The 47,280-nt window shown below is 67.3% G+C and carries 50 protein-coding genes, 1 tRNA gene and 1 other RNA gene (1 of these 52 cut by a window edge); 34 read left to right on the top strand and 18 right to left on the bottom strand.

Annotated elements, in window-relative coordinates; all coding sequences use genetic code 11:
* Positions 1-258: 258 nt before the first annotated feature.
* The 3 genes from GL279_RS06635 to GL279_RS19565 all read left to right on the top strand — a co-directional run bounded on the left by GL279_RS06635 (position 259) and on the right by GL279_RS19565 (position 1,626).
* Positions 259-426, top strand: a complete 168-nt coding sequence (locus tag GL279_RS06635) for a hypothetical protein (RefSeq protein ID WP_155063837.1) — start codon at positions 259-261, stop codon at positions 424-426.
* Between the two features lie 360 nt (positions 427-786).
* Complete coding sequence (locus GL279_RS06630) at positions 787-1,344, top strand: DNA-binding protein (RefSeq protein WP_170293930.1); 558 nt, start codon at positions 787-789, stop codon at positions 1,342-1,344.
* Positions 1,345-1,503: 159 nt separating this feature from the next.
* Entirely contained in the window at positions 1,504-1,626 is a 123-nt protein-coding gene (locus GL279_RS19565; protein ID WP_281348959.1) for a hypothetical protein, read from the top strand.
* A gap of 304 nt (positions 1,627-1,930) precedes the next feature.
* Here GL279_RS19565 and GL279_RS06625 read toward each other — a convergent pair.
* The 4 genes from GL279_RS06625 to GL279_RS06610 all read right to left on the bottom strand — a co-directional run bounded on the left by GL279_RS06625 (position 1,931) and on the right by GL279_RS06610 (position 6,073).
* A tRNA-Thr gene (locus GL279_RS06625) sits at positions 1,931-2,006 on the bottom strand.
* Positions 2,007-2,057: 51 nt separating this feature from the next.
* The gene (locus GL279_RS06620; RefSeq protein WP_155063835.1) at positions 2,058-3,860 is read right to left on the bottom strand and encodes a heme biosynthesis HemY N-terminal domain-containing protein; all 1,803 of its coding nucleotides are present in this window, start codon (positions 3,858-3,860) and stop codon (positions 2,058-2,060) included.
* Between the two features lie 9 nt (positions 3,861-3,869).
* Positions 3,870-5,279 (bottom strand): COG4223 family protein, encoded by a 1,410-nt coding sequence (locus GL279_RS06615; RefSeq protein ID WP_246175202.1) that lies wholly within the window; start codon positions 5,277-5,279, stop codon positions 3,870-3,872.
* Between the two features lie 131 nt (positions 5,280-5,410).
* The gene (locus tag GL279_RS06610) at positions 5,411-6,073 is read right to left on the bottom strand and encodes a uroporphyrinogen-III synthase (protein ID WP_155063834.1); all 663 of its coding nucleotides are present in this window, start codon (positions 6,071-6,073) and stop codon (positions 5,411-5,413) included.
* Between the two features lie 69 nt (positions 6,074-6,142).
* On the opposite strand from GL279_RS06610, the gene tsaD reads away from it, so the two are divergent.
* Genes tsaD through GL279_RS06585 form a run of 5 tightly spaced genes read left to right on the top strand, consistent with a single transcriptional unit; the run spans position 6,143 to position 10,682 of the window.
* On the top strand, positions 6,143-7,207 hold the full coding sequence (gene tsaD, locus GL279_RS06605; protein ID WP_155063833.1) for a tRNA (adenosine(37)-N6)-threonylcarbamoyltransferase complex transferase subunit TsaD: 1,065 nt from the start codon (positions 6,143-6,145) through the stop codon (positions 7,205-7,207).
* Entirely contained in the window at positions 7,204-8,139 is a 936-nt protein-coding gene (locus GL279_RS06600) for an NAD(P)H-dependent glycerol-3-phosphate dehydrogenase (RefSeq protein ID WP_155063832.1), read from the top strand. The genes tsaD and GL279_RS06600 overlap by 4 nt, the downstream gene beginning before the upstream one ends.
* Positions 8,140-8,412 carry a YciI family protein gene (locus GL279_RS06595; RefSeq protein ID WP_155063831.1) on the top strand — a complete coding sequence of 91 codons (273 nt, stop codon included), beginning with the start codon at positions 8,140-8,142 and terminating at the stop codon, positions 8,410-8,412. It begins immediately after the preceding gene.
* Positions 8,412-8,837 (top strand): EVE domain-containing protein, encoded by a 426-nt coding sequence (locus GL279_RS06590; protein WP_155063845.1) that lies wholly within the window; start codon positions 8,412-8,414, stop codon positions 8,835-8,837. The genes GL279_RS06595 and GL279_RS06590 overlap by 1 nt, the downstream gene beginning before the upstream one ends.
* A gap of 60 nt (positions 8,838-8,897) precedes the next feature.
* Positions 8,898-10,682, top strand: coding sequence for an ABC transporter transmembrane domain-containing protein (locus GL279_RS06585; RefSeq protein WP_155063830.1), 1,785 nt, complete (start codon positions 8,898-8,900; stop codon positions 10,680-10,682).
* Here GL279_RS06585 and GL279_RS06580 read toward each other — a convergent pair.
* Entirely contained in the window at positions 10,660-11,244 is a 585-nt protein-coding gene (locus tag GL279_RS06580; RefSeq protein WP_155063829.1) for a CAP domain-containing protein, read from the bottom strand. The two genes, GL279_RS06585 and GL279_RS06580, sit on opposite strands and share 23 nt — an antisense overlap.
* Positions 11,245-11,390: 146 nt before the next feature.
* On the opposite strand from GL279_RS06580, the gene lysM reads away from it, so the two are divergent.
* The 5 genes from lysM to lpxK all read left to right on the top strand — a co-directional run bounded on the left by lysM (position 11,391) and on the right by lpxK (position 16,684).
* Positions 11,391-11,900, top strand: a complete 510-nt coding sequence (lysM, locus tag GL279_RS06575) for a peptidoglycan-binding protein LysM (protein WP_155063828.1) — start codon at positions 11,391-11,393, stop codon at positions 11,898-11,900.
* A gap of 124 nt (positions 11,901-12,024) precedes the next feature.
* On the top strand, positions 12,025-13,911 hold the full coding sequence (locus tag GL279_RS06570) for an acyl-CoA synthetase (RefSeq protein WP_155063827.1): 1,887 nt from the start codon (positions 12,025-12,027) through the stop codon (positions 13,909-13,911).
* 299 nt (positions 13,912-14,210) lie between these two features.
* Entirely contained in the window at positions 14,211-14,456 is a 246-nt protein-coding gene (locus GL279_RS06565; protein WP_155063826.1) for a DUF4170 domain-containing protein, read from the top strand.
* Between the two features lie 6 nt (positions 14,457-14,462).
* Positions 14,463-15,698 (top strand): 3-deoxy-D-manno-octulosonic acid transferase, encoded by a 1,236-nt coding sequence (locus GL279_RS06560; RefSeq protein ID WP_155063825.1) that lies wholly within the window; start codon positions 14,463-14,465, stop codon positions 15,696-15,698.
* On the top strand, positions 15,695-16,684 hold the full coding sequence (gene lpxK, locus GL279_RS06555; RefSeq protein WP_155063824.1) for a tetraacyldisaccharide 4'-kinase: 990 nt from the start codon (positions 15,695-15,697) through the stop codon (positions 16,682-16,684). Before GL279_RS06560 ends, lpxK begins: the two co-directional genes overlap by 4 nt.
* 74 nt (positions 16,685-16,758) lie before the next feature.
* On the opposite strand, the gene GL279_RS06550 is transcribed toward lpxK, so the two are convergent.
* Genes GL279_RS06550 through GL279_RS06540 form a run of 3 tightly spaced genes read right to left on the bottom strand, consistent with a single transcriptional unit; the run spans position 16,759 to position 19,147 of the window.
* Positions 16,759-17,886 (bottom strand): CaiB/BaiF CoA transferase family protein, encoded by a 1,128-nt coding sequence (locus GL279_RS06550; protein WP_343039728.1) that lies wholly within the window; start codon positions 17,884-17,886, stop codon positions 16,759-16,761.
* Positions 17,883-18,575 carry a DsbA family protein gene (locus tag GL279_RS06545; RefSeq protein WP_155063822.1) on the bottom strand — a complete coding sequence of 231 codons (693 nt, stop codon included), beginning with the start codon at positions 18,573-18,575 and terminating at the stop codon, positions 17,883-17,885. The genes GL279_RS06550 and GL279_RS06545 overlap by 4 nt, the downstream gene beginning before the upstream one ends.
* Entirely contained in the window at positions 18,572-19,147 is a 576-nt protein-coding gene (locus GL279_RS06540; protein ID WP_246175200.1) for a DUF721 domain-containing protein, read from the bottom strand. The genes GL279_RS06545 and GL279_RS06540 overlap by 4 nt, the downstream gene beginning before the upstream one ends.
* 77 nt (positions 19,148-19,224) lie before the next feature.
* Here GL279_RS06540 and GL279_RS06535 point away from each other — a divergent pair, with 77 nt between their 5' ends.
* On the top strand, positions 19,225-20,295 hold the full coding sequence (locus GL279_RS06535; protein ID WP_155063821.1) for an A/G-specific adenine glycosylase: 1,071 nt from the start codon (positions 19,225-19,227) through the stop codon (positions 20,293-20,295).
* Between the two features lie 8 nt (positions 20,296-20,303).
* Positions 20,304-21,440, top strand: a complete 1,137-nt coding sequence (locus GL279_RS06530) for an alkane 1-monooxygenase (protein WP_155063820.1) — start codon at positions 20,304-20,306, stop codon at positions 21,438-21,440.
* A 113-nt stretch (positions 21,441-21,553) separates the two neighbouring features.
* Here GL279_RS06530 and GL279_RS06525 read toward each other — a convergent pair whose 3' ends face one another.
* From GL279_RS06525 to GL279_RS06510, 4 genes are all read right to left on the bottom strand, one after another.
* Entirely contained in the window at positions 21,554-22,678 is a 1,125-nt protein-coding gene (locus GL279_RS06525) for a site-specific DNA-methyltransferase (RefSeq protein ID WP_155063819.1), read from the bottom strand.
* Positions 22,679-22,779: 101 nt separating this feature from the next.
* Positions 22,780-23,397, bottom strand: coding sequence for a ribonuclease HII (locus GL279_RS06520; protein ID WP_155063818.1), 618 nt, complete (start codon positions 23,395-23,397; stop codon positions 22,780-22,782).
* Positions 23,394-23,873 carry an ureidoglycolate lyase gene (locus GL279_RS06515; RefSeq protein WP_155063817.1) on the bottom strand — a complete coding sequence of 160 codons (480 nt, stop codon included), beginning with the start codon at positions 23,871-23,873 and terminating at the stop codon, positions 23,394-23,396. Before GL279_RS06515 ends, GL279_RS06520 begins: the two co-directional genes overlap by 4 nt.
* 61 nt (positions 23,874-23,934) lie before the next feature.
* Positions 23,935-25,125 carry an MFS transporter gene (locus GL279_RS06510; protein WP_155063816.1) on the bottom strand — a complete coding sequence of 397 codons (1,191 nt, stop codon included), beginning with the start codon at positions 25,123-25,125 and terminating at the stop codon, positions 23,935-23,937.
* Between the two features lie 356 nt (positions 25,126-25,481).
* On the opposite strand from GL279_RS06510, the gene GL279_RS06505 reads away from it, so the two are divergent.
* The 3 genes from GL279_RS06505 (at position 25,482) to GL279_RS06495 (ending at position 28,734) form a co-directional block, all read left to right on the top strand.
* Positions 25,482-26,147: a GntR family transcriptional regulator gene (locus tag GL279_RS06505; RefSeq protein ID WP_343039727.1), complete on the top strand. Its 666-nt coding sequence runs from the start codon at positions 25,482-25,484 to the stop codon at positions 26,145-26,147.
* Between the two features lie 106 nt (positions 26,148-26,253).
* Positions 26,254-27,879: a L,D-transpeptidase family protein gene (locus tag GL279_RS06500; protein WP_155063813.1), complete on the top strand. Its 1,626-nt coding sequence runs from the start codon at positions 26,254-26,256 to the stop codon at positions 27,877-27,879.
* Positions 27,880-28,734 carry an extensin-like domain-containing protein gene (locus tag GL279_RS06495; RefSeq protein WP_155063812.1) on the top strand — a complete coding sequence of 285 codons (855 nt, stop codon included), beginning with the start codon at positions 27,880-27,882 and terminating at the stop codon, positions 28,732-28,734. It abuts the gene before it with no gap.
* 6 nt (positions 28,735-28,740) lie between these two features.
* Here the strand turns inward: GL279_RS06495 and GL279_RS06490 are convergent, their stop codons facing one another.
* Together GL279_RS06490 and GL279_RS06485 are read right to left on the bottom strand one after the other, a co-directional pair.
* Positions 28,741-29,472, bottom strand: a complete 732-nt coding sequence (locus tag GL279_RS06490) for a Crp/Fnr family transcriptional regulator (protein ID WP_155063810.1) — start codon at positions 29,470-29,472, stop codon at positions 28,741-28,743.
* 106 nt (positions 29,473-29,578) lie between these two features.
* Positions 29,579-30,889 (bottom strand): FliI/YscN family ATPase, encoded by a 1,311-nt coding sequence (locus GL279_RS06485; protein ID WP_155063808.1) that lies wholly within the window; start codon positions 30,887-30,889, stop codon positions 29,579-29,581.
* Between the two features lie 106 nt (positions 30,890-30,995).
* On the opposite strand from GL279_RS06485, the gene GL279_RS06480 reads away from it, so the two are divergent.
* The 10 genes from GL279_RS06480 to GL279_RS06435 are packed head-to-tail and all read left to right on the top strand — an operon-like array spanning position 30,996 to position 36,607.
* Positions 30,996-31,382, top strand: a complete 387-nt coding sequence (locus tag GL279_RS06480) for a FlgB family protein (RefSeq protein ID WP_155063807.1) — start codon at positions 30,996-30,998, stop codon at positions 31,380-31,382.
* Positions 31,383-31,390: 8 nt separating this feature from the next.
* Positions 31,391-31,780, top strand: coding sequence for a flagellar basal body rod protein FlgC (gene flgC, locus GL279_RS06475; protein ID WP_155063806.1), 390 nt, complete (start codon positions 31,391-31,393; stop codon positions 31,778-31,780).
* Between the two features lie 10 nt (positions 31,781-31,790).
* Positions 31,791-32,072 carry a flagellar hook-basal body complex protein FliE gene (gene fliE / locus GL279_RS06470; protein WP_155063805.1) on the top strand — a complete coding sequence of 94 codons (282 nt, stop codon included), beginning with the start codon at positions 31,791-31,793 and terminating at the stop codon, positions 32,070-32,072.
* A gap of 6 nt (positions 32,073-32,078) precedes the next feature.
* Positions 32,079-32,345, top strand: coding sequence for a flagellar biosynthetic protein FliQ (locus GL279_RS06465; RefSeq protein ID WP_155063804.1), 267 nt, complete (start codon positions 32,079-32,081; stop codon positions 32,343-32,345).
* A gap of 3 nt (positions 32,346-32,348) precedes the next feature.
* Positions 32,349-33,065 carry a flagellar hook-basal body complex protein gene (locus tag GL279_RS06460; RefSeq protein ID WP_155063803.1) on the top strand — a complete coding sequence of 239 codons (717 nt, stop codon included), beginning with the start codon at positions 32,349-32,351 and terminating at the stop codon, positions 33,063-33,065.
* Between the two features lie 13 nt (positions 33,066-33,078).
* Positions 33,079-33,864 (top strand): flagellar basal-body rod protein FlgG, encoded by a 786-nt coding sequence (gene flgG / locus GL279_RS06455; RefSeq protein ID WP_155063802.1) that lies wholly within the window; start codon positions 33,079-33,081, stop codon positions 33,862-33,864.
* A complete protein-coding gene (gene flgA, locus GL279_RS06450) occupies positions 33,864-34,277 on the top strand; it encodes a flagellar basal body P-ring formation chaperone FlgA (protein ID WP_155063801.1) in 414 nt (137 codons plus the stop codon). The genes flgG and flgA overlap by 1 nt, the downstream gene beginning before the upstream one ends.
* A gap of 11 nt (positions 34,278-34,288) precedes the next feature.
* Positions 34,289-35,041 carry a flagellar basal body L-ring protein FlgH gene (gene flgH, locus GL279_RS06445; protein WP_155063800.1) on the top strand — a complete coding sequence of 251 codons (753 nt, stop codon included), beginning with the start codon at positions 34,289-34,291 and terminating at the stop codon, positions 35,039-35,041.
* A gap of 10 nt (positions 35,042-35,051) precedes the next feature.
* Complete coding sequence (locus tag GL279_RS06440; protein ID WP_155063799.1) at positions 35,052-35,606, top strand: hypothetical protein; 555 nt, start codon at positions 35,052-35,054, stop codon at positions 35,604-35,606.
* A 59-nt stretch (positions 35,607-35,665) separates the two neighbouring features.
* The gene (locus tag GL279_RS06435) at positions 35,666-36,607 is read left to right on the top strand and encodes a glycosyltransferase (protein WP_155063797.1); all 942 of its coding nucleotides are present in this window, start codon (positions 35,666-35,668) and stop codon (positions 36,605-36,607) included.
* Between the two features lie 90 nt (positions 36,608-36,697).
* Here GL279_RS06435 and pyrH read toward each other — a convergent pair whose 3' ends face one another.
* Positions 36,698-37,429, bottom strand: coding sequence for a UMP kinase (gene pyrH, locus GL279_RS06430; RefSeq protein ID WP_155063796.1), 732 nt, complete (start codon positions 37,427-37,429; stop codon positions 36,698-36,700).
* Positions 37,430-37,515: 86 nt separating this feature from the next.
* Between pyrH and miaA the strand changes: the two genes are divergently transcribed.
* The 3 genes from miaA (at position 37,516) to GL279_RS06415 (ending at position 40,506) form a co-directional block, all read left to right on the top strand.
* Entirely contained in the window at positions 37,516-38,409 is an 894-nt protein-coding gene (miaA, locus tag GL279_RS06425) for a tRNA (adenosine(37)-N6)-dimethylallyltransferase MiaA (RefSeq protein ID WP_155063794.1), read from the top strand.
* 99 nt (positions 38,410-38,508) lie between these two features.
* Positions 38,509-39,525, top strand: coding sequence for a helix-turn-helix transcriptional regulator (locus GL279_RS06420; RefSeq protein WP_155063792.1), 1,017 nt, complete (start codon positions 38,509-38,511; stop codon positions 39,523-39,525).
* Positions 39,526-39,675: 150 nt separating this feature from the next.
* Entirely contained in the window at positions 39,676-40,506 is an 831-nt protein-coding gene (locus GL279_RS06415; RefSeq protein WP_155063790.1) for an IclR family transcriptional regulator, read from the top strand.
* Positions 40,507-40,585: 79 nt separating this feature from the next.
* On the opposite strand, the gene GL279_RS06410 is transcribed toward GL279_RS06415, so the two are convergent.
* Positions 40,586-41,128 (bottom strand): c-type cytochrome, encoded by a 543-nt coding sequence (locus tag GL279_RS06410; RefSeq protein ID WP_155063789.1) that lies wholly within the window; start codon positions 41,126-41,128, stop codon positions 40,586-40,588.
* Positions 41,129-41,276: 148 nt separating this feature from the next.
* Between GL279_RS06410 and GL279_RS06405 the strand changes: the two genes are divergently transcribed.
* Entirely contained in the window at positions 41,277-42,146 is an 870-nt protein-coding gene (locus GL279_RS06405; protein ID WP_155063787.1) for a prephenate dehydratase, read from the top strand.
* A gap of 24 nt (positions 42,147-42,170) precedes the next feature.
* Here the strand turns inward: GL279_RS06405 and GL279_RS06400 are convergent, their stop codons facing one another.
* Positions 42,171-42,629: an SRPBCC family protein gene (locus GL279_RS06400; RefSeq protein WP_155063786.1), complete on the bottom strand. Its 459-nt coding sequence runs from the start codon at positions 42,627-42,629 to the stop codon at positions 42,171-42,173.
* 148 nt (positions 42,630-42,777) lie between these two features.
* On the opposite strand from GL279_RS06400, the gene GL279_RS06395 reads away from it, so the two are divergent.
* Both GL279_RS06395 and ffs read left to right on the top strand, forming a co-directional pair.
* Complete coding sequence (locus GL279_RS06395; RefSeq protein WP_246175199.1) at positions 42,778-44,631, top strand: bifunctional 2',3'-cyclic-nucleotide 2'-phosphodiesterase/3'-nucleotidase; 1,854 nt, start codon at positions 42,778-42,780, stop codon at positions 44,629-44,631.
* 46 nt (positions 44,632-44,677) lie between these two features.
* Positions 44,678-44,774: signal recognition particle sRNA small type (gene ffs, locus GL279_RS06390), an RNA gene on the top strand.
* A 39-nt stretch (positions 44,775-44,813) separates the two neighbouring features.
* Here the strand turns inward: ffs and dnaE are convergent.
* Positions 44,814-47,280, bottom strand: partial view of a DNA polymerase III subunit alpha gene (dnaE, locus tag GL279_RS06385; protein WP_155063784.1) — the 3' portion only. It continues 1,004 nt past the right edge of the window; 2,467 of the gene's 3,471 nt are visible here — the last part of the coding sequence; its start codon lies beyond the right edge, outside the window; the stop codon is at positions 44,814-44,816.

Below are 47,280 nucleotides of genomic sequence, written 5' to 3'. Positions count from 1 at the left end.
GATCAGCATCCCGTGCTCGGCCTCCGATAATCATCGAAGGCACAATGGACCCAACCCCCGGTCGGTGGGGTCCCTTTTGGACGCCGATCACCCCAGAAGCGGGGTCCTTATTGCAAGCCGTTCAACATCGAGGACCTGCAAGAGGTTCGCGGGTATATCCGCGACCATATGAAGGGGCTGGAAGCGAGGCTTGACCAGCTATCGACCCGTTCCGGACCATCCGAGGGCTGGGTTACGCCGCCGATTTATCGCCCCGGCATGGAACATGATCTGCGCGCCAAGGTCGCGACGAGCGAAGCGGCAGACAAGCTGCGCGGCGCTGATCTGGAAGCCGTGGCGCGGGATACCAATCTGGCCGAGGCGACCGTGCGCCGGGTTGTGGATCGCCTGCTGGCAGAGCCTGACGGCGGGAGGGCTTCGGCATGACAGGGTTGCAAAAAGACTGGATGAGCATATCCGAACTGGCGCGGCTAGCAGAGGCAGAGAACATCTTGGGCATTCCACACACAAGGCGGGGGATGCAATATTTCCTTAACAAACATGGAATTGTTGATGATCCGAGCCTGTGCCAGCCTGCATCAAAGGGAAGGGCTCCAAGGGTGTTTCACCGCAGCATTCTGGACCGCGCAATCAGGTGGCGAGAGCCCAATTCTTCGCCAAAAACGACAACCTGTGTCGAAAAGTCCCGGCCGCCCGCTGCGGCTGCGCTAGACCTATCGACTGTCAGGAATTCGGCGCTGCTGGGTGAATTGCTGACACGGGTTTTTCGAGCTTTGGGGGATGAAGATGGCAGATCGTCTTGACCTCACGGTGTCGGTGCCCGCCGACGAATGGGCGTATATGCAACGGCGTCTCGCGTGGTTCGAGGCGCTCTTGCTGCGGATCGTCCGCGACCGGGCCGCTTTCCCGGAATGGCACGATGCGGGTCAGCTTGCCGACCTGCGCTTGCCCGGCCTGCCAGCATCCCGCAGTGCCATCGCCCAGAAGGCCAGCCGCGAGGGCTGGACCCGGCGCGCCGCCAAGGGCCGCCGGGTGCTGTTCCATGTGTCCAGCCTGCCCGCGCGGGCCTTTGACGCTCTGATCGCCCGCATCCTCGACCTGCCCGAGCTCGAGGCCGAAACCGATGCCCTGTTCACCCTGCCCACGCCGCCCGCGCCCGAGGTGCTGGCCGAGAACGCCACGCCCGCTTGGGTGCTGCCCCTGATGCGGCTGATCCGGCAGGAAGGCGATCTGGCGAAAGCATGGCGCGCGCTGCCCGACCATCTGCCGGAGCACGTTCCGTTGCCCGATGTAGAGGACGCCGCCAAAATGCTGGTCAAGCTCAAACTGATAAAGGGGCATTGATGGCGGCGGAAAATGGGGATGCCTGCAAATGGTTTACGGCTGGCGAAGCCGCCAAATTGACCGAAGTCCATCAAGTTTCGGGAGTACCGGCGACCCGCTGGGGCATGACGAAGCGGCTCAAGGGCGATAACGGCGCAGGCCCGTCGCCGGGGCGCTCGCTTGGTCTACCCCTACGGCTATGCCAACGGCTGGCGTGAGGCGCTGCACCCGACCGACAGCGAGGCCCACCTTGATTACGACGGCCAGCCGCTGCGGTCGTATCTGTCAGCACCGCCGGCGTAATCCTTGAAGGGGCCTTCAATGGCCCCTTTTATCGATTTCGCGGTGTCAGGATTGAACGCATTGGATGGGGATCCCAACACTGCCGACAAAATTTTTTTCCGCCAAAGCTAGTCCATCATTCCGCCAAAGCTGGCCCGCCGCCACAGATATTTTCCCGTCCGGAAGCTAGAGCGTCATTGTCCGGAAGCTGGCCCGCCGCAACATTCATAACGGGATGCGGTTCCACCACGGTTCCACGCATACCAGAAGCAAAAAGGCCGCCCCAAAGGGACGGCCTTTTTCGCAGGAAAACCAGTTGGATAACTGGTGCCGGTGAAGGGACTCGAACCCCCGACCCCATCATTACGAATGACGTGCTCTACCAGCTGAGCTACACCGGCACTTCTGATGCCGCGCCGGATAGCAGGTTCCGGCGCGGGCGAAAAGGGGTGTCAGCGATTTTTCGCGATCGAGGCACTTTCTTCGGGCGGCTCGACATCCGGGCGCACCGGCAGCACGTCGCCATCAAGCGCCGAGGTGCGGCTGGCCGCACGCTCGGGCGCAGGCTCAGCGGGCTTGGGCGCGGCGGTACGGACCGGCTCGGGCTCGGGGTCGGTCACGGTCATCGCCGGCTCGTTGACGCTGCGATAATCCGATTCGCGCGGCACCATGCCGGGGGCGACATGCGCCACCTCTTGTCGGGCCGGCTTTGCGGGCTCGGCCTTGGGCGCGGGCGGCACCTCCTCTTCGGCGTCATCGACCATGCCGGGGCTTGCCGCCGGCTTGCGCACCGGCTCGGGTGCGGGCTGAGGCGCGGCTTGCGGCACAGGCTGGGCCGGGACCGTCGCCGGCACCGGATGGGCCGCGCCATTGGCCTTGCCGCCGACGAGCAGGGGCAGCAACTCGATGCCATTGGGAACGACGCCGCCGCTGGCCCCTTCGGGTTCGCGCCATGTCAACGTGTCGAAACCGCCGCAGCTGTCGCAGGTCGGGCTCCAGTCGGCCATGATGTTGTGGCACTTGTCGCAGACCCATTGCGGGCCGCGGCTGGCCGTCATCGCCCGCGCCAGAGTGCCGCGCACCACGGCATCATCGGCGCCCTCGCCGCGTTCGACGGCGGCAAGGATCGACAGCGAGCGCACGGTCGGGTGCTTGATCGCCAGATCGCCCAAGGCGCGCCGGGCGCCGGGGAAATCCTCGGCTGCCAGCAGCAGTTCGGCCTGCAGCAGCTTGGTTTCCTCGTTGTCGGGGTTCTTGCGGATCAGATCCTCGAACCGGCGCAGCCGCGCGGCCGGGGTTTCGTCCGGCACGATGTCGGCAAAGGTCGCGGCGATGGCAGGATGGGGCCGCACGCTCCAGGTCTTTTGCAGCACGCGAGTGGCATTGCGCAGATCGTTCTGGGCGATGTAGCTGCGGGCGGCCAGCACGGCGGCCGGAATCAGGTCGGGGCTGGCGCGGCTGGCCGAGATCGCGGCCTCGCGGGCGCTGATCGAATTGCCCTCGGCCAGCACGTCCGAGGCCTCTTTCAGCGCCAGCACCGCATCGCGGCGGATATGCACGTCCTGCGGCAACAGCCCCTGCTTGCGCTTGTCCTTCAGAACCGCGCGCGCGCCCTTCCAGTCACCCTCGCGGGTCTGCAGTTGCAGCAGCGTGTCCTGAACGTCGGCATTGCGCGGCTTCAGCGCATAGGCCTTTTGCGCCAGTTTCAGCGCGGTGGCGGTATCGCCCTCATCCAGTTTCTGCCGCATCAGGCCGCGCACGCCGACAAAGCGGGTGCGGTCGTCGCCCAGCAGACGGCGATAGACCTCGGCCGCGCGCTGGCTGTCGCCGGCGACCTCGGCCGCCTGTGCGGCCAGCAGATCGGTAACATGCGGCTGGTTCAGAAACTTGGCCGCGCGCGCCGCCTTGTCCAGTGCCAACCGCCCCTCGCCCGAGGCGACGGCCAGCATACCTTCGGACAGTGCCTCATAGCCCTTGCGCTCGCGCGAGCGGGCGAAATAGCGGTTGATCGCGGTTTCATCGCCCAGCAGGAAACGCAGGAAGGCCACGCCAAAGCCCAGCAGCTTGAACAGCAGCCAGCCCAGAAACAGCAGCACGACCAGGCCGATCAGCGCCTGCACCGGGCCCAGCGAATATTCGACGCCGCCATAGACCAGCCGCAGGGCATGGCCCTGTTCGGACAAATGCACCGCGCCCAAGGTGACCGCCAGAACGACGGCAAAGAAAATCAGTATCTTCAATGCGGAAAGCAGCATGATGACCCCCTAGCGCCCGCCTGCGGCCAATGCGGCCAGCGCGGCATTGGCATCCGTCCAGGTCTTGGCCCGGCCAACCCATTGCGCCATGGCCTCTTGCGCCGGCTGCGGCAGAGCGCCGATTTCGGCCAGAGCCCCGGCAATATCGCCGCTTTCGACTGCCGCATTGGCGCGCGACAGCACCGCATCGGGGTCCGAGCCCTCGCGCGGCTCGACCGAGCGCGCCCCGGTCTGCACGCGCAGGAAATTGCCCAGAGCGCTCATCGTACCTTCGCCACTGGCGGAATCGCGGGCGGCCTTCAGTCCGGCACGGGCAGCGGCGGGAAACTCGGAGCGCAATTCGGCGATGCGGGGCACATCTGCGGTCAGCACCGCGGGCACTTCGACGCCCGAAGCCTGCAATTCGGCCAGCGCCTGATCGCGCGGCGCGCCGTTCTCGATGGCTGCGATCAGGGCCGAGGCGGCAGCGGCGGCCTGCGCGCGCCGATTGGCGGCTTCGGTCGATTGCTGCAATTGTTCGGCCTGCTGTGCAAGGGTCTGGACCTGCGCGGCGGTGGCCGGATCAACGGCGGGCCGTGCCGCCAGCTCGTCCAGCCGGCTCTGCTGCTGTTCGACCCGGCTTGCCAGCGCATCCAGCGCCGATTGCGGGATGCCCGCCGGGGCCTGCTGGCCCAAGCGGCTGCCCAGATCAGCGACATTGCGTTCCAGCGCCGCAAGCTTGTCGGCCAGATCGGCCGGCAGATCGCCCGTAGCCGAGGCGGCGCCCGGCGTGGCATCGGCCAGAACCTGACGCGCGGCATCGGTGCCGGCCTCGGCCGCGCGGGTGGCCAGCGCATCGGCCTGGGTCTGGAACTCGGCGCGGGCAGCATCGACGCCGGCCTGACGCGCGGCATCAAGCTGCGAGTCCGAGAGTGCGGCCTCGGGGACCACCGGCTGCCATGCGGCGGGCAGATGCGGGATCACCCAATAGCAGGCGGCGGCACCCAGCCCGGCTGCGACCACGCCGCCAAGGAAGGTCGGGAAAAAGCCGACGCGGCGCGGCGCGGGCTGCGCAGAGGCGCGCGTGCTGACCGGGATGCTGCTGACCGGGGCCGCCGAGGGCGTGGCAGCGTGGGTGACGGCGGGTTTCGCGGCCGGGCCTTCGGCCTTGGCGGCGGCGCTGTCGCCGGGTTTGACCGTGGCGGGCTTGGCCGCTGCGGCATCGCCGGCGGGCTTCTTGGCCGCAGCCGGGCGGGCCGGATCGGGGCTGCCGACCAACGTCGAGTCGATCACCGGTTTGGCCGAACCGTCCTGAGGCTTGGTCGCATCACCCGCCCCGGTCGCCCGGCTTTCGATCGCGGCGCCGGCAACAGGCTGGCGTTTCGCATCGGCTGCAGGGGTGGCAGGGTCTTGGCTGGATGTCTTGTCTTGCTCTGTCACTCTGAAATTCCCCGTAATTTTCAGCCTCTTGACCACATGCTCGGGGAGTGGGTGACGCCCCGGTTCGCCTTACGGCCGGATTTGCCTTCGGCATCACTCTAGTCGGCGCCTCGCGGCGTCTCAACCCACCCTCAGCGGGTTTGTTCCGCAGCCAGCAGGCTTTCGACCGCGCACGCAACCCCTGCGGCATCGGGGCTTTGCGCCACAACCTGCCGCGCAAGCGGCCCCGACCATGCCGCAGCGGCTGCCGGGCTGATCGGCGCCAGCCACAAGGGCGCGCGCCCCCCCGCCGCCGCTTCGGCCAACAGGCGGGCGGAACGCGGCGAAAACAGCGGCAGGATCACCGCCCCGGCACCGGTCAGCAGGTCCTGCGCGGCACGGCTTAGCGGCTGGGCCTGCTGGTCATAGACGGCGATGCCGGGCAACGGCAGTTCACGCGCGACATGGGCGCCATGGACATGCAGCCAGCCCGGCCCCAGATCCCGCAGCAGGGGCAGCATCCCCAGCGCATCACCCGGCCCCTCGGTCACCTCATAGCCGGCCTGACGGGCATCGCGCGCAGTCGCCGGACCGACGCAGATCGCCGGCCGCCCCTGCCCCGGACCGGCGGCGGCCACGCCATGCGCCGAGGTAAAGACCAGCCCCCGCGCCTGCGCCACCGCCGCCCGGTCATGCGGCAGCGGCAGGATGCACAGGATGGGCGAGATCACCACCGGCAGGCCCAGCGGCGCCAGCCTTGCGGCAAAACGTCGCGAGGCGGCCTCGGGGCGGGTCAGCAGGATGGTCGGCGGCATGGCATTCGGCCCACTTGGGTGCTAGTGGAACATGCCTAGGCCACAGGGCCATCGCGGACAAGGACGAGCATGGAACCGATCTTTCTGGGCATCGAGAGCAGCTGCGACGACACCGCCGCCGCCGTGGTGCGCGGCGACGGCACCATCCTTGCCTCGGTCGTCGCGGGCCAGACGGCGCTGCATGCCGATTTCGGCGGCGTCGTGCCGGAAATCGCCGCCCGCGCCCATGCCGAAAAGCTGGATCTGTGTGTCGAGCAGGCGTTGGAGCAGGCCGGGCTGGGGCTGGCCGATCTGAACGGCATCGCCGTGACCGCCGGGCCGGGGCTGATCGGCGGCGTGCTGGCCGGGGTCATGCTGGCCAAGGGGCTGGCGGCCGGATCGGGCCTGCCGCTGGTCGGCGTCAACCATCTGGCCGGCCATGCGCTGACCCCGCGCCTGACCGATGCCGTGGCCTATCCCTATCTGATGCTGCTGGTTTCGGGCGGGCATTGCCAGTTCCTGTGGGTCGAGGGGCCGCAATGCTTCACCCGGCTTGGCGGCACCATCGACGACGCACCGGGCGAGGCCTTTGACAAGGTGGCCAAGCTTTTGGGCCTGCCGCAACCCGGCGGCCCTTCGGTCGAGGTGGCGGCGCGTTCGGGCGATCCGCGCCGCTTTGGCTTTCCCCGGCCGCTTCTGGACCGGCCCGGCTGCGACATGAGCTTTTCGGGATTGAAAACCGCCGTGCTGCGCCAGCGCGACCAGTTGGTCGCCGAACAGGGCGGGCTGCATGAACAGGACCGCAGCGACATCTGCGCGGGCTTTCAGGCGGCGGTGGCCGATGTGCTGGCGGAAAAGACCCGCCGCGCGCTGGAACAGACCGGCGCGCCGCTTCTGGCGGTGGCGGGCGGGGTCGCCGCCAATCAGGAATTGCGCGCCGCACTTTTGCGCGTGGCCGAGACCGCCGGCGCGCGCTTCGTCGCCCCGCCGCTGCGGCTTTGTACCGACAATGGCGCCATGATCGCCTGGGCCGGGATCGAGGCGTTCCGCGCCGGCCAGCGCGACGGCATGGACCTTGCCGCCCGCCCGCGCTGGCCGCTGGACCAGCGCGCGGCGCCGATGCTGGGCGCGGGCAAGCGGGGGGCCAAGGCATGAGCGTCGCGGTGATCGGCGCCGGTGCCTTTGGCACGGCATTGGCGGTGGTGCTGGCCAGCAAGGGCCCGGTCACGCTGTGGGGCCGCGACATCGGCTGGAGCGAGAATCCGCGCCTGCCCGGCATCGACCTGCCCCCTGCCCTGCGCCTGACCGACCGGATCGAGGATTGCGCCGCCGAGACCGTGCTGCTGGCGCTGCCGGCGCAGGTGCTGGGCGGGTTTCTGGCCGAACAGGCGCAGTTTTTCGACGGCCGCAATCTGGTCAGTTGCGCCAAGGGGATCGACCTGTCGACGCTGCAGGGCCCCTCGGCGCTGATCGCTGCGGCTTGTCCGGCGGCGACGGTGGCGGTGCTGACCGGGCCCAGCTTTGCCGCCGATATCGCACGCGGCCTGCCGACCGCCCTGACGCTGGCCTGCGCCGATCCCGACAAGGCCGAGACCTTGCAGGCGCAGCTTTCGACCGCCTCGCTGCGGCTTTACCGCACCACCGACGTGACCGGGGCGGAACTGGGCGGCGCGCTGAAGAACGTCATCGCCATCGCTGCCGGGGCCGCCATCGGCGCGGGCTATGGCGACAGCGCTCGCGCCAGCGTGGTGACGCGCGGCTTTGCCGAGATGACGCGGCTGGCCGCAGCCCTTGGCGCCCGGCCCGAAACGCTGGCGGGGCTTTCGGGTCTGGGCGATCTGGTGCTGACCTGCACCTCGGAACAGTCGCGCAATTTCCGCTATGGCCTCGCCTTGGGTGCGGGGCGCGACTTTGCCGCCGGAACCACGGTGGAAGGCGCCGCGACCGCCCGCGCCGTCGCGGCGCTGGCCCCGAAACTGGGGATCGAACTGCCGATTTCCCAACTGGTGGCCGGGCTTGCCGAGGGTCGCGTCGCCATGAAACATGCGCTGGACATCTTGCTGAACCGTCCCCTGAAGGAGGAATGAATGCCCTATTTCGCCGTGATCTGCCGCGATGCCCCCGGCATGTTGGAAACCCGCCTTGCCGTGCGCGAGCGGCATCTGGACCATCTGGGCCGCCGCGCCGGCGTGCTGGTCGCCGGCCCCTTCATCGAGAACGACAAGCCCTGCGGCTCGTTGCTGATCGTCGAGGGCGAGAGCCTTGCCGAAGTGTCGGACTGGGCCGGTTACGACCCCTATGCCGAGGCAGGCGTCTTTGCCTCGGTCGAGATCGTCGAATGGCGCAAGGTCATCGGCTGATGGCGCATTGGCTGTTCAAGTCCGAGCCCGATGTCTTCAGCTTTGACGACCTGATCGCCAAGGGCGAGACCGGTGAGCAATGGGACGGCGTGCGCAACTATCAGGCCCGCAACAACATGCGGGCCATGAAGCTGGGCGAGCGCGGGTTCTTTTACCATTCGAACATCGGCAAGGAGGTCGTCGGCATCTGCGAGGTGGTGGCGCTGGCCCATCCCGACACCACGGCCGACGATCCGAAATGGGAATGTGTGGACCTGAAGGCCGTCGCCCGCGTGGTACGCCCGGTCACGCTGGACGAGGCCAAGGCCGAACCCCGGCTCAGGGACATGATTCTGGTCAACAATTCGCGCCTGTCGGTGCAGCCGGTTTCGGATGCCGAATGGGACGCGATCCTTGAAATGGCCGGCGGCACCCTGCCGCTATAGCAACATCCGCGCGCGCCCGGCGGGCGCCGCCCCTCAGGCAGACTCCCAAGGGAAGACGACATGGCACGCAGCCCCAAAATCATCGCCGATCGGCCCACGACGAAACGCATCGGCGCGTTGCGGGCGCTGTGGCCCTTTATCCGGCCCTATCGCGGGCTCTTGGCCTCGGCGCTGGTGGCGCTGGTGGTGACCGCCGGCATCAGTCTGGTGCTGCCCCTGGCGGTGCGCCGCGTGGTCGACGGGTTCGACGCCGGGGCACGGCTGCTGGACCAGTATTTCGGGGCGGCGGTCGCCATCGTGGCGCTGCTCGCCCTTGGCACCGGCATGCGGTATTATCTGGTGACGCGACTGGGAGAGCGTGTCGTCGCCGATATCCGCGAGGCGGTCTTTGACCGTGTGATCACACTGAGTCCGGCCTTCTACGAACGCGTGCTGACCGGCGAGATCATCAGCCGCATCACCACCGACACCACGCTGATCCAGTCGGTGATCGGCTCGTCGGTGTCGATTGCGCTGCGCAACTTCCTGATCCTGATCGGCGGCATGGGGATGCTGCTCTGGACCTCGGCCAAGCTTTCGGGTCTGGTGCTGCTTCTGGTGCCGCTGGTCGTGGTGCCGATCATCGTGCTGGGCCGGCGGCTGCGGGTGCTGTCGCGCGAAAATCAGGACTGGATCGCGCAAAGTTCGGGCGCGGCCTCGGAAAGCCTGCTGTCGGCGCAGACGGTGCAGGCCTTCACCCATGAGGGCCCGACCCGCGCCCGCTTTCGCGAAGTTACCGAGCGCTCTTTCGATTCGGCGCTCAGCCGGGTGCGGACGCGCACGGTGATGACGGTGATCGTGATCTTTCTGATCTTCTCGGGCGTGCTGGGCGTGCTCTGGGTCGGCGCGCGCGACGTGCGGGCCGATGTGATGAGCATGGGTCAGCTGGTCCAGTTCGTAATCTATGCCGTTCTGGTCGCCGGCGCGGTCGGCGCGCTCTCCGAGATCTGGGGCGAATTGCAGCGCGCCGCCGGCGCGACCGAGCGCCTGACCGAACTGCTGAGCGCCGAGGACACGCTGACCGATCCGGTCGATCCTCTGCCGCTGCCGCGCCCTGTCCAAGGCCGGATCGGGTTCCGCAACGTCAGCTTCCATTACCCCTCGCGCCCCGAGGTTTCCGCCCTTGAGGGCGTCACGCTGGACATCCAGCCCGGCGAGACCGTGGCACTGGTCGGCCCCTCGGGCGCGGGCAAGACCACGGTGGTGCAATTGCTGCTGCGATTCTGGGATCCGGCCTCGGGCACGGTCAGCATCGACGGCATGGATCTGCGCCGCATGGCCCGGGCCGATTTCCGGCAGGCCATCGCGCTGGTGCCGCAGGACCCGGTGATCTTTGCCACCACGGCGCGCGAAAACATCCGCTTTGGCCGCCCCGGTGCCAGCGATGCCGAGGTCGAGGCTGCCGCCCGCGCCGCGCATGCCGATGAATTCCTGTCCGCCCTGCCCGAAGGTTACGACAGCTATGTCGGCGAACGCGGCGTGATGCTGTCAGGCGGGCAGAAACAGCGCATCGCCATCGCCCGCGCCATCCTGCGCGATGCGCCGATCCTGCTTCTGGACGAGGCGACCAGCGCGCTGGACGCCGAATCCGAACGGCTGGTGCAGGCGGCGGTGGACGAGCTGACCCGCACCCGCACCACGATCATCGTCGCGCACCGGCTGGCGACGGTGAAAAAGGCCGACCGCATCGTAGTCTTTGACCATGGCCGCATCGTGGCGCAGGGCCGCCATGACGAGCTGGTGACGCAGGGCGGCCTTTACGCCCGGCTGGCGCGGCTGCAATTCACCGAGAGCCTGGCTTCGTGACGCCCGGCGCCGCATAGACGGCCGCCCAGAACACGGTGCGGCCGTCGGTGCCGATGGCCCGGCCGATACCGACATCGCGCAGCTGCGGGATCAGGATATTGGCCAGATGCCCGGCCGAGCCGTTCCACTCGGCCAGCACCCTGTCTTGGCCAAAGGGCCCGGCGGCGATGTTTTCGGCGGTGATGCGCGGCGCATAGCCACGCGCCTTGACCCGTTGCGAAGGCCCCGAGGTCGCGCTGCCGCCATGGCTCATCAAACCGCGCCGCGCCATGTCGCAGGCATGTGCGGCCGCCGCAGCCGACAGCCGGGCATCGGGCACGACGGGCGCCAGACCGCGCGCCGCCCGCGCGGCATTGGTGGCCCGGACGGCCGCTTCGGCCTCGGCCGGCGTGGTGGCAGGGCAGGTCGCGGGGCCCGGTGCGCTGGCCTGCACATCGGGATAACCGTCGGGGTGATGGCTGACCACACCCGCCGTCGGCGCGGCACAAGCCGCCAGCCCCGCACAGGCGATGCCGCAAATGACCGCCCGGATCGCCGGGCCCTGCGCAATATGTTTCTTCATCCCGACCCTGAGAAAAGGGTTTTCGCCCGACTGCCCGCCAGCGTAGCATTGCAGGCAGGCATGACCAATGCAAAACGCCGGGCAGCAGGGAACCCGGACCGGCGGATAGCGTTTGTCATTGAAACCAAAGCTTAAAGGAGTTGGCGATGGCGATCTGGGACTTCGTGAAGGACGCAGGCAAGTCGATCTTCGGGGGCGAGGCCAAGGCCGAAGAGGCCCCCAAGGCTGCAGCTCCGGCGCCCGCCGCAGGCGCGGCCAGCGATGCCGAAACCGACCGCAAGGTCGCCGCGCTCAAGGCCGAGCTGGCGCAGCTGGGGCTGACCGCGAATGACGTGCACCTGACCCTGCGCGGCGGCGATACCGTCGTCATCAAGGGCAAGGCCCGCGATCAGGAGACGCTGGAAAAGCTGATCCTTGCGGTCGGCAACATCAAGGGCATCGCCCGCGTCGAGCTGGCCGACGATCCCGGCACGGCCGCCCCGGCCAAGCCGCCGCTGTTCCATACCGTGAAAAAGGGCGAGACGCTCTCGGCCATCGCCAAGCAATATCTGGGCGACGCCAACCGCTATCGCGAGATCTTCGAGGCGAACCGGCCGATGCTGTCGCATCCCGACAAGATCTATCCCGGCCAGACCTTGCGTATTGCGCAAGGCTGATATGCAGCGCTGACAGCTCTTTGCTGGTTCCGCGGGCAGATCGCGATCTTGCCCCGGACCTGTTTTCTGGCCCATGCTGCCGACTGCCGAAGTGGCGGTCGGCAAGCATGTGGGAGGACGGATCATGGCCAGGTTTGCAACCATCGCCGACCGAGACGCGGTCGAAGCGGAAATGCCCTATGCGCAGCGCGATCTGCCGGCCACGGTCTACCGGATGCTCAGCCGCACGCGCGAACGCCATCCAACGCGCCCGGCGATCAGCTTTCAGCTGCTCTCGGACCCGCGCTCCAAGGCGGTGACGCTGAACTGGAACGAGCTGCACGAGCGCGTCACTGAAACCGCCAATCTGCTGCGCAATCTCGGCATCGGCCCGACCGATGTCGTGGCCTATCTGCTGCCCAATTGCATCGAGGCGCCCATCGTTCTGTTGGCGGGGGCGACCGCCGGGATTGTGAACCCGATCAACCCGCTGCTGGACGCCGAGCAGATCGCCGGCATCCTGCGCGAAACCGGCGCCCGCATTCTGGTGACGCTGAAGCCGTTCCCGAAATCGGACGTGGCGCAAAAGGCCGCCGCTGCCGTGGCGCTGGCCCCCAATGTCAAAACCGTGCTCGAAGTTGACCTGCGCCCCTATCTGTCGGGGCTGAAACGGCTGGCCATTCCCTTTCTGCGGCCCCGGATCGAGACGCAAAATCAGGCGAAATATCTAGACTTCGAGGCCGCGGCCAGCGGCCACCGCCACAACCGGCTGACCTTCGACGAACCCGAAGGCGACCGCGTCTCGGCCTATTTCCACACCGGCGGCACCACCGGCACGCCCAAGGTCGCCCAGCACAAGCAATCGGGCATGATCTACAACGGCTGGCTGGGCGCGAGCATGCTGTTCACGGCGCAGGACGTGCTGATGTGCCCGCTGCCGATGTTCCACGTCTTTGCCGCCTATCCGGTGCTGATGTCCTGTCTGGCCTCGGGGGCGCAGCTGGTGATGCCGACCCCGGCCGGCTATCGCGGCGAGGGGGTGTTCGACAATTTCTGGAAGCTGATCGAACGCTGGCAGGCCAGCTTCCTGATCACCGTGCCGACCGCGATCGCCGCGTTGATGCAGCGCCCGCTGGATGCCGACGTGTCGTCGCTGCGCATCGCCATCTCGGGCTCGGCACCGCTGCCGATCGAGCTTTACAACCGCTTCAAGTCCACCACCGGCGTCGAGATCGCCGAGGGCTACGGCCTGACCGAGGCCACCTGCCTCGTATCCTGCAACCCGATCGAGGGGCTGAAAAAGACCGGCTCGGTGGGCATTCCCCTGCCCTATACGCATGTGCGCATCCTCAAACGCACCGGCAGCGGCTTTCAGGAATGTGCCTGCGACGAGGTCGGCGAAATCTGCATCGCCTCGCCCGGCGTCTATGAGGGCTCGACCTATACCGAGGCCGACAAGAACCGCGACCTGTTCGCAGAAGGCCGCTTTCTGCGCACCGGCGATCTGGGCCGGGTCGATGCGGATGGCTATCTGTGGATCACCGGCCGGGCCAAGGATCTGATCATCCGCGGCGGCCACAATATCGACCCGGCGGTGATCGAGGACGCGCTGCTGGCCCATCCCGCCGTCGCCTTTGCCGGCGCCATCGGCCAGCCTGACAGCTTTGCCGGCGAACTGCCCTGCGCCTATGTCGAGCTGGTCGCGGGCAGCAATGTCACCGCCGAGGCGCTGCTGGAGCACGCCCGCACCCATGTCCACGAACGCGCCGCCATCCCCAAGCATATCGAGATCCTCGCCGAACTGCCCAAGACGGCGGTGGGCAAGATCTTCAAGCCCGATCTGCGCAAGCTCGCCATCCGGCGCGTGTATGATCATGCGCTGGCGGCGGCCGGTCTGCCGGTCTCGGTCGCCGAGGTGATCGACGACCGCAAGCGCGGCCTGACCGCCGTGCTGATGCGCAATGGCGTGGTGGATGACGCGGCGGTCCAATCCTGTCTGGGCCAGTTCACCCTGCCCTGGATCTGGTCCTGACCGCCTGAACCGGACCGCTGCGGAAAGGGCGGGCAGCCCGCAACAGGGCCGCCCGCGACAGCGACAAGGCATCTGGGCAAGCCGCCGTCGCGCCCTGCCCGGTCGAACCGATACACCCTTACCACCACGTTCGGGCGCATCGCCCGCCGCCTTGTCCCGGCCCCTTCTGCTTAGACTGCGGGCAGGCCGGCGGCAAACGCCAAGCATCCGCGATTTGATGCAAGAACGCGGCAAATGCGCTTGGTTCGCCGCACCGGCTCGGCTAGGGTCGCGCCGAAATAGCATTGCAGGAGAGCAGCATGGCGCAACGCCTTCACCTGGTGTTCGGCGGCGAACTCGTGGACCCGACCCGGACCGAATTCCGCGACACCGCCAACATCCATATCGTCGGCATCTTCCCCGATTACGCCAGCGCCTTTTCCGCATGGAAGGCCGAGGCACAGCGCACGGTCGACAGTGCCCATACCCGGTATTTCATCGCCCATCTGCTCCGGCTGCGCGACGAGGAAATGGCCGCCAGCCCGACCGAGGAACTGGGCAACTAAGCCCGCATGGCACCGGCCGGATCGAAAACCGCCGCGCTGGCGCTGTGGCTGCATCTGCGCCGCCGCGCCGCGCTGGCGCAGACGGTCGGAGACCTGGCCGAACCGCCCCCCGGCGAGGGGCCGCTGGTGCTGGTGCATCTGTCGGAACGCGCCGACGACCCGCCACCTCTGGCCGGGCTGATCAAGGCGATGCTGTCGCGCCGCCCCGGCCTGCGCTTTGCCTTTACCGGCGCCCCCGCGCCCGAGGGCCTGCTGACGCCCGAACTGCGCGCCATCCATCTGGGCCTGCCGCGCGATCCGATCCTTGTGCAGGACGTGATTGACCATCTCAATCCACGGGCGCTGCTGCTGCTGGGCGACCAGTTGCCGGCGGCGCTGATCACCGGCATGGCCGAGGCGCAGCGCCCGGTGATCCTGGCCGAGGCGCGTCTGGTCTCGTATGATCGCGCCGGCACCTGGCGCGGGCTGATCAACAGCAGCCTGATGACCCGCATCCGCCATGTGCTGGCCCCCGACCCGACCGCCGCCGCCGCCGCCCGACAGCTGGGCGCGCCGCCCGAACGCATCGAGGTCACCGGCCCGGTGGCCGGGATCCTGCCGCCGCTCTCTGCCAACGAGGCCGAGCGCGCCGCTGTCGCGCATATCCTGCGCGGCCGCCATGTCTGGCTGGCAGCGACCCCGACCCTGCCCGAGGCCAAGGCGGCACTGGCCGCCCATGCCGCGACCCTGCACCACAATCACCGCGCGCTGCTGATCCTCGCCGGCCTGCCCGCCGCCATGATCCCAGAAATCCAGTCCGAGCTGGAAACGCTGGGCCTTGCCGCCGTGCTACGCTCCGAGGACGAGGACCCAGAGGCCGATGACCATGTGCTGATCGTCGAGGACACCGACGAGATGGGCCTGTGGTATCGGCTCGCCCCGGTCTGCTTCATGGGCGGCACGCTGCTGCCCGGTGCCGGCCTTGCGCCGCGTCACCCGTTTGAGCCGGCGGCACTGGGATCGGCGATCATCCACGGCCCCCGCCCCGGTCCGCATGCGGCGGAATGGGTGCAGCTCGACGGGGCCGGCGCCGCCCGTCTGGTCACCGGGGGCGAGGCGCTGACCCGCGCCGTGGCCGATCTTTCTGCCGCCGATCAGGCGGCGCAGCTGGCCAGCAACGCCTGGGCGGTCAGCACCGGCGGCGCGGCGGTATTGCGCCGCATCTCCGATACCGTGATCGACGCGATGGAGAACGTGGAATGAGCCGTCGCACCCCCGAATTCTGGTTCCAACCCCCGGGCCTGACCGCGCGCCTGCTGGCGCCTTTGGGCGCGCTCTATGCGCGCGGCTCGGCGCGCAGGCTGGCGCATGGCAGCCGCGCCCGGCTGGATGTCCCGGTGATCTGCATCGGCAATATCAACGCCGGCGGCACCGGCAAGACGCCCAGCACGATCATGCTGGCGCAAAAACTGATGGCGCGCGGCGTGGCGGTGCAGATCGTCTCGCGCGGCTATGGCGGCAGCGAAAAGGGCCCGCTCCGCGTCGACGAAGCCCGCCATACCGCCGCCCGCGTCGGCGACGAGCCGCTGCTGATGGCGGCCTTCGCGCCGGTCTGGGTCGCCGATGACCGGCGGGAGGGCGCCCGCGCCGCCATCGCCGATGGCGCGCAGGCGATCCTTTTGGACGACGGCTTTCAGGATCCGCGTCTGGCACATGATCTGTCGCTGGTGGTGGTCGATGCCGCCAAGGGCTTCGGCAATGGCCTGTGCATCCCGGCCGGGCCGCTGCGCGAGCCGGTGGATCGCGGGCTGGCGCGCGCCGACCTGCTGCTGTCGATCGGCGATGCCGAGGCGCAGGCGCGATTCTCCGCCCGCTGGGACGGACGGCTGACCCTGCCGCATCTGCGCGGCACCCTGCAACCGCTGCAGACCGGCATGGACTGGCAGGGGCTGCGGGTGCTGGCCTTTGCCGGCATCGGCCATCCCGACAAATTCTTTGCCACCCTGCGCAGCCTCGGGGCCGAGATCGCCCGCGCCGAGCCGCTGCAGGATCACCAGCCCTTCACCCCGGCCCTGCTGACCCGGATGGAAACCGAGGCACGGCTTCTGGGCGCCCAACTCGTCACCACCGAAAAGGACGCAGCCCGCCTGCCGCGCAGCTTCCGCCCCAAGGTGCTGGCGCTGCCGGTCCGGCTGGAACTGGAAAACCCCGCGCCGCTGGACGAACGGCTGCAGGCGCTGGGACTCTGATCCCCGCACCCCACCCGCTTCTTTCGTGCAAAAATATCCCGGGGGGAGCGCCTGCGGGCCCCCATCGGGGGCACTCAGGCGTGGGGGGCAGCGCCCCCCGACCCCAGTCGGGGCGAGGCGCGCTCCAGCGCCAGTTCGGCCCCTGAAAACCGGATCGGCAGACGGACGCCGGGGATGCCCTCGGGCGCGATCTGCATGCCGCGCGCGATGATCTGCGGATCGGCAAAGACATCGGCCATGTCATTGATCGGCCCCGCCGGCACGCCCTGCACCTCCAGCGCCGCCAGCAGCGCGTCACGCGCCCAGCCCCGCGTCACCGCCGAGATCGCGGCGCTCAGCGCCTCACGATTGGCGATGCGATCGGCATTGCTGGCATAGGCCGGTGCCAGCGCCAGCCCCGGCAGGCCCAGCACCTCGCACAACCGGCGATATTGCGCATCATTGCCGGTGGCGATGATGATCCAGCCATCGGCGCAGTCGAAGACCGCATAGGGCACCAGATTGGGATGGGCATTGCCCAGCCGCTGCGGCGCCTCTCCGGTGGCCAGATAGTTCATCGCCTGATTGGCCATGACAGCGGTGGCGACATCGAACAGCGCCATGTCGACCTGCTGGCCGCACCCGGTCTGCTGACGCTGCTGCAACGCCGCAAGGATGCCCACGACCGCATAGACGCCGGTGAACACATCAACCACGGCCACGCCCACCTTTTGCGGCTGGCCCTCGGGCGCGCCCGTCACGCTCATCAGGCCGGACATGCCCTGAATGATATAGTCATAGCCCGCACGATGCGCATAGGGCCCGTCCTGACCAAAGCCGGTGATGCTGCAATAGACCAGTCGCGGGTTCAGCGCGGCAAGGCTGGCATAATCCAGCCCGTATTTCGCCAGCCCACCAACCTTGAAATTCTCGATCACCACATCGGCATCACGGATCAGCTCGCGCAGGCGGGCCCGATCCTCGGGGTTGCGGAAATCGGCCAGAACCGAATCCTTGCCCCGGTTCGCAGCGTGGAAATAGGCGGCCGAGCGATCGCCCTCGCGCTCGATGAAGGGCGGGCCCCAGCGGCGGGTGTCATCGCCCTCGGGGGCCTCGACCTTGGTGACCGAGGCGCCCAGATCGGCAAGGATCTGACCGGCCCAGGGGCCGGCCAGGATGCGGGCCAGTTCGACGACCTTCAGACCCGCAAGCGGTGTCATCACTTGGCGCCGGCGGCGGCCAGCTTGGCGTCGATGATCTTTTTCATGTCGTCCCAAGGCTGGTTCTGGACCTTTTCGCCGCCGATGACAAAGCTGGGCGTGCCCTCGACATTGTCGGCGGTGGCGTTCTTCTGGAAGGTGGTGACCAGATCGGCGACCTTCTGCTTGTCGGCCCAGCAGGCGTCCATCTGCTCGGTGGTCATGCCGGCCTTGGCGCCGATCTTGCGCAGGTTGGCCGCGATCTCGTCGCCGGTCTTGGCGTCCAGCCAGGTCTTTTGCTCGTCAAACAGCATGTCCGAGACGGCGTAATATTTGTCGTCGCCGCCGCAGCGGGCCAGAATGCCGGCCCACAGGCCCACCGCGTCAAAATAGACGTCACGCTGGATGAACTTGACCTTGCCGGTGTCGATGTATTCCGCCTTCAGCTTGGGCAGGTTCTCGGCATGGAAGGCGGCGCAATGCGGGCAGGTGAAGCTGGCATATTCGACGATGGTCAGCGGCGCCTCGGCCTTGCCCAGCACGATATCGGCCAGCACCTTGCCTTCGGGCATCTGGTCGGCAGCGGCCTGAGCCTGCGCTTGGGCGGGTGCCGGGGTCGTCTCGGCCGGCTTCGCGTCCTGCGCAAAGGCAGGCGCGGCGACGGTCATCGCGGCAGCCACGGCTGCGATCACGGAGCGGCGGAACAGGGTCATGAATGGGCCTTTCGGTCGTTGGCGTCCCGGCGGGACAGGATGTTCAACGCCATCTGCCGCATAGCGGCCGATAGCTGGGGATCAGTGAAACTTTCGGCGATGCGCTCAGCCTGCGCCATCTTTCCCGGATCGGGTTCAGCCTTTTTGCGGGTGGCAAAAGGGGTCTGCCCTTCGGCAAAGCCCTGTGCCAATTGCCCGCGAAAGCCGCCGCCTTCGGCAAATCCCGTCGGCGCGGTCTGGGTCAGGGTGATGCGCGACACCGCGTTGAAGCCGTAGCAGGCATTCACCTTGGCGCGGATCTGTTCCAGCTGCATGGTGATCAGCGGCGCGCGCGCACCCGGAACCAGCAGCACCAGCGTCGCGCCAAAACCCTTGCCATGGCTGATCTTGACCGGGCGGGTATGGGCGGCAAGCTCGGGGCCGACGACCTCATGCCAATGCGTCAGCAGCCGCGCCACGGCAAAGCCCCGGCTTTCGCCCACCGTCCGCACCCGGTGCGCCACCAGACTGGCGGCCGCCTCGAAGCCGCGCATCCGGCGGCGCGGCGGTGTATCGGCTTTCTTCTGGGCCATGCCGCGACCATATGGTTAACGTTGCCGCGCAGTCTGGACCGGACCGCGCCCGGATGCCAGAGCGGAGAGACTGAAATATGCGTGACCCTTTGGTGATATCAGCCGAATTGCTGGTCTGGTATGACCGCCATGCCCGCGTCCTGCCGTGGCGGGTGCCGCCCGGCGGCACGGGCGCCGATCCCTATCGCGTCTGGCTGTCCGAGGTGATGCTGCAACAGACCACCGTGGCGGCGGTGAAAGCCTATTTCGAGCGGTTCACCCTGCTATGGCCAACCGTTCAGGATCTGGCCGGCGCCGAGGATGCGCAGGTCATGGCCGAATGGGCGGGGCTTGGCTATTATGCCCGCGCCCGCAACCTTCTGGCCTGCGCCCGCGCCGTGGCCGATCTGGGCGGCTTTCCCGCCACGCGCGAAGGGTTGGCCGCCCTGCCCGGCATCGGCCCCTATACCTCTGCCGCCATCGCCGCCATCGCCTTCGACCAGCCAGAGACGGTGGTCGATGGCAATGTCGAGCGCGTGGCGGCGCGGCTGTTCGCCGTCGAAACGCCGCTGCCCGCCGCCAAGCCCGAACTGACCGCGCTGGCGGCCCGCCTGACGCCGCCTCAGCGCCCCGGAGATCATGCGCAGGCGATGATGGACCTGGGCGCCACCATCTGCACCCCGCGCAGCCCGGCCTGTGGCATCTGCCCGGTCATGGCCCATTGCGAGGCTCGCGCCAGCGGCATCGCCGCCGATCTGCCGCGCAAGGCCGCGAAAAAGCCGAAGCCCCTGCGTCAGGGCACGGTCTGGATCGGCTTCGATGCCGGTCGCGTGCTGGTCGAAACGCGGCCGGATAAGGGGCTGCTGGGCGGCACGCTGGCCTTCCCCTCGACCGGCTGGGATGGCAGCGCGCTGGCGGCCCCCGCCCCGGCGGATTGGCAGGAAATCGGCATCGTGCGCCATGTCTTTACCCATTTCGCGCTGGATCTGGCGGTGATGCAGGGGCGCTTGACCGGCAATGCCGAACGCGGCACGCTGGTGGCGCTGGATGATTTCCGCCCCACCGCCCTGCCGGGATTGATGCGCAAGGCATGGAGCCTCGCCCGCCCTGAAACAGCAAGCCCTGCGACGATGCGTCATGCTGGCAAGCCGTCAACCAACACGCCATAGTTGCAACTATGCAGACTCCATTCCGTTCGCGCCTGATCGACGCGCTGCCCTTCTGGCTTTCACTTGGCATGGTGCCGCTGGCGCTGATCGCGGCGCGTCTTGGCGGCTGGTGGTTCCTGCTGATGCCGGCCTATGCTTGGTATCTGATGACGGTGCTGGACCGCCTTCTGGGCCTGAACGAGGAAAACCCCGACACCGAAACGCCCGAAGCGCAACTGTTCTGGTATCGCGCCATCACCATCCTGTGGTTCCCGTTGCAGGCGGCGATGATCTTTGGCGGCATCTGGTGGGTGACGCGCGGCGGCCTTGGCGGCTGGGAAAGCGTCGGGCTGTTCTTTGGCATCGGCGTCGCCTCGGGCACCATCGGCATCGTCTATGCCCATGAACTGCTGCACCAGAATAACCCGCTGGAGCGCTGGCTGGGCGATCTGCTGCTGGCCTCGACGCTTTATTCGCATTTCCGCACCGAGCATCTGTTGGTGCACCATTCATGGGTGGCGACGCCGCGCGACGCGGTCTCGGCCCGCTATAACGAGGGGTTCTTTCGCTATTTCCTGCGCGTGCTGCGCGAATGTCCTGCCAGCGCGTGGCAAGCCGAGGTGCGCAAGCTGGCCCGCGCCCGCCGCCCAGCGCTGGATCGGCGCAACCCGTTCTGGCGCTACGCCGCGCTGCAACTGGCGATGCTGGCGCTGGCACTGGTCTTGGGCGGCTGGTGGGGCCTTGGGCTGTTCGTCTGGCAGGCCTTTGTCGCAATCTGGCAGCTTGAGTTGACCAATTACGTCGAACATTACGGCCTGACCCGCAAGCATCTGGGCGATGGCCGCTATGAACATGTGCTGCCCCGGCACAGCTGGAACGCCTCGCATACGGCAACGAACTGGCTGCTGATCAACCTGCAACGCCATTCGGATCACCATTACAAGCCCGACCGCCGCTTTCCGCTGCTGCAAACCTATGCACCGGACGAGGCGCCGCAGCTGCCGCTGGGCTATCCGGCAATGACCTTCCTTGCCATGGTGCCCCCGCTGTGGCGGCGGCGGATGAACCCGCGTGTGCGGGCGTGGCGGCGGCAGTTCTACCCCGAGATCACCGACTGGCAGCCCTATAACCGGGGCGAGCTGCCGATGCCGCGCAACGCGCTTTAGCCAGTAAAAGGCCCCGCCCGGCAGAACCGAGCGGGGCTAGGCGGCCCCGTCCGCACCAGAGCTTGCGGCTGCAGGGCTTGGCGAACTTGGAAAATCGTGGGATGGGCCGCCGCTCAATGCGGCCGGGTGTCGTCCATCTCGGCGCGGATCTGCTGGCGCAGGATGTCGATCGGGATCATCTTGCCCTCGCGGCGGAAGTGCCAATAGGTCCAGCCGTTGCAGCTGGGCGCGCCTTCCAGCGCGGCACCAACCTGATGGATCGAGCCCTTGACGTCATTGCCGATCAGGCTGCCATCGGCACGGACCTTGGCCTTGTGACGGCTGTTCATCGAATACAGCTCTTCGCCCGGGCGCAGCATGCCGCGTTCGACCACCTGCCCAAAGGGCACGCGCGGCTCGGCGCGCTTGGCCTTGGTCGTGGCAATGGCGTCGCTGTCCAGCCGGCGCACGCGGGCCAGCCGCTTTTCGGCGACCTCGCGATAGGCCTCCTCGCGCTCGATGCCGATGAAATTGCGACCCAGCATCTTGGCCACGGCTCCGGTGGTGCCGGTGCCAAAGAACGGGTCCAGCACCACATCGCCCGGATTAGTCGAGCCGATCAGGATGCGATGCAGCAGCGATTCAGGCTTTTGCGTCGGATGTGCCTTGGCGCCCTCGGCATCCTTCAGCCGCTCGCCGCCGGTGCAGATCGGCAGCACCCAGTCGGAACGCATTTGCACACCTTCGTTCAGCGATTTCAGCGCCTCGTAGTTGAAGGTGTATTTCGCGCCCTCGGACTTGCTGGCCCAGATCATCGTCTCATGCGCGTTGGTCAGCCGCTTGCCGCGGAAATTCGGCATCGGATTGGCCTTGCGCCAGACCACGTCGTTCAGGATCCAGAACCCCTGGTTCTGCAGTTCGGCACCGACGCGAAAGATGTTGTGATAGCTGCCGATGACCCAGATCGCCCCGTCCGGCTTCAGGATGCGGCGCGCAGCGGCCATCCAGGCGCGGGTGAACTGGTCATAGGCGGCAAAGCCCGAAAACTGGTCCCAATGATCATCGACCGCATCGACACGGCTGTTGTCGGGCCGGTGCAGCTCGCCCTTCAATTGCAGATTGTAGGGCGGATCGGCAAAGATCAGATCGACGCTGTTTTCGGGCAGCGCGTTCATCATCTCGACGCAATCGCCGGCAAGGATCTGGTTCAAAGGAAGGGGTCGCGCCGCAGCGCGGGTTTTGCTGTCTAGTCGTGTCATCACTGCCTCGGGTTTCGGCCGTTCATCGCCGATTTGTTGCCCCAATGATGATTCAGACCCGATTCGCCGTCAAATTCTTTTTTGAATCAACCTCTTGAGAATTAACCTTTACACAAGATGTTGTGGACGGGCGCAAAGCTGCGCCGATGATGTGGGGTCACGCCCAAGTCAAGCAGCGCCTTTTTATGCGCCGGAGTCGGGTAGCCCGCATTCACTTCCCAGCCATAGCCGGGGTGCTGTTGCGCCAAATCCACCATGATCGCGTCACGAAAATTCTTGGCAAGGATCGAGGCGGCAGCGATCGACAGGCTGCGCGCATCGCCGCCGACCACGGCCTGACCGGGCATCGGCAGCTCGCGTGGCAACATGTTGCCATCGACCAGCGCCAGACAGGGCCTCTGGCGCAGCCCGTCCAACGCCCGGCACATCGCCAGATGCGAGGCGCGCAGGATGTTCAGCGCATCGATTTCATCGACGCTGGCATGGCCGACGGCCCAGTCGCAGCGCGACATGACCAGTTCGGCCAAGGCGGCCCGTCGGCGCGCGGTCAGTTTCTTGGAATCGTTCAGGCCCTCGGGGATGCAGCTCGCGTCCAGGATCACCGCCGCTGCGGTCACCGGCCCCGCCAGCGGGCCACGCCCGACCTCATCAACGCCCGCCACATGATGCGCGCCAGCACCCAGCGCCGCAGCCTCCAGACTATAGTCCGGCCCGGTCATGCGGTGACGATCACCGGTGCGATGACCACCTCTTCCAGATTTAGGCCCGCGCCCTCGCGATCCACCACCAGAAAATCGGCGGCGCGGTCCAACGGCGTCAGCACCCCATGCCATGTGCCCGCATGCAGATTGACCCCCACCCCGGCCGGCACCAGAAACGCCAAAGGCGCGCCCGGCTTGCCACCCTCATCCGGTGCCACGATCGACATCCACGGATCAGGCCCCAAGGGCACAAAGGCCTGCGAGCCCAGCGGGTGCCGTTCCAGCAGCGCACATTCATAGGGCAGGCTTACCGGCTCGGACCGAAACAGCGACAGGATCGCCTCGCCGCCGGACCGCTCGACCGTGGCCAAGGCATGGTGCCGCTCGCAGCGGCCGGCATTGATCATCTTGCTGGGCACCGCCCGCGCCACCAGCACCTCGCCAAAGGGCGCGAATTCCTCGGCCGTCAATGGCCGGATCCTGATCATGTCCATGGTTTCTTTCGTGTCCAAATATCCTCGGGGGTCCGGGGGCAGACAGCCCCCGGCGCGGCGCTCAGGCCCGTTCCATCCGTGGCAGGAATACCGTCAGCAGCCCCATCAGCGGCAGGAACGAACAGATCTTGTAGACAAAGGCGATGCCCCGGGCATCCGCCACCACCCCCAGCACGGCAGCGGCAATCCCACCCATGCCAAAGGCAAAGCCGAAAAAGATCCCGGCGATCAGCCCGGTCCGCCCCGGCACCAGCTCTTGCGCAAAGACCACGATGGCCGGAAAGGCCGAGGCCAGGATCAGCCCGATCACCACCGTCAGCACGCCGGTGGTGGCAAGCCCCGCATAGGGCAGCGCCAGCGTAAAGGGCAGGATGCCCAGGATCGAGAACCAGATCACCTTCAGCGGCCCGACCCGATCGCCGATCAACCCGCCCAACATCACACCACCAGCCATGCCGCCCAGAAACAGGAACAGCATCAGCTGCGCCTGCTGCGTGCTCAGTTGGAACTTGTCGATCAGAAAAAAGGTGTAATAGCTCGAGATGCTGGCGGTGTAGATATTCTTGGTGAATGTCAGCATGGCCAGCACGACGATGGCTGTGGCCACCCGGCCACGCGACAAGTTCAGCGACCGCACCGGACGCGCCGTGCCCGCCTTGCGCCGCCCTTCGGCCCAGGCGCCGATGCGCCACAGCACCGCCGACCCCAAAAGCGCCGCCGCCGAAAAGATTGCAATCGAGGGCCGGCCCAGCGGCACCACCACAAAGGCCGCCAGCAGCGGCCCCAGCGCCGTGCCGAAATTGCCGCCCAGCTGGAACAGCGATTGCGCCGTGCCGAACCGCCCGCCCGAGGCCACCCGCGCCACGCGCGAGCTTTCGGGATGAAACACCGACGAGCCGACGCCGATCAGCATGGCTCCCGACAGCAGCACCCAATATTCATGCGCCAAAGCCAAAAGCAGCACGCCGAAAAAGGTCGATCCCATGCCGATGGCCAGCGACATCGGCATCGGCTTTTTGTCCGTCACCGCCCCGACCACCGGCTGCAGCAACGAGGCCGTGACCTGAAAGGCAAAGGTCATCAACCCGATCTGCCAATAGGACAGCGCGAATTCCTGCCGCAGCAGCGGATAGATCGCCGCCAGCATCGACTGCATGACATCGTTGATCATGTGGCAAAGGCTGATGCCCACCAGCACCAGCCATGCCGTCGTCACCGGGGCCTGACCCCGTGCCGTTGTCGCCTGCGACATGTCCCACCCCTCCAGACCCCTTGCGCAGGGCCGCCGGGACATTCTTCCCCAGTGCCTTGATTGTCAACTCGCACACGGACTCGTGCAGAGGAAAGAACGCCGTCATGTTCGTTTGGACTTGACCTCACGTTCGGACAATCGCAGAAACTAAACTATAAAGTTTAAATTGTTCTGGAAGCTGCGCGCGAATGTCTTCGCGCCTTTGGCGGTCTTCCGATGTCACATTCCCCGCAATTCCGGACGAGGCGCTCCCCAGTCACCCAGGCATTTCATCCATGTTCGAATCTTCCGCATTTCCCCTAAGCTCCGCCGGCGCGGCCCTTTCGGCCCGCCGCAAGAACATGACGTGGCAGGCCGTGCAAGACGTCGTTTTGGACCGCATCCAGAACGGCATCTGGCGCGAAGGCGAACTGATCCCCACCGAAAGCACGCTGGCAACCGAACTCGGCTGCGCCCGGGCCACCGTAAACCGCGCCATGCAGGCCCTTGCCGAAACCGGCGTGATCGAGCGGCGGCGCAAGGTCGGCACCCGTGTCGCGGCGCATCCGCGTGTGCAGCTGGTGCGCAGCCTGCTGCGCCGCGAGCTTGAGGCAGCCGGGCACAGCTATGGCTATCGCCTGCTCTCCTGCACCGAAGTCGAACCGCCGCAAGAGGTGGCGCAGGCCATGCTGCTGCGCAGCGGAGAGCCGCTGTTGTTCAACCGGGCACTGTTTCTGGCCAACGGCGCGCCCTATTGCTGCGAAGAGCGCTGGACCAACAGCTTTGCCGCCCCCGGCATGAATGCCGATGTTCTGGCCGAAATGAGCGCCTGCGAATGGCTTCTGGGCCATGTGCCGCTGAACCGCGCCAGCCTGTCGATCGGGGTGGCCGTGGCCGATATCCGCTTCATCGCCCCGGCGCTGGCGATCCCCGAAGGCCAGCCGGTGCTGCGGCTGGAGCGGCTGGAATGGCTCAACAACATGCCGGTTTCGCTGTCGCGGCGCTATTTCCCACCAGAGCACCGTCTGGAAGCCGAGATGTAACGGCCTTTGGCGCCAAGTTGATCAGGACGCCCTTGCCTTGCGGCGGCCGTCGGGCCAAACCTCGTTTACCGAAAAAAGAAACGACAACGATAATCCGGGATCGAGCATGCCCCAGAGCCGCCCCCTGACCGGCGCCCTGCTGCGCCTTGCGCTGGCCGCCACGACCGGCCTCGTGCCGGCGGCCAGTCTGGCCGAAACCAGCCCCGTCGCGCGACCGCCGGCGCGGGCCGCGACGCTCAGCGCCACCCTGCCCGCCCAGAACGCGACCCAGCCCCGGGCGCGGGCAACCGTGCTTGGCACCACGCCCGCGACCACTCCTGCCCCGGCGGATGGCAAGCCCAAGGCGCTGGTCTCGATCTCGCCCGAGGAAATCGACACGGCGACCTATACCGGCGGCGACCTGCCGCCCGGGCAATCGGCGTTGACCGCGCGGGTGCAGGTGCTGCTGGACCGCTCGGGCATCTCGCCCGGCGTGGTCGACGGCTGGCGCGGCGGCATGAGCGAAAGCGCGCTCAAGGCGTTCCAGCGCCGGGCCGGCCTGCCGATAACCGGGCGGATGGATTTCGCCGTCTGGGATCTGCTGCATGGCTTTGCCGCCGATCCGGTGACCGGCACCTATACCATCACCGACGCCGATGCGCAGGGTCTGGTCGACCGCATCCCGACCGATTACGCCGAAAAGGCCGCGATGACCTCGCAGGGTTATACCTCGGTGCTGGAAAAGCTGGCCGAGCGCTTTCACATGGACGAGAAATTTCTGACCAAGATGAACCCCGGCATTTCCTTCAAACCGGGCGAGACGATCAGCGTCACCCTGCCGGCCAAGCCGATCCGGGCCACGGTGACGCGCATTCTGGTCGACAAGGAAACCCGCCGCGTTGCCGCCTATGACGCCAAGGGCAATCTGGTGGCGGATTATCCCGCCACCGTCGGCTCGTCGGACACACCCTCGCCGCATGGCACGCATGTGGTCAATGCGGTGGCGCTGAACCCGACCTATACCTACAACCCGCAGCGCAATTTCAAACAGGGCAACAACGACAAGGTGCTGGTGGTGCCGCCCGGCCCGAACGCGCCGGTGGGCAATGTCTGGATCGACCTCAGCGAGCCGACCTATGGCATCCACGGAACCCCGACGCCCTCGCAACTGTTCGTCAACCAGTCGCATGGCTGCGTGCGGCTGACGAACTGGGATGCGGCGGAGCTGGCGCATATGGTCAAGGCCAAGGTGACGACGGTCGAATTTCTGGATCCGGGGGTCAGCATCGCCGATGTGATGAGCGGCACCGCCCCGGCACCCGATGCCACCAAGGTCATGGCCGAGACGGCACTGTCCGCCAGCCGGCCACCGATGCGTTCGGCCAGCGTGCTGGCGCGCGCCGCGACCTCGGCCCTGCCGCCGGGCGCGGCGGCGATCACTGCCGCCGCGCCCGGCACGGCGATCACCAGCGCGCCTGCGGTGACGGTCCCGGCTGCAACCGCGCCGACTGCGGCAGCGGCCAGCCCGGCGCCTGCGGCCACACCAGTGGCGATCGAGCCCGCCCCGCCGCCGGCCGTAGCCCCGGCCGCCCCCGGCGAAACGCTGACCGAGGCTTTGGCCCGCGCCGAAGCTCTGGCCGACCAGATGTTGGCCCAAGACCAGCAACCCGCGCCCACCATCGCCTCAAGCGGCACGATCAGCACCCAAGTTCTGCCGCCCCCGACCGGGACGGCCCCGACCCCGGCGAAATAGATGCGCGGGGGCCTTGCCGGGCTGCTGATCATGGCCGCCTTGCCGGCCTTGGCGCAGGCCCCGCCTGCGCCGCGCCCCGAGGTTGATCACGCCCCCAGCACCAGACCCGAAGCGCGCCCCGAAACTCACGCCGAGGCAAAACCGCCCGAGGCGCGGCCAGCCGCCCCAGCCGATCCTCTCACCGGAGCATCCGCCGACAAAGCCGCCCCGCAAGGCGAACCCACCGCCCCCAAGGCCGCAACTACTCCCGCCGAACCGCCCGGCCCCCCGCAGTTCGAAGCCCTGCGCGAAGACGACTTCCACTATTCCGCCTGCCTGCTGGATCTCAGCCTGATGGGCGCCGATTACAGCGAACTTCCCGCCGTCACCGATCCCGACCAGCGCGATTGCGGCATCGCCCGGCCGATCATGTTGCGCGCGCCCCTGCCGGGGGTCGAGATCCCCGGCGGCGCGGTGATGCGTTGCGAAACCGCATGGCATCTGGCGCATTGGCTGGGCGATTTCGTCCGCCCCGCAGCCGACCTCTTGCCCGGCCAGCCGCGCCTTGCGGCAATCGAGCCGGGCACGACCTATCAATGCCGCCAGACCGTCGGCAATGCCGGAGAAAAGCTGTCGGAACATGCGTTCGGCAATGCCTTTGACGTCGCCGCCCTGCGCTTTCAGGATGGCAGCCGGCTGGAGATCGCGCCGCGCGAGGACAGCGGCGACATGGCCGAGGCCTTCCAGCGCGCCATCCGCGGCGCGGCCTGCCTGCATTTCACCACTGTTCTGGGACCCGGCGCCAATGCCGCCCATGACAACCACCTGCATCTGGACATCAAGGCGCGCCGGAACGGCTGGCGGCTGTGCCAATAGGCCGGCTCAGCGGCTGGCCTGCTCCAGCTCCAGATATTCGGGGCGAAAGCGAGCAAATCTGACCAGACGCGGCCAGTCGAGGATCTCGACCTCTTGCCCGGTCCAGCGCAGCAGGCCGCTGGCGCGCAGGTCGCGCACGGCGCGGTTGATGTGGATCGGCGTATAGCCAAGGATATCGGCCAGTTCTTTTTGCAGCAGCGGCAGCGTAAAGACATGGTTCTGCGCCGCCCCGACCGTTGCCAGCCGGGTGTAGATCTCGCACAGCAGATGCGCCAGATGCGCGCTGGACCGCAACGAGGCCGATGCCACCAGCCATTGCCGGTGAATGGCCGCGTCGATCACCGTGGACATCCACAAAAGCCGCGTCAGATGCGGAAAATGGGCGGTGATCTCGCGCAGTTCATCATGGCCCACGAATTCCACTTCGGAGCGCCCCATCGAGACCACATCATGTTCCAACCCCGCCAGCACGAAACCGTGCAGATCGACGAAATCGCCCGGCACATGCAGGGCGGTGATGACGCGCTCCTCGGGGCGGGCGGCATTGCGGTGCTGGCGCGCCGACATGCCGCGCAGCATCATGCAGCTGCGCGTGGCCATGCGCCCCTGCGGCACGATGATCTCGCCGGGGCCAAAGCTTTCATGTGTGGTCGGCGTCGCGCGCAGCCGGTCGATGTCTTCGGCGGACAGCTGGTCGCGACGTTGCAGGTAGCGGACGAAATATTCGGTGATCGCCATGCCGGCCTCCGGTCACAGGGGGGCGGTCAGCAACGGGCACCCATCGGTGCGTTGGCGTGGTCGGTCATGGCCTTCTCCCTTTCGTCCCATCCGGCAGCGCTGCGCCTTAGCGCGGCGGCGCCATGTTCAATGCCTCGGCCAGAAGGGCAAAACTTTGCCTTGCGCCGGGGCTCTCTCGGGTAAAGAACGCATCCAGCGCCGGGAAGATCCGCACGGCCTCGTCCAGTTTCGGATCCGAGCCCTGCGCATAGAGTCCGGCGCGGATCATCAGCTCGGATTCCGCATAAATCCCCAGCATTGCACGGGCTTTGGCGATCAGCGCATTTTCGCCGGTGCTGGCGGCATGGGGCAGCGAGCGCGAAACCGAACGCAGCACATCGACCGCCGGAAAGCGCCCCCGCTCGGCGATGGCGCGGTCAAGAACCACATGCCCGTCCAGCACGCCGCGCAGGATATCGGCGACCGGCTCCTCCATGTCCGAACCCGCGACCAGCACGCTGAAAACCGCCGTCATGTCGCCCGCCCCCTGCGGTCCCGGCCCCGAACGTTCCGCCAGCGACATGATCAGATGCGAGACCGAGGGCGGAAAGCCGCGATAGCTGGGGCTTTCGCCCGCCGCCAATGCGATTTCGCGATGGGCTTCGGCAAAGCGGGTGATCGAATCGGCCAGAAACAGCACGTGCCGGCCCTGATCGCGGAAATGCTCGGCCACGGTCATCGCGGCCCATGCGCAGCGTCGCCGCATCAGCGGCGACTGGTCCGAGGTCGCCGCCACCACCACCGCGCGCGCCATCCCCGCAGCACCCAGCGTTTCCTCGACGAATTCACGCAGCTCTCGGCCCCGCTCGCCGATCAGGCCGATCACCACCACATCGGCATCGACGCCCTTGGCCAGCGCCGAAAGCAGCGTGGATTTGCCCACGCCCGAGCCCGCGAACAGGCCCATGCGCTGGCCGCGCACCAAGGGCAGGATGGTGTCGAACACGGCAAGCCCGGTATCGAGCCGCCGCCCCAATCGGTTGCGTAATGCGGCCGGCGGCGGCGGGTTTCGGAACGCCCGCTCCTCGGCCCCGGCGGCCAGCGGCCGGCCATCAAGCGGCCGGCCCAAGGGATCGATGATTCGGCCGATCCAGCTGTTGGCCGGAGCAAGGCGCGGCGCAAACAGCAGCTCGGCCTCGCAGCCGATGGACAGCCCCTCTGCCGGCCCCTCGGGCAGGATCGCCGCCACACCCGGCGCAAGCGAGACAACCTCGCCCGCCAAGGTCGCGCCGCAAGGCATTGAAAATTCGACGCGGTCGCCCAGAGAGGCATGGGCATTCAACCCTTCGACAAGGATCAGCCCGGCCTGGATCGCCCTGACCCGGCCGAAATAGCGCGCGGGCCGGATCCGCTGTATCCGCGCTGTGATCGATCGCATTTTATCCATCGCCGGTCTCCGATTTTCACCCTGAGGATGTGCCGCGAAACCATTTCTAAACTTGTTAGAGTTAAGACCCGGTTATCGGAACTGAGGAGAAGCCTCGATGTTTGACCGGATCGATACGCTGCGCATGGCCAGTTCGCTGACCGCCCATGCCTCGGAACGACAAAAGCTGATCGCGCAGAACGTGGCCAATGCCGATACGCCGGGCTTTCGCTCGCGCGATCTGGGCCGCTTTGCCGAAACCTATCGCTCGCAGCCCGCGACAGCGCTGCGCGCGACGCGGCCCGGCCATGCCACCGGGGTAAGCTGGGGCGGCGATGACCGCCCGCTGGATGCAGGGGGCGAGCCCTCGCCCAATGGCAATACCGTCTCGATCGAGGATGAGATGATCCGCACCGCTCAGGCGCGCAAGGAATTCGACATCGCCGTCGCGGTCACGCGCTCGTCCTTGTCGCTGATCCGCACCAGCCTTGGCCGCAGGGCGTGAGGCCGGCCATGGCAGAGCTTTCCGCCGCCGACATGGCCGCCTCGGGGATGCGCGCCCAGGCCATCCGCCTGCGCCACGTCTCTGAAAACATCGCCAACGTCGATACGCCCGGCTATCGGCGCAAGCTGGTGTCCTTTCAGCAGCAGATGGATTTCGGCCGCCAGACCGGCGCCGTCACCACCAGCCCGACCCGCCTCGACAAGTCCGAGCTGCCGCAGGTCTATGACCCCTCGAACCCGATGGCTGACGAGAACGGCTATTTTGCCGGCTCGAACGTCGATCTGGTGGTCGAGGTCGCCGACGCGCGCGAGGCCAGCCGCAGCTACGAGGCCAACCTGCGCGTCTTTGAACAATCCCGCCAGATGAGCAGCGCGCTGCTGGATCTGATCCGCCGCTAGGAAAACCGCCATGATCGCTTCGACACTTGCCGCAACCGCCTATGACCGCGCCCGCCCCGCCATCGCACCGGCCGAAGGGGGCGCCCCCTCGGGCATCACTTCGGCCGCTGCCGATTTCGCCAAGGTGATGGATCAGGTCGACCTGTCCGCCACCGGCGCCATGACCGGCAAGACCGATACGCACGAGCTGGTGCAAAGCATCGCCCAGGCCGAGGTCGCGTTGGAGACCGCCGTCGCCATCCGCGACAAGGTGGTCGAAGCCTATCAGGAAATCCTGCGGATGCCGGTCTGATCCACCATGGACGAGAACCTGATCTTTGACATCACCCGGCAGGCGCTGTGGATCGCCGTGCGCATGTCGGCACCGATGCTGGCGGTGGCGCTGGTGGTCGGTGTGGTCATCGGCCTGTTTCAGGCGCTGACCTCGGTGCAGGAAATGACGCTGACCTTTGTGCCGAAGATCGGGCTGATGCTGGTGGTGCTTTGGGTCAGCATGAGCTTCATGACCGCCGCTCTGGCCGGGTTCTTTACCGACCAGTTGATCCCGATGATCGCGGGGTCCTAGGCCATGGATAACGCGATCTATGCCTCGCTGACCCGGCAATCGGGCCTGATGCGCGAAATGCGCGCCATCGCCAACAACATGGCCAACGCCAATACCACCGGCTTCCGCCGCGAGGGCGTGCTGTTTTCCGAATATATGGTGCCACTGGACGGAAGGGGCGAAACGCTGGCCATGGCCAATACCCGTGGCCGCATGATCGACCTTGAACAGGGCGGCATGACCATGACCAACGGCACCTATGATCTGGCGATCGAGGGCGACGGCTTTTTCATGGTGCAGACGCCGCAGGGCAACCGCCTGACCCGCGCCGGCGCCTTCCAGACCAATGCCGAGGGCGAGATCGTCAACCCCGACGGCTATCAGCTGCTGGACGATGGGCAGGCGCCCATCGTGATCCCGCCCGGCACCCGCAGCGTCGGCATCGGCGCGGACGGCACCGTTTCGGCCGATGGTCAGGCCCTGGGCAAGGTGGGGGTATTCGCCAATCCCGACCCCGCCGATCTGCGCCATGTCGCCGGCACGCTCTTTGATGCCGGTGCCGCGCCCGAGCCGATGGATGACGCCAAGGTCCGCCAGGGCTTCATCGAGGACTCCAACGTCAACCCCGTGACCGAGATCGCCCGCATGATCGAGGTCCAGCGCGCCTATGAACTGGGCCAATCCTTCCTGGATCAGGAAGACCAGCGCATCCGACAGGCCATCACCTCGCTGACGCGATGAAAGGAACCACGCCATGAAGGCCCTGCAGATCGCCGCCACCGGCATGAGCGCGCAGCAGATGCGCGTCGAGGTCATCTCGAACAACCTCGCCAACATGTCGACCACCGGCTACAATCCCCGCCGTGCCGAATTCGCCGACCTGCAATATCAGCAGGTGACGCGCCCCGGCACCCTGACCGCGACCACGGGCGCCATGGTGCCCGCCGGGGTCCAGTTGGGTCTGGGCGTGCGCCCGGCCTCGGTCACCGTGATGCTGGGTCAGGGCTCGCCCATCCAGACCAATGGCGATCTGGATGTCGCGATCGAGGGCAATGGCTATCTTGAGGTCACCATGCCCTCGGGGATCTCGGCCTATACCCGCGACGGCAGCCTGAAACGTTCGGCCGAGGGGCAGGTCGTGACCTCGGACGGCTATCCGCTGGTGCCCGACATCACCATCCCGCAAGAGGCAAAAAGCATCTCGATCAGCGCCTCGGGCGAGGTCTTTGCCTATTTCAACGATCAGGTCGCCCCCGAAAATCTGGGCCAGATCACGCTTGCGAACTTCGTGAACCCCAAGGGGCTCGAGGCGATCGGCTCGAACCTGTTTCTGGAAACCACCGCCTCGGGCCCGGCGCAGGTCGCCAACCCCGGCGAGGACGGGCTGGGCACCTTGCGCGCCGGCTATCTCGAGGAAAGCTCGGTCGACCCGGTGCGCGAGATCACCGAACTGATCAAGGCGCAGCGCGGCTATGAGCTGAACTCCAAGGTGATCAGCGCCGCCGACCAGATGCTGGGCGCGACGGTGCAGGTGCGGTGATGCGGTTGATCCTTGCCCTGTTGCTGCTGCCCGCACCCGCACTGGCCGATGCGGTAGTCGCGGCCCATACCCTGCGCGCCGGCACCCTGCTGACCGAGGCGGACGTGGTTCTGGTCGCGGGTCAGGCCGGCGGCATTGCCGATCCTGCCCAGGTCATTGGCCAGCAATTGCGGATGATGGTCTCGCAAGGGCGGCCTATCGAGGCGGCCTTCCTGTCGGCGCCCACTCTGGTCGAGCGCAACCAGATCGTCACCATCGCCTATGAACGCACCTCGCTGCGCATCGAGGCCGAGGGGCGCGCGCTGGGTCCGGGCAGCATCGGTCAGGTCATCCGCGTCATGAACAACAGCTCACGCGTGACCGTCTCTGGCCGGGTGGCCGCAGACGGCAGCGTGATTATTGGCGAAAACTGAAGGATTTTCATATGCGTAAGAATGCGCCCGCCACCTGCTTCCTGCTTTTGGGCTGCCTTGCCGCCGGGCTTGGGCTTTCGGCCTGTGGTCGCGTCAGTCAGGTCGGCCGCGTGCCGCAACTGAGCGCGCCCGAACAGGGGCCCGAATTTCAGGCCATGGCCACGCCGGATTATTCGGCGCAGTACCTGCCCCAGCGCCCCGACAGCGCCGCCTCGCTTTGGACCACCTCGCATAATTCGCTGGTCGCCGACCGCCGTGCATCGGATCGCGGCGACATCCTGACCGTGGTGATCGAGATCAACGATCAGGCCAGCATCCAGAACAGCTCGGGGCGCAGCCGTTCGTCCTCGGACAAGGTCAGCATCCCGGCCATGGCCGGCCTGCCGCAGCGCATCGACGACATGCTGCCCGACGGCGCCAGCATGGAGGAGCTGGCCGAGGCCAAGGGCTCGTCCACCTTCAAGGGCAGCGGCAATATCAGCCGCAAGGACAAGATCACCCTGCGCGTCGCCGCCACCGTGATCGAGCGCCTGCCGAACGGCGTGCTGCGCATCGAGGGCACGCAAGAGGTCCGCGTCAATTACGAGATCCGGGTGCTGACCGTCAGCGGCTTCGTGCGCCCGCAGGACATCGGCCGGCGCAACGAGATCGCCTATGACCGCATCGCCGGGGCCCGCATTTCCTATGGTGGCCGGGGTCAGGTCAGTGACGTGCAGCAGCCGCGCTATGGCCAGCAGGTCGCCGACATTCTGCTGCCCTATTGAGGACCGCCCGATGAAAAAGATCCTGATGATGGTCCTGCCGGTTCTGGCCTTTCTGGGCGGTGCCTTTGGCGGCGACCTCTTGCATGGCAGCGCCCCGCCGGCGGATGCTGCGGCCAAGGGCGATGGGGGCGCCACGCCCCCGGCCAAGGCCGAGGCTGGCGAGGTTGCGGCCACCCCCGCACCCGCCGCAGAGGCGACACCCGCACCGGCCGAGAAGGAAGGCGAGACGGATGCCGCCAGTGCCGAGGACTGGTTCCATTTCCCCGACCAGTTCTTCGTGCCGATCCTGCGCAATGGCAGCACTTCGGCGGTAATGGTGTTGTCGCTGACCATCGAGATGCCCGCCGCATCCCGCGCCAAGATCGAGGCACAAGAGCACCGGCTGCGCGACGCCCTGCTGAATGCGCTGATGATTCAGGCGAATACCGGCGGCTTCGACGGCAACTTCACCTCGACCGCCAGTATGGACGCCTTGCGCAGCGCCCTGCTTGCAGCCGCGCGCAAGGCCGGCGGCCCCGAAATTTCCGGCGTGCTGATCGAAGACCTTGCGCGTCAGGACCAGTAGCTCTGGCCAACGGCGGCGGTTCGCGCTAGCTGCTCGGCGACTTTGTTCGGGAAAGCAGCGTGACCCCGCCGATTACCATCCTGATGGCCAGCTACAACGGCGCCCGCTACCTGCCCGCACAGCTGGACAGCTTTCTGGCGCAGGACTGGCGCAACTGGCGGCTGCTGGTATCGGATGACGGCTCCAGCGATGATACTGGCCAGATTCTGGCTCATTACGCCCAAGGCCCGGCACGCGGCCGGATTGAGGTGATCGATGGCCCCCGCCGGGGCGCCACGGCGAATTTCCTGCATCTGCTGACGCAGGTCGACCCCGAGGGGCCGGTTGCCTTTTCTGATCAGGACGACGTCTGGCACCCCGGCAAGCTGAGCCGTGCCATGGACTGGCTGGGCCGACAGAACGGGCCAGCGGTCTATGCCGCGCGCACCACAATCTGCGATCAGGATCTGCGCCCACTAAACCCGGCACCGCATTTTCCCGGTCCGTTCGGCTTTCGCAACGCGCTGGTTCAGGCCTGCTTGCCCGGCAATACCACGGTGGCCAACCCCCAGGCGCTGGCCCTGCTGCAAGCCGGTGCCCCCGCAGCGATCCGCCGGGATGTCGTGGCGCATGACTGGTGGGTCTATCAGCTGATGTCGGGCGCGGGCGCGACGCTTTACCGCGATGCTGCGCAGGTGCTGCTGTATCGCCAGCACCCGCGCAACGTCATGGGCCGCAACGACACCACGGCGGCGCGCGCCGCCCGTTTCGCGATGCTGTTTGACGGCAGCTTTGCCGGCTGGCTCACCCGCAACGAGGCCGCCCTGACCGAAGCCGCACCTCTGCTGACGCCCGAGAATCGGGCTTTGCTGGCGCAGTTTTCGCGGCTGCTGCACCTGCCGGGCCCGGCGGCCCTGCGGCTGGCGCGCGAGATGGGCCTTTATCGCCAGACCCGTGCCGGCACCCTTGCCATCCGGCTTGCCGCCATGACCGGTCGGTTGCGGGCCCGCCCGGCCCACTGACCACGCGGCCCCAGCCATGGGCGCGGACCGCCCCCGGCGCAGGGGGTGAAGATGCCGGCGGCAAGGACTGCCGCCAGCCGCGCGCCCGGATCAGCCATGGACGCGGGTATAGGTGCCCTCGCCGGCAAGGATGCCGCGGAAACCACCGGGCTCGTCCAGCGAAAACACGATGATCGGCAGATCATTGTCCCGCGCCAGCGCGATGGCCGAGGCATCCATCACGCCCAGATGCTTTTGCAGGCATTCGTCATAGGTCACGTCGTCGTAACGCTTGGCATCGGGGAATTTCTTGGGATCCTTGTCATAGACCCCATCCACCTTGGTGCCCTTGAAGATGGCCTCGCAGTTCATCTCGTTGGCGCGCAGGGTCGCGGCGGTGTCGGTGGTGAAATAGGGGTTGCCGGTGCCCGCGGCAAAGATGCAGACGCGCTTTTTCTCCAGATGGCGGACGGCGCGGCGGCGGATATAGGGCTCGGCCACCTCGTCCATGCGGATCGCCGAGATGACGCGGGTGTGGATGCCCTCGGCCTCCAGCGCGGCCTGCATGCCCAATGCGTTCATCACCGTGGCCAGCATGCCCATGTAATCGGCGGTCGCGCGCTCCATGCCCTGCGCACTGCCCTGCAACCCGCGAAAGATGTTGCCGCCGCCGATCACCATGCAGATCTCGACGCCCATGGCGTGGACCGATTTGACCTCATGGGCGATGCGCGCGACGGTCGGCGGATGCAGGCCATAGCCCTGATCCCCCATCAGCGCCTCGCCCGAGATCTTGAGCATCACGCGCGCGTATTTGCCGGACTTCGGCGACTGTTCGGACATCGAGCTTACCTTTCACGGGGGGCAGTTTCATTGCCGCGCAAAATGTCGCAAACAGGGCGCATGTTCAACCGTTCAGGAGCCATGGCATGAACATCGCCCAGATCCTGCCCCAGATCGCGGCGGACCGGCATGTCCTGCTGGCCGGCCCCACCGCAAGCGGGAAATCGGCGCTGGCTCTGGCCTTGGCGCAGCAGCAGGGCGGGGTGATCGTGAATGGCGATGCGCTGCAGGTCTGGTCCTGCTGGCGGGTGATCAGCGCGCGCCCCTCGGCGCGGGACGAGGCCGCAGCGCCGCACCGGCTGTATGGCCATATGGCGCCGGGGGCGGACTGGTCGGTGGGGCGCTGGCTGGGACAGGTCGCCGAGCTGCTGGCGCAGGGCGAGCGGCTGATCGTCGTCGGCGGCACCGGGCTTTATCTGCATGCGCTGGGACATGGGCTGGCCGTCATCCCGCCGGTCCCGCCCGAGCTGCGCGCCGAGGCCGACCACAGGCTGGCCGCACCCGGCGGGCTGGCCGGGCTGGCGGCCGAGCTTGACGCCGAGACCGCCCGGCGCATCGACCTGCGCAACCCCGCCCGCGTCCAGCGCGCCTGGGAGGTGCTGCGCGCCACCGGCCGCGGCCTTGTCGCATGGCAGGCCGACACGCCGGCACCGCTGATCGGCCCCGAGATCAGCCAGCGCTTTGTGCTGACCACCGACCGCGACTGGCTGGCCGAGCGCATCGCGCGCCGCTTTCACCTGATGATGGCCGAGGGCGCCCTGGACGAGGTGCGCGCGATGCTGCCGCATTGGCAGCCGCCCGCGCTTTGGACCCGCGCCATCGGCGCGCCCGAGCTGATCGCTTATCTGCGCGGCGAAACCACGCTGGATCAGGCCATCGAGCGCGCCATCATCGCCAGCCGGCAATATGCCAAGGCGCAGCGGATCTTTTTCCGTGGCCGGATGAAGGACTGGCTTTCACTGCCGATCGCTGCCGCCTGACCCGGCGCGGTTAAACATTCCTCAACAATCGCGCGCTATCCTGTGATCCTCGCATCCTCCGGGCATCCCGCCTGCGGGCGGTGCGCCCGAGGAGCACGCATGACCGACAGCCTCGGCCTCGCCCGACGCCGCCTGATCCCAAATCGGCTGCAACCGGGGCTGCGTCTGGCCGGGGCGGCGGTCAATGCCGATGTCATCCTGGAGCCGGCCTGGCCCGATCCCCGACCGACCGAGGCTGAGCCGGCGCCCCCAGTGCGGACCTCCGGATGGCTGGCACGATCCGCGCCGTGCGGGCAGCCCCTGCCCGCCGGGGCGGCGGCGATCCTGCGGGTGCAGGATCTGGGCGGGCTACATTGGGGCCGCGCGCCGCCACGGCCGGGCGACGGCCCCGAGCCGCGCCTGCGCAGCGACCATCTGCTGATCGCGCTGACGGCGGGCGAAGCGGCGCTGTGCTTTCCGCGCCAAGCCTATCCGCTGACCGGCCCAAGACTGGCCTATCTGCCCGCCGGGACCGCCTTTGCCCTGCGGGTGCAGGCCGATGCCCGAGGCTGGGCATTGATGATCCCGGCCGCGCAGGCGGGTGGTCTGCCACAGACCTTTCGTCAGGGCATCCCAGATCCCGATGATGCCGCGCATCTGCAACAGGCCCTACGGGCGGGGCCGGATGCGGCCGGACTTGCGCGGGTGCAGGCGCTGTTGCCCGGCTCCCTTGCCCGGCTGCGATATGAGCAGGCCGATCCTGCGCCGGCGGATCTGGCACGGGCGCGACGGCTGTGCGCGCGCTTTCTTGGCCAGCTGGAGAGGGGTCACCAGCAGGGTCATACGCTTGCCGAATATGCGCGCGATCTGGGCTGCAGTCTGGCGCAGCTGGACCGGGCCTGCCGGCTGAGCCGGGGCCGACCGGCGCTGGAGCTGCTGTATCGGTTCCGCCTTGACCGCGCCGCCCGCCTGCTGCGCGAGACCGACGCACCGGTTCCGGTGATCGCGCAAAAGCTGGGCTTCAGCGGCCCCGGCCATTTCGCCCGGATCTTTGCCGCCGCGACCGGAACCACTCCGGAAGCCCTGCGCGCCCAAAGCCGAAAGGAGCGCTTGTCCTTGGCCACGCATCCGCCATGAGGCAGCGATGTTGGGGCACGGATGCCGCGGCCAATACTGTCGTGCGGGACGCGATCCGCACCCGCCGCCAAAACTGGCCGGCAGGTCGCGGTTGACCTCTTGGCGCTGGCATAGGACTCTGGCCGCCGGTTCCAAGACGGAAAAAAGTGCATGAGCAGCGCTCTGGAAAAATCCCTCGCCATCGTCGAGCTGTTGGTCGAGCACCCGCTGGGCCTGCCGGTCACCAGCATCGCCGCCGCCACCGAGCAGCCGGCCAGCGGGGTCCATCGCAGCCTGCAAGAGCTGGCGCGGCTGGGCTATGTGCGCCAGACGCAGGCCGGCGGCGATTACACGCTGACGATCAAGCTGCCGGCCATCGGGCTGGGCTTTATGGGCCGCGCCGGCATCACCGATGTGGCGCAGCCGGTGCTGGACCGGCTGGCGGCCGACAGCGGCGAGCTGGTGCGCCTGTCGGTCATCGACGGCCGGCAACTGACCTGGGTTGCGGTTGCGCAGGGGGCGACGCGCGGCCTGCGCTATGATCCCGGACAGGAGCAGGGCGTGGTCGTGCATCTGGCCAGCTCGGCCGGCGGACGGGCATGGCTGGCCAGCATGGGCGATGACGAGGCGCTGGCCTTGGTCGCGGCGCAGGGCCTGCGGCGCAAGGCCGAGGCCGACACCGGGCCGAATGCGCCCGAAAGCACCAACACGCTGGTGCAGGAAATCGCCCGCGCCCGCGCTCAAGGCTATGCCACCGCGGTCGACAGCTACATGGCCGGCATGGCCGCCATGGCGGTGCCGGTGCGCAGCCGCAATGGCGGGCCGGTGCTGGGCTGCCTGTCGATCGCGGGACCTGCGGTGCGGATGACGGAGGCGCGCATGGCCGAACTCGCCCCCGCCCTGCAGGCCGCAGCGCAGGAACTGGGCATCAGCGCCGCCGGCACCCGCTATTTCCAGACCATCCTGCGCGAATTGGACGCCCGCGACGGCAAGCCCGGCTGAGGGCGCTCTGCGGCGCAAAGGCGGCGGACATGAAAAAGGGCGCCTCTGCGGCGCCCTTTCCGATTCCCGAAGCCGAAGTTTATTTCAGCGTTTCCAGATAAGAGATCAGGTTCGCGCGGTCTTCGACCTTGGGCAGGCCGGCAAAGGCCATCTTGGTGCCCTTCACCGCCGCCTTGGGGTTGGTGATGAAATGCTCGATCGCCTCGGGGGTCCAGACCGGCGCTTCGGTGGCATGGGCCTTCATCCCGTCGGAATAGTTGAAACCAGCGGCGCTGGCCACCGGGCGGCCGACCACGCCGTTCAGGTGCGGGCCGGTGCTGTCCGAGCCGTCGGTCTTGTGGCAGGCCTTGCACTTGCCAAAGACCTTCTCGCCGGCAGCCGGATCGGCCGAGGCCAGCACGGTGGCGAAATCGGGGCCTTCGTCCTTGGCGGCAGCCTCGCCGCCACCGGCGGCGGCGGTCTCGACCGGGATGGTATAGGCCTGGGCATGTTCGGCGCCTTCGCCATGGCCGGCGCTTCCGACATTGTAGATGCCCGACGCCGCCCAGCTCATCAACAACAGGAACAGAAGCGAACCGATCAGCGCCCCGGCTGCCTTGGTGACGGTCATGGTGTCGAACATGTCTGCGGATCCCTTATGCGGTCTGTCCGTGGATTTGGCAGTATCTATGCGCTTTTGTTCTGGCCGATCAAGGTATAGTTCTCGCGCCGCAAGCAACCCCGGCCTCAGCGTGCCCCGCCCGCAACGGCCAGAAGCATGGGCTTTCGACATGACCGAGAACGTGATCGCATTCCAGGGCGAACCCGGCGCCTACAGCCATCAGGCCTGCCGCGCCTATCATCCCGAGATGGAGCCCCTGCCCTGCCGCACCTTCGAGGACACCATCGACGCCGTCCGTCAGGGACGTGCCCGATTGGCCATGCTTCCCGTGGAAAATTCCACCTATGGCAGGGTTGCGGACATCCATCACCTGCTGCCGGAAAGCGGTCTGCACATCATCGGAGAGGGCTTCGTGCGCGTGCGCATCGCCCTGCTGGCGGTGCCCGGAACCCGGCTGGAAGAGGTCACCGACGCCATGAGCCACCCGGTGCTACTGGGTCAGTGCCGGGGCTTCATGCGACAACATGGCATCCGCAGCATCGTCGGTCCCGACACCGCCGGCTCGGCCATGGAGGTCGCAAAGCGCGGCGAAAAGTCGCTGGCAGCACTGGCCGCCCCGCTCGCCGGCGAGATCTACGGGCTGGACGTCCTGGCCTCGGGAATCGAGGACCGGCAGAACAACACCACCCGTTTTCTGGTCATGGCGCGCGAGCCGGACTTCTCGCGCCGCCCCAATCCCGCCGGCGGCCAGACCATGATGACCACCTTTGTGTTTCGGGTGCGCAACATCCCGGCCGCGCTCTACAAGGCACTGGGCGGTTTCGCGACCAATGGCGTCAACATGACCAAGCTGGAAAGCTATATGGTGAACGGCATCTTTACCGCGACGCAGTTCTACGCCGATATCGAGGGCCATCCCGAGGATCCGGCCGTGGCCCGCGCGCTGGAGGAGCTGGCCTATTTCACCTCGAGCCTTGAGATCCTTGGCGTCTATCCCGCCGATCCGCTGCGCGCCGAACAGGCCGCCGCTGCCGAATAGGCCGGGACGAAAGGGCGGGTGCGGTCAGGCCGCGTCCGCCGCCAGCTTCTGGATGAAATCGCCGACGGCCAGCGCGAATTTCTGATCCAGCTGCGTCTTGCCCAGCCGGGCGGTTTGCAACATCAGCCGCGCCTTCATGCCGCGCGGCTGCACCTCGGCCTCAAAGATCAGGCGCGACTTGCCGGGGCTCAGCGCCACCACGGTCGCCGTCAGCACGATGTTGAACAGCTCGGACATGCCGCTGAAGCCCAGCCGCTCGGGCGGCTGCCAGCTGGTGACCTTCAGCTGCAGCTCGCGCGCCTTGCCGCGCCAGTCAAAGCCGATCTGCCATGCAAGGCCGGGGCCCGGCTCGACTTGGCCGTCCAGCCGGCGCAACGAGGCGCCGCGCCGCAGCAGGATGCGCTCCATCCGGGGGAAATCGCTGACGGCCGCAAACAGCGCATCGGCCGGCAGATCGGTATCCTGGCGGGTCGAGAATTTCATCGTTCACCGAATTGGTCTGGGTCCAGTCGTGTAAAGCCTAATCGCCCGAGGCTTGCAAGTCAGCCAGCATGGATAGGAATCCTTTCGCTCAAAGCAATCTCAGGTTGCATAATCGCTGCCCAGACCGCATCACTTGCGCACCATGCCAATGCCCCCGACGCCCCCGCAGAGCGATGCCGCCCCGACAATTCCCCTGCGGATCCTGGCCACCAGTGACCTGCACATGCATGTGCTGGGCTATGATTATTTTCTGAATCGCCCCAGCGAGGGCTTTGGCCTGTCGCGCGTGGCCGCGCTGATCGCGGCCGAGCGCCGCTGCGCCACCAATACGCTGCTGTTCGACAACGGGGATTCGCTGCAAGGCAGCCCGATGGGCGATTTTCTGGCCGAGCCGGGCGTGTTGGGGCCGCGCGGCATCCATCCCGCCATCGCCGCGATGAACGCCTTGGGCTATGACGCGGCCACGATCGGCAACCATGATTTCAGCTTTGGCCTTGGCTTTCTGCGCCGCACGCTTGAGGGCGCCGATTTTCCGGTGGTGGCCAGCAATACCACCAGCCGCCGGCGCATGCCGCTGCTGCGCCACGCCCTGTTGCAGCGCCGGATGCTGGACCGCGCGGGCCATGCCCATATGGTGCGCATCGGCGTCCTGGGCTTTTTGCCGCCGCAGACCGCGGATTGGGAGCCCGACCTGCGCGGCGAGGTGGCGATCGGCGACATTCTGGACGCGGCCAAGGCGCAGGCGGACCTGCTGCGGGCCGAGGGCGCGGATCTGATCGTGGCGCTGGCCCATAGCGGCATCGGCGCGCTGGAACCTGTGCCCAAGATGGAAAACGCCGCGACCGCACTGGCCGCGCTGCCGGCAATCGACGTGGTGATCGCCGGTCACAGCCATCGCCTGTTTCCCGGCCCCGACCATCCGACCGGGCCGGGCATCGACATTGCCGCCGGCACACTCGCGGGCAAGCCTGCGGTGATGCCGGGGTTTTGGGGCTCGCATCTGGGCGTGATCGAGCTGGAGCTGGAGCCATCGGGCATGGCGGGGCGCAGCTGGCGCCCGCGCGCCCTGGGCAGCCGGGTCGAGCCCGCCCGCAGCCATGAGGAACAACCGCTGGTGCTGCGCCCGGCCATGGCCAGCCATCACGCGACGCTGCGCCATTTCCAGCGCCGGATCGGGCGCAGCGACAGCGCGCTCTCCAGCCATTTCGTGCTGCTGGGCCGCGATCCCGGCCTGCGGCTGGTGGCCATGGCGCAGCGCTGGCAAGTGCGCAAGGCGCTGGCCGGCACGCGCTGGCGCGATCTCGCCATCCTCTCGGCCGCCGCCCCCTTTCGCGCCGGTGGCCGTGGCGGCCCCGAGCATTATACCGATGTGCCCGCAGGCCCGCTGACGCTGCGCAATCTGGCCGATCTTTACCTGTTTCCGAACCGGCTTTGCGCGCTGGTGCTGACCGGCGCCGATGTGGCCGACTGGCTGGAGCGTTCGGCCAGCCTGTTCCGGCAGATCCATCCCGGCGGTCAGGACCAGCCGCTGCTGGACCCCGAGTTTCCCGGCTATAATTTCGACCAGATCGATGGGCTGGAATGGCAGATCGACCTGTCCCGGCCACCGCGCTATGCGCCCGACGGCCGCCTGCTGCACCAGGGCAGCCGGCGCGTGCGCGACCTGTGCCATCGCGGCCGGCCGGTGCAGGACGGGCAGTTGTTCGTGCTGGCCACGAACAGTTACCGGCTGTCGGACAGCGGGCTTTTCGCCCCCGTCATCCGCCGGGGCGAGGTCATCCTGAACGGCATCGCCCGGACGCGCGACGTGCTGCGGCGCTATGTCTCGCACCGGCGGGTGGTCAGCCCCGAGGCGAGACTGGGCTGGCGCTTTGCCGAGATGCCCGGCACCAGTGTCATGTTCCAGACCAGCCCTGCGGCCGAGTGGCGGCACCTGCCGATGCCGGGCCAGCCGCTGGGGCTGGACAGTGGCGGTTTTCTGACATTGCGATTGCAGCTTTAGCGGCTTGGCGCTTGCATCCCCGGCCAAGCCCGCCTATCTAGGCCGCGAGAGGTTGGCGCGGGCGAGCGCCTCGCCAACCCGGTCAGGTCCGGAAGGAAGCAGCCGTAACGAGTCCCGCTTGGGTCGTTGTCCAGCCTCTCACCTTTCTCCCCCATATCGTTGCGCGGCATAAGCTTTCGCCGCTACTCCTCCAGCACCTCCAGCACGCCGGGGATGACGCGCAGGGCCTGACGGGCCGGGGTGGTCAGGGGGGCGTCCTCAGTGATCTCGATATCGACCAGATCCTCACCATCCTTCAGCCGCAGGGTAATCGGACCACGCGCGCGCGAGGGGGCCTTGATCTCGGCCTGAATCCGCGCCAGCGCTTCGGCGATCATCGGCACCGCATCCAGACCCGAAATCTCGACCGCCAGCCGGTTGGCACCAGCATCGGCCACCGCCTGATCCAGCGGCGCGACCGAACGCGCCAGCAGCTTGACCTGATCGCCCGACGGCTCGACCTGCACCTGCAGGACCACATTCGCGCCGGGTTCCAGATGCTGGCGATGCGCGTCCAGCGTGTCGGAAAACACCGTCACCTCATACATGCCGGTCGGGTCCGACAGGCCGACAAAGGCAAAACGCGTGCCACGCGCGGATTTCTTTTCCTGACGGAAAGCCACGGTGCCGGCCAGCGAGGCGACCAGCGCGCCGTCCATTGCCGCCTGCGTCACCTCGGCCAGGGTCTGCACGTTCTTGCGCCGCAGCGCGGGCAGGTAATCGTCCAGCGGATGGCCGGACAGGTAAAAGCCCACCGCCGCATGTTCCTCGCCCAACTTTTCGGTCGGCAGCCAGATCGGCGCGGCGACCTGCCGAGGCGGTGGCAGGTCCTCGCCCCCGCCGAACAGCGAGCTTTGCGACGAGGCGGCGGCCTCTTGCACCGCCGCCGACCACGCCACCAGACCATCCAGCGATTTCAACACCCGGGCCCGGTTTTCCTCGAGACAGTCAAAGGCCCCTGCCCGCGCCAGCATCTCCAGCGGCCGCTTGCCCACGCGCTTCATGTCGACGCGGCGAGCAAAATCGTGCAGGTCGCGGAAGGGCCGGTCGCCGCGCGCCTCGGTGATCAGCTTCATCGCCTCGACGCCGACCCCTTTCAGCGCGCCCAGCGCATAGAGGATCTTGCCATCCCGCACGCTGAACGTGGCGATCGAGCGGTTGACGCAGGGCGGCAGTGTCTCGATCCCCATGCGGTCCGCCTCGCGCTTGTAGATCGCCAGCTTGTCGGTCAGGTGGATATCGCAGTTCATCACTGCGGCCATGAATTCGACCGGGTGGTTCGCCTTCAGCCATGCGGTCTGATAGCTGACCACGGCATAGGCGGCGGCGTGGGATTTGTTGAAGCCGTAGTTCGCGAATTTCTCAAGCAGGTCAAAGACCTCGCCGGCCTTTTTCGCATCGATTTCCTGCGCCTTGCAGCCCTCGACGAATTTGGGCCGCTCCTTCGCCATCTCTTCGGCGATCTTCTTGCCCATGGCGCGGCGCAAAAGGTCGGCGCCGCCAAGGCTGTAGCCCGCCATGACCTGCGCGATCTGCATCACCTGTTCCTGATAGACGATGATGCCCTGCGTTTCGGCCAGAATCGGGTCGATGGTCGGGTGCAGCGATTCCAGCTCGCGCTGACCGTTCTTGACCTCGCAATAGGTCGGGATGTTCTCCATCGGGCCGGGACGATAGAGGGCCACCAGCGCGACGATATCCTCGATGCAGGTGGGTTTCATGCGCCGTAGCGCATCCATCATGCCCGAGCTTTCGACCTGGAACACCGCGACCGTGCGGGCGCTGGCGAACAGGTCATAGCTGGGCTTGTCGTCCAAGGGGATCAGGTTGATCTCGTTCTCGGCCCCGGCCGCGGGCTGATACAGCACCCGCCCGTCGGCCGCGACATGCAAGGGCCGGCCGCCGCCATTGATCAGGTCGACCGCGTTCTGGATCACGGTCAGGGTCTTCAGGCCCAGAAAGTCGAATTTGACCAGCCCGGCCTGCTCGACCCATTTCATGTTGAACTGCGTCGCCGGCATGTCGGAGGCCGGGTCGCGGTAAAGCGGCACCAGATGGTGCAAGGGCCGGTCGCCGATCACCACGCCGGCGGCATGGGTCGAGGCGTTGCGCAGCAGCCCCTCAAGCTTGGCGGCATAGTCCAAGAGCCGGCCCACCACTTCCTCGCGGGCGGCCTCGCGCAGGCGCGGCTCTTCGGCCAGCGCCTTGGTGACGCTGACGGGCTTGACGCCCTCGACCGGGATCATCTTGCTGAGGCGGTCCACCTGCCCGAACGGCAGTTGCAGCACCCGACCCACGTCGCGCACCGCCGCCTTAGACAGAAGCGCGCCGAAGGTGATGATCTGGCCGACCTTGTCGCGGCCATATTTCTCTTGGACATAGCGGATCACTTCCTCGCGCCGGTCCATGCAGAAGTCGATGTCAAAGTCGGGCATCGACACCCGTTCCGGGTTCAGGAAGCGTTCAAAGAGCAGGCTGTAGCGCAGCGGATCAAGGTCGGTGATGGTCAGCGCATAGGCCACAAGGCTGCCCGCGCCCGACCCCCGCCCCGGCCCGACCGGAATGCCGTGATCCTTGGCCCATTTGATGAAATCGGCCACGATCAGGAAA

It is taken from the genome of Paracoccus limosus (assembly GCF_009711185.1).
Classification (GTDB): domain Bacteria; phylum Pseudomonadota; class Alphaproteobacteria; order Rhodobacterales; family Rhodobacteraceae; genus Paracoccus; species Paracoccus limosus.
The sequence above is the reverse complement of the archived record's forward strand: the minus strand, read 5'-3'. Positions and strand labels throughout refer to the sequence as shown.

Coding starts and splice junctions, on each gene's coding strand:
- GL279_RS06530 (WP_155063820.1), top strand. CDS start 20,304: ATGCAGACTCCATTCCGTTCGCGCCTGATCGACGCGCTGCCCTTCTGG.
- GL279_RS06465 (WP_155063804.1), top strand. CDS start 32,079: ATGGACGAGAACCTGATCTTTGACATCACCCGGCAGGCGCTGTGGATC.
- GL279_RS06410 (WP_155063789.1), bottom strand. CDS start 41,128: ATGTTCGACACCATGACCGTCACCAAGGCAGCCGGGGCGCTGATCGGT.
- GL279_RS06590 (WP_155063845.1), top strand. CDS start 8,412: ATGGCGCATTGGCTGTTCAAGTCCGAGCCCGATGTCTTCAGCTTTGAC.
- GL279_RS06570 (WP_155063827.1), top strand. CDS start 12,025: ATGGCCAGGTTTGCAACCATCGCCGACCGAGACGCGGTCGAAGCGGAA.
- GL279_RS06620 (WP_155063835.1), bottom strand. CDS start 3,860: ATGCTGCTTTCCGCATTGAAGATACTGATTTTCTTTGCCGTCGTTCTG.
- GL279_RS06540 (WP_246175200.1), bottom strand. CDS start 19,147: ATGGCCCAGAAGAAAGCCGATACACCGCCGCGCCGCCGGATGCGCGGC.
- GL279_RS06520 (WP_155063818.1), bottom strand. CDS start 23,397: ATGACCGGGCCGGACTATAGTCTGGAGGCTGCGGCGCTGGGTGCTGGC.
- GL279_RS06400 (WP_155063786.1), bottom strand. CDS start 42,629: ATGAAATTCTCGACCCGCCAGGATACCGATCTGCCGGCCGATGCGCTG.
- GL279_RS06485 (WP_155063808.1), bottom strand. CDS start 30,889: ATGCGATCGATCACAGCGCGGATACAGCGGATCCGGCCCGCGCGCTAT.
- flgA (WP_155063801.1), top strand. CDS start 33,864: ATGCGGTTGATCCTTGCCCTGTTGCTGCTGCCCGCACCCGCACTGGCC.
- GL279_RS06630 (WP_170293930.1), top strand. CDS start 787: ATGGCAGATCGTCTTGACCTCACGGTGTCGGTGCCCGCCGACGAATGG.
- lysM (WP_155063828.1), top strand. CDS start 11,391: ATGGCGATCTGGGACTTCGTGAAGGACGCAGGCAAGTCGATCTTCGGG.
- flgG (WP_155063802.1), top strand. CDS start 33,079: ATGAAGGCCCTGCAGATCGCCGCCACCGGCATGAGCGCGCAGCAGATG.
- GL279_RS06500 (WP_155063813.1), top strand. CDS start 26,254: ATGCCCCAGAGCCGCCCCCTGACCGGCGCCCTGCTGCGCCTTGCGCTG.
- fliE (WP_155063805.1), top strand. CDS start 31,791: ATGATCGCTTCGACACTTGCCGCAACCGCCTATGACCGCGCCCGCCCC.
- GL279_RS06565 (WP_155063826.1), top strand. CDS start 14,211: ATGGCGCAACGCCTTCACCTGGTGTTCGGCGGCGAACTCGTGGACCCG.
- GL279_RS06460 (WP_155063803.1), top strand. CDS start 32,349: ATGGATAACGCGATCTATGCCTCGCTGACCCGGCAATCGGGCCTGATG.
- tsaD (WP_155063833.1), top strand. CDS start 6,143: ATGGAACCGATCTTTCTGGGCATCGAGAGCAGCTGCGACGACACCGCC.
- GL279_RS06525 (WP_155063819.1), bottom strand. CDS start 22,678: ATGACACGACTAGACAGCAAAACCCGCGCTGCGGCGCGACCCCTTCCT.
- flgH (WP_155063800.1), top strand. CDS start 34,289: ATGCGTAAGAATGCGCCCGCCACCTGCTTCCTGCTTTTGGGCTGCCTT.
- GL279_RS06580 (WP_155063829.1), bottom strand. CDS start 11,244: ATGAAGAAACATATTGCGCAGGGCCCGGCGATCCGGGCGGTCATTTGC.
- GL279_RS06405 (WP_155063787.1), top strand. CDS start 41,277: ATGACCGAGAACGTGATCGCATTCCAGGGCGAACCCGGCGCCTACAGC.
- pyrH (WP_155063796.1), bottom strand. CDS start 37,429: ATGTCCGAACAGTCGCCGAAGTCCGGCAAATACGCGCGCGTGATGCTC.
- GL279_RS06600 (WP_155063832.1), top strand. CDS start 7,204: ATGAGCGTCGCGGTGATCGGCGCCGGTGCCTTTGGCACGGCATTGGCG.
- GL279_RS06545 (WP_155063822.1), bottom strand. CDS start 18,575: ATGACCCTGTTCCGCCGCTCCGTGATCGCAGCCGTGGCTGCCGCGATG.
- GL279_RS06585 (WP_155063830.1), top strand. CDS start 8,898: ATGGCACGCAGCCCCAAAATCATCGCCGATCGGCCCACGACGAAACGC.
- flgC (WP_155063806.1), top strand. CDS start 31,391: ATGGCAGAGCTTTCCGCCGCCGACATGGCCGCCTCGGGGATGCGCGCC.
- GL279_RS06535 (WP_155063821.1), top strand. CDS start 19,225: ATGCGTGACCCTTTGGTGATATCAGCCGAATTGCTGGTCTGGTATGAC.
- GL279_RS06480 (WP_155063807.1), top strand. CDS start 30,996: ATGTTTGACCGGATCGATACGCTGCGCATGGCCAGTTCGCTGACCGCC.
- GL279_RS06495 (WP_155063812.1), top strand. CDS start 27,880: ATGCGCGGGGGCCTTGCCGGGCTGCTGATCATGGCCGCCTTGCCGGCC.
- GL279_RS06420 (WP_155063792.1), top strand. CDS start 38,509: ATGACCGACAGCCTCGGCCTCGCCCGACGCCGCCTGATCCCAAATCGG.
- GL279_RS06610 (WP_155063834.1), bottom strand. CDS start 6,073: ATGCCGCCGACCATCCTGCTGACCCGCCCCGAGGCCGCCTCGCGACGT.
- lpxK (WP_155063824.1), top strand. CDS start 15,695: ATGAGCCGTCGCACCCCCGAATTCTGGTTCCAACCCCCGGGCCTGACC.
- GL279_RS06595 (WP_155063831.1), top strand. CDS start 8,140: ATGCCCTATTTCGCCGTGATCTGCCGCGATGCCCCCGGCATGTTGGAA.
- GL279_RS06395 (WP_246175199.1), top strand. CDS start 42,778: ATGCCCCCGACGCCCCCGCAGAGCGATGCCGCCCCGACAATTCCCCTG.
- GL279_RS06635 (WP_155063837.1), top strand. CDS start 259: ATGGAACATGATCTGCGCGCCAAGGTCGCGACGAGCGAAGCGGCAGAC.
- miaA (WP_155063794.1), top strand. CDS start 37,516: ATGAACATCGCCCAGATCCTGCCCCAGATCGCGGCGGACCGGCATGTC.
- GL279_RS06415 (WP_155063790.1), top strand. CDS start 39,676: ATGAGCAGCGCTCTGGAAAAATCCCTCGCCATCGTCGAGCTGTTGGTC.
- GL279_RS06560 (WP_155063825.1), top strand. CDS start 14,463: ATGGCACCGGCCGGATCGAAAACCGCCGCGCTGGCGCTGTGGCTGCAT.
- GL279_RS06440 (WP_155063799.1), top strand. CDS start 35,052: ATGAAAAAGATCCTGATGATGGTCCTGCCGGTTCTGGCCTTTCTGGGC.
- GL279_RS06515 (WP_155063817.1), bottom strand. CDS start 23,873: ATGGACATGATCAGGATCCGGCCATTGACGGCCGAGGAATTCGCGCCC.
- GL279_RS06490 (WP_155063810.1), bottom strand. CDS start 29,472: ATGGCGATCACCGAATATTTCGTCCGCTACCTGCAACGTCGCGACCAG.
- GL279_RS06510 (WP_155063816.1), bottom strand. CDS start 25,125: ATGTCGCAGGCGACAACGGCACGGGGTCAGGCCCCGGTGACGACGGCA.